Origin of the sequence: Providencia sp. PROV141 (assembly GCF_028481645.1) — a bacterium.
GTDB lineage: Bacteria > Pseudomonadota > Gammaproteobacteria > Enterobacterales > Enterobacteriaceae > Providencia > Providencia rettgeri.
This window is the reverse complement of the sequence record NZ_JAMPPR010000014.1, coordinates 115344-173014: the sequence shown is the minus strand read 5'-3', so window position 1 is coordinate 173014 and position 57671 is coordinate 115344. Positions and strand designations below refer to the sequence as shown.

The following is a 57671-nucleotide window of genomic DNA, read 5'->3' as shown; positions in this document are numbered from 1 at the left end:
ATTGAGAAATAGCTAGAAACGGAGAAGAGCGAGTGACTCCGCCGTAGTATGGAAAAAGAACATTATCGATACAGTTCCAATCGGTAGAAGTGAATGCAATGGCACTGTCACTATCCATGGAAATGGTGAGGTTAGGAGCCGTTTCTAAGTTTGCATATCGCTTTAAGTGAGTTGTTAGCTGATTAATATCTTCATGATGAGCATCAATGGTTTCACAACGATGAATAGCGTAATTTCCCGTATTCCCAATTAACCAAAGAAACCCGCTTTCGGATTGAATCACATGTTCTTCTTTATCAAACAGATTTGTTCCGGCAATGATGAGCTGTTCGTTATCGCCATAATGTTCATAATGACTGTCAATAATATTATCGAGGTCATCAATGGAATGGATGATATTCCCATCGATTGGCGTATTACTATAGAGCTCATTAAATAAATTCAAGAAAATCGCTAGCGTTGATTCGGTTCCGAGCCAGTAAATACTCTTAATATTTAAATTTGAGTTCATGTGTTTAAACTTAAATTCATTAAATAATAGTTTGGCGAGCATTTCATCTTTGTTCTTTTGATGACCGATTAAAATGGGACATCGAATAATTTGTTTTTCACCATTAATTTCTGGTGGTGGAGGGACGATTCTATTACGGATTAGCATCTGCCAATCCGTTTGATTGCTCCCCAAACAACCAATAATGATAGTATCTATAATAGGTAAGTATTTTGATTGATAATCCCACCACATACTTTCATCTTTTTCAATTGATTCAAAGTGAATATTTTTATGATAGGTGCGTATTTGGTAAATAAGGTAATAAATAGAAAATATCAGTAGATAAACAAGAGTAGGTAGAATAAAACCAGTAAACCAAAAAAGTGTGGTTTTATTGGGTGTGTCTTTAGGCCAATAAATATTAGTGATGAGTAAGAAGATAGAAATGATAATAAGGATACCTTGCCCCCACCGTTTCCAATTAATCGGGGGGACATTGGGTGTTTCAGGGTAGTAAGGGGGCATTCTCATGGCTTAATATTCATCAATGCAAGGGAACTGACCAGCGTGCAACCGCATGCACAGCGATGCCCATCTAGAGCGACTGGATTTCCATTCATGGACGAACCTGATGTCCCTTCTACGATAGTGGTGTGTCCATGACGGTTGCATACAGCGCTATCGCCAACACAGGCAACGGGTTTACCAAAGGCGAGATATTGACCTGATAGCACGCTTCCGCCATAAGGCTTTAATGTATCCCCAACTCGAATAATGTTTTTCATAATTTATTTACGTTATAGAATTTGTTTTAAATTAAATTCAGGTGAATGATTATTTAATTACTAAATAGCATTATGTGAGTAATGTTGTATTTGGAGATGAAAGTAATTTATTTTGATTATTCACATAAATCTCAAGTGATTTTTGTTCTTGTATATAAGAAAGTAATACATCAAACTCATCGGTAGGAAACGATATTTGACTATTTGGAATAATGCTTTTTTCTCCTGTTGTATTATCTATATAAGCAACTTTTTCATTATTGTCTTGAAAAATAAATCCTTGGCGCGAGACGATTTTTCGTTTAAAGTTTTCATCATCAATTAATACAACTGAACAATATTTGTTCCATTTCTGACCAAAATAAATCATTCTCATCAAAAAGTAATCACCTGCTAATTCACGAATTCCGAGCTCTGAATGCATAAACCACGCTCTGGAGTCATGGATTTGGTTGTCATAAAGGTCAATGACAAGTGCAACATCTGTTGTTTTGTTCTCATGGTTCAGAGCAGGAAGAATTTTGCCAGTATAGAGAGTTTGGGCATTTTCTTTTAAATACAAATACTCAGATTCAGGTTCTGAATGCATAAGCCCATAAAATTCCTCTTGCAATAGGCTATCAACAATAGTGATTATCCATTTACCTTGCAGCGAATGAAAGTCGTCAATGTCATTAAGGTTATCATCGTATCGACGCCTAAAACTTAAAGCTGCATCCCATAACTGTCCTCGCGCGTTTGTTGCATCATATAACGGTGTACCGATTAATGGCTCTCCTTTTTCATTGACTTTGGGTGGAACCCAATCAGGATTATTAGCGAATTTATCTTCCTCTAATTTTCGGTTTTTTTTGATAATGTCTAAATTATCATTACACGCTTTTTCTTCATTTGAGAGTGCAATATCTATTTTCTTAGCAAAAAGCGGATCCCAGGGGGGGATAGTGACATCACTGTGTTGAGCCGCATGTTGGAAAAAGGCTTGATGTGTAATGTTGTGTGGATTCTGACGAGAACAGGCGAAGCGCGCAATACGCCAAGCTGTCATCCATATCATTTGCTCTTCAATAACATTTTCTAGTGAAAATAGGTTACATTGCGAAGGAGAATATAAGCCTTGCGAAACGGGACTGGTTGAGTCTGTGATGGTTGTACGCCATGCGTTAAATCGGCTAACAAGATTTGACGAAATCTTGAACTCTTTAATACTACTTTCACTCATTTTTCTAAATGATTGTTTTTCCATTACATTAGGTGCTAATGATAGATTAGCTGGTAACATTGACAGTGGTGCTCCAGCTTCAAAAGCAGCAGCATACATATCATGTAAAATAATTTGTGAAAGTAATTCACCATCGGAATCCCGTGCTTTTCCTTGGTCGCCTTGTGGGTAACCCCCGCCAATATCAGAATGCATCCCCGGATAGACAACTTCTACGGCATTCGAGGGGTATGTGCCATCAGGGTAACGAATAGAATCCAATGAAAAACACTGGCGCTGTTCATGTGCTGCAACAAAATGGCAGCAGCGCTTGACTAATCCAGAACGCGGAATTTCTTGAGTTCCCCCCGCCCAGCCATTGTGACCACTAAATCCAGGAACGAGATTGGCAATACCAACTGCGGGGACAGTATCACAAATGCCCATAAATTCTATCGAAACAGGAAGTTCTAATAATGTGCCTTTTGAAGATAAGGCGGAGGTAGATAAAATTTCATCTAACCAAGTCGAAAAGGTTCGGGCTTCGGCAGCTCCACGAGAAAAGCCATAAACGAATAATTTAATGTTTAATAACTGGGGCTTAAAATAATAAACCTTATCCTTAAGTGGCGCTAATATTGATTCTATTTGTTGTAAGCGGTCTATACGTGCAGAAAATTTTCCTTGTTGAGCATCTTTATAATTTTTCACTGTTTGCTGACTTGGCATACCTGGTCTAATGGTGATTGCATCCATGACGGCACTGGTATGTGCTATCATTGCTTTGTCTGAATCCATGTTTTTTACTGCGGTTTTCATGACACCATTAGGAATAAAGCTTTGCGTTAATGTATGTTGTAGGGCATTACAAATTTGTATAAGCGCCCAATTAATTCTGGATTCCCCTCCCGTTGCATATTTAAGACCATCAGCATAATAGTCATAGGTTCCTATTTCGGGGAAAGGTGTGCCGACTCCAGGCATATAAAAAGAGTAAAATCCTTGTTCATTTGCTTGATTCGCTTCGATGCCTGTAGCTGTTGAGGCATGGTACAATTTTGCAATATTAGTGGGATGAGCGGGTGTGGCAATATTGGTATCATAAGGCTCATTATTATTGGTTCCATCAAAAAATAGACTGATATGAAGGCTTTTACAACATCGGTCCTGCTGTGACTGAGAGGCTTGTCGCTGATATAGGCGTTCTTCCGCAACAATTTTTTTGTAATTAGCTTCAATTTGTTTAGGTGTGAGTACAAGCCTTCCCTGCTCAGGAAATTCGGGGGGGGCCCAACATGGGGCTCCACACTCAGTCTTATTCCAACCAGTTATTGCGGGCATGATTGATTCTCCTGTTGATTTATGAGAGCTTTGAATGGGTGGTCGGGGTGTTCTATTCCCATGCAGGTTGCAGTAACTTTGACTTGATTGCAGGCAAAAAAATGCACTTGTAACCCGCAAGAGTCACCGTATTCAGGGACCTCAACGATGGCACTGTATTGACGATAATTGGCCTCGTGTTTTTTCATCCAATTATCAAAGTTTGGGTCGTTAAAGCGAGGTATATCTTTAGAGTATGGAGAGGGGTCAATTTCCCATTCCACTCGAACTTGCATACCCGGCTGCCATTTTTCAGGCAGCATAATGCAACAAGTAAAACCCCCAACACGACCGTAGTAGCCATTGACAGAAAATTTATTCACCGCGATCCCCTTTACATGAACATACCCTAGGAGATTAGCTCCCACATAGTTGACTTTTTCGGGCTTGGGCGGGGTCTTAATGTCGTTAGGTTTTGTGTCTGGAGAGCAGGCTGTTAATACAATAATAGAGCATACGAGTATCAATTTAGATATACTTAGCATTCATAAATACCTTTTTTAATGGAAAGCTGATGCCATTTAATTCAATATTTGTGGATGATACTTATTAATATAACTTTCGAAATCTCCGAGGTATTCACTGTTGTTTGCTTCAATAGCTAATGCATAAATGTCAGAAAAAATATCTTCAGCGTTTTTATTTTCAGTAATAGATAAATTGTCATCTATAAATAATGATGCATCACTAATACAGCCTAATCGATTTAGCTGTGTGTCATTTAGAATGATATTAGGTTGAATATCATCAATAAATTCAATTTTGTGATCACAAACCAACCAGTTGACTTCATGATTTCTATCCATCCAGCCCCAAAGCTTGGCGACTTTACTAAAATAATCTCGTTGTTCTTCATTTAATATATCTTTCATCAATTCAGGAAATATACGGGAGTCATAAAATCGAAAAAGGCATACTTGGTTACCATAGCTAGCTTCAGATAGTTTTTGTAAGTATCGTGATAATTTATTGAAATTAATATAAGATAAAAGCGCTAAAACTCGAGGGGTACAAATAAATAATTTAAAAATCTCATGAAGTAATAATTGTTGTTTGGGTTTATCCCATTCAATACGAATAAGAATAGGGGATTGGTCAATGTAATTTTCTTCTGGAAAACCCGTAAATAATGAAAACCATTGTAATTGATGGTCAATATTTTTTAATGCTGGAATTATCGAGGTTTCATAGCCAGCTAAATCTATGATGATATCAATATAATTTAATTGATAACTGAGGCTATGTTCTTTTAACTGTTTTATCCAGTAGGTAATTAAATTTTCTTTAGAATTGGCAGTCATATTATTCACGATATATTATTCCTAATGCAGATTCTTGTGCTTTTTTTAAACACTCTTCACACACAGACCGTGGTAAATCCGGCAATGGGAAATCTTGACCTTGAGGTCCATCCCACACATGTTGACCTTTAAAACTGATACGACTTGGGCTATGAATTTCAATTTGACCGTCAGGAGCGATACGAATATAGCCGCCACCACAACCTAGGGTGATCCCATTTTTAGCTGTGACTTGAATATGCCCTTGGGTAGATTGAACAGTGATATCTTTCAGTGCTATCGCATCAAGCTTATCAGCGTGTGATTCGATTTCAAAAGGCCCTTTGCCTGATATTAATCTCACGCCTTCTTTTTGCGACAACATGGATATTTTTTGACTTGCATTCAGGCTGATATGTTCGCCACTGGCAATGTGCATTTCCCCCATGCTTTGGGAATAATGAGCTTGCGCACTTTGCAGCAAAATAGATTGTTCTGTGACTAACCCAATCCCCTCTTTTCCATGTATTAAAATGGCTGGTGAAGCTAAATTTTGTGCATTCTCTTGGAATGTTTTTAAACTGTCTTGTTCAGGTTGCGCGTTATTATGTTGTTTGGTGATTTCTCCCCAATTGGCGAGTTGATTGTTAGCGCCTTTTATTAACGATGTGGCAGGTGCCATCGCCAACACATCCCCACCGGCTTTATCTTGCTTATCGGTGGTAATAAACAACCCTTTACCTGCCCGAATAGCGCCCCAGCTGTCGGTGCGCAGCTCAAAACCGTCACCGCGTTGTTCGCGCTCGGCGTTGACCAAATGCCCCAGATTTAACTGGGTTTTTCCACCATACTCGGTGCTGAGCTTAATATGCTCTTGCCCGCGCTTATCCTCCATGCGCAGTTTGTTATTCGCAGGCGTGCGGATCACATTGCGGGTGTTATTTTTATCGGTCACGTGGTCGGGGTGGCGGGAGTCATGGAGTGCATGAGCGATGTAAGGGCGGTCTGGGTCACCCTCATGGAAGGCGATAGCGACTTCAGTCCCTTGAATTAGCGGGAAATGCATCCCATACGTATCCCCCGCATAAGGTTTCGCCAACCGCACGGGCATACTTTCATAGCCCTTGGTTTTATCATCTCTGTCCGCATCGAATTTGACCCAGTAAAACCCGTGTTCATTTTGGTGGGCATAAATATCGTGGTCTTTTGCGCTGGTGACGCGTGCCATTAATGTTCCGGCAATGACAGGGCGTGGTTTTAGAGCAGGACGCCAACACAGTGATTCCGTGTAAGGCACAGCGTCGAAACGGACGGTTAGCGCTTTATCTCGGCTGGCGGTAAAGTGTAATCGCGTAATTAAAATCGGTGATTTAAAGACGGCCGGTAAGGTCGAACTGAGCGGGTTATCTTGAATGTTTAATACCAATAATGGCGTCAGGTCTGCTGCGCTGCTTTCTCCTCGTAGCAAAGTCTGACGAGCCAAAAAGCGCTCGTGATCGAGTCTTGCCCAGAAGTTAGCGGTTTCAGTTTCAGGGCGAATTTTATCACCACGGGTGAGGTGGCGGCCTTTGTAATGATACACATCGCCGTAATTGGTTTTTTCGCCATCACCGCGAGTCATGTCGGCGACAGCGGAAATCAACGTATCTTCCGCCAGTCGGTGGTTATAGTCTTTGGCAAAAACAGTGCTTTCAACTACTTGATGACGTAAAGATAATCCCCAAACACTGTCGACATGGTTATCGCTCAGCCCAGATGGGCTATTTAATGGCAGCGTTTTGTCATACACATAGCCACGTTGGCTGTCAGTAAAGTGGAGCACCTCGGTTTGGGTATCATCTTGTAAACCAAAGCGGTAAAAAATACCCACTTCACTGAGTAAGCGTTCGATAAATTGGCGGTCACTTTCGTTAATTTGGTTGATTTGTTCGCGTTTTGGGTACGCTTTTTCGAGATGAAATTCGAATTCCCAGCCTTTGAAATTATGTTCACGTAAGATTTGCTCGACCACATCCGGTATGGATTGGTTAATAAAAAAACGATGACTGCGAATTTGATGGCGCAGTAGCGCAAAAAATGGCTCGATAATTAACTGGTAACGAGCTTCATCTGCAGAGCCAGAGAGGCGACGAAAATCTGTGACCACACCAGGTACACGTTTGGTAACAGTAGGTTGAGTGGCGAGTCCCATTAAGTTATTTATCGGTGCACAAAAGGTCAGGCTAGCATTACGACGCAGTAATTGTTGAGCAGAAAGATCTTGAGCGGAACAGGTAAACGTAATCTGGTAGCGATAGGGTTCGCTAGCGGCTTCACGCCCGGTAAAATGTTCAACGTCCAGTAGGTCTGAGCAGCCTTGCACTTCAAGGCGATAGCGGTTTTGACCTTGAAGGAGGTTTTTGGCTGTATCGAGTAGGCTCATGGATTTATCTCCTCAATATCACTGAAACTCAGGGTGATCCCGTCTTCTTCGCTATACCCTAACGTCAGGCTTTGTGCTTGCTGGTGGTTGGCTTGGCGCATGAGTAATTGTTGGCTAAGTACTGGCAAAATTTGTTGGTTAAGTAGGCTGTCTATATTACGGGCGCCGGTGTCAGGTAATAAACAGGCACTCACGAGGGTGTCATACAGCGCTTCTTCGATAATCCCCTCAAGCTTGTAGTGGGTGTAGAGACGCTTAATGACGCTACCCAGTTTCATTTCAACAATTTGGCGCAGTGCCACAGGGCCTAATGGGCGATAAATTAGGGTTTGGAAGCGGGCAAGTAATGCAGGTTGGAAGTGGTCACGCAAGGTTGGGCGCAGCAGTTCTTGTAACTCGCCGTCGGTCGACTCAGGGAATTCTTCGAGTTGTTGCATGATCAAGTCACTGCCCAAGTTGGCTGTCATTAAGATCACGGTATTGCGAAAATCGATTTCGCGCCCTTCGCCGTCTCGCATAAATCCACGGTCGAAAACTTGATAAAACAGGTTAAGCACATCGCGATGGGCTTTTTCCACTTCATCAAGTAATACGACGCTATAAGGGCGCTTGCGAACAGCTTCCGTTAAAATCCCGCCTTGGCCGTAACCCACATAACCCGGAGGCGAGCCTTTTAATTGGCTGACGGTGTGGGCTTCTTGATACTCGGACATGTTGATGGTGATTAAGGATTTTTCGCCACCAAACAGGACATCAGCTAAGGCTAAGGCCGTTTCTGTTTTACCAATTCCGCTTGGACCGACTAATAAAAATACGCCTTGAGGGCCATTTTCTGAGGCGAGACCCGTACGCGCAGCACGCAGTCGCTGTCCGAGCCCTAACAATGGACTTTCTTGACCTACAACGCGTTTGCCTAGTGAGTCTTCTAACTCCAGCAGTTCGGTTTGTTCGTCTTTTAATAGGCTGGATAATGGCACACCCGTCCAGTCGGCAATCACGGTTGCCACTGTTCGCACATCCACATCCGGAGTGATCAGCGGTTCATTTTGTTGTACGAGTTCTAACTGTGATTGGATATTGCTGACATCTTGGGATTGACGGCGTTGTTCTAAGAGCTCACCGATAAGATTTTTTTCTTTCTCAAAACACTGTTCTAATTCAGTCAGCTGTATGGCGATTTGCGCATCTTGAGTGACTAATTCGCTCAGCAGGGATTGGTTGGTGGTGTTGCCAATGGCTAAGTCATCAAGGATCGCTTGCTGCTCAAGTTCTAAGGCATTACGCTTGGCTTTTAAACGCATCAGTTCTTCAGGGAGTGTATCGAGGCTCATGCGGATACGAGCGCTGGCGGTATCGAGTAAATCCACAGCTTTATCGGGGAGTTGGCGACCAGTTAAGTAACGGCGAGATAAGGTGACAGCGGCTTTGACCGCATCATCGGTAATGTGAACACCGTGATATTTTGCATAGCGAGGTTTTAATCCACGCAGCATTAAACAGGCTTTTTCATCATCAGGTTCATCGACTTTGACCACTTGGAAGCGGCGTTCTAAAGCGGCGTCACGCTCGAAATATTGCTTATATTCAGACCAAGTGGTTGCGGCAATCGTGCGTAATTCACCACGGGCAAGAGCGGGTTTGAGCAAGTTAGCAGCATCCGCGCCACCCGCTTGGTTGCCTGCGCCAATGATGGTATGAGCTTCATCAATAAACAGTAAAATCGGAGTCGGGGATTGTTGTACGGCTTCAATCACATTTTTTAGGCGCTGTTCAAATTCGCCTTTTACGCCAGCTCCCGCTTGCAGTAGCCCTAAATCTAATGTGCGTAATGATGTTGTTTGCAGGCTGACAGGAACGTTGCCTTCAACGATGCGTAGAGCTAAACCTTCTACTAAGGCGGTTTTACCCACCCCCGGTTCGCCCACGAGAATTGGGTTATTTTTACGACGGCGGGAGAGGATATCCACCATTTGGCGAATTTCATCATCACGTCCAAAGACAGGGTCAATCGCGCCTTCGCGTGCTTTTTCGGTCACATCCACCGTAAATTTATTCAGGACGGCCAGTAGAGCTTCACTCAGAGTGTCGCCAATTACATTTGAGTTTTTCGCCTTTTCTACCTCGTTAGCGTCAGATGGCGTTTCTTGGGATAAAGACTGATTATGTGCGGCGAGTTGTTGTACATCAGGTCGTTCATCGGATTGCGCGTCAAGCATCGGCCTTAAGCGCTGAAGTTGGGTCGTACTTAATGTCATTAACGGCCACAAATTATCATTCGGTACCAGTGACGGTTGCTGAGTCATGGCAGACAAGAGATGCACGCTGCGAATGTGTTCGATGTCTTCATCCAGAGACGCAATCACCCACGCTTGTTGAATGAGTTTAAGGAGAGGTTTCGATAAGGAAGGGCGGGTATGAATGGAGCGTGGTAAGCTGTCGATATCTGTCAGTAAACTCTGCCAAAGGGCTGACATATCCCACTCATAGCGACGAGCTAACACCGTGATATCGCTTTCCCCCATTTCCAATAATTTGAGCAACCAATGTTCAATGGTAATTTCCGCATGCGCCCGTGTCTGGCAAAGTGAAGCTGCCGCTTCTAATGCGCTGGCACAGTAAGGGTTTAGGCGACGTAATAGCATCACGGATGAATTGTCCATATTCTCTCTCTTGTATTGGGGGGAAAATGGTTAGAGACAGCAAGGAACGCTACCGCCCCTAACCGTTAACCGAGGTTCATTAGGTATCAAGATAAATTGTGTGTTGTGTATCATCGGCGTACGAATACGTACAAAAAAGCAGACGCCGAAACGCCTGCTTGTTCTTAATTAAGCGGTAGCACGCTCATTCCACGAGTCGGAATGAATGATGTTGCCGTCTTTGTATGTCCAAGTGATTTTTTCATAGCGCAGCTCAATCTCTTCGAGATGGTTGTGCTTCTCTTTATTAGGGTCTTTAATGTCGTGCATTTTTGGTGCGACTTTGACCACTTTGACGTTTTCGAGCTTGGTATTGAAATATTCGACTTCTTGTCCTGCATCATCAATGCGGTACCATTTGAATTCGGCTTCTTTCAAGGTTTGGCCAGTCGTTACCGCTTTGTACAAATAAGGGCTTGATGCATCAATTTCTTTCACGAAAATAAACGGGGTATGAATACGTGTACCTGTTAACTTACCGGTATTGTTATCGGTTGGGATGTACAGGTTATGGTCTTGCGCGACCACTTCAATACTGCCTTCACGGTCTTGTACATTAACAGAGCCCTTGATATCTGCACCGCCGTCATCTTTTAGCCATAAATAAACAGGAATAGCCATTGTTACTTCTCCTTTCGGGTCGAATGTGTGTCATCGTCCATCGGTGACACGGTTTGATTATCTGTCTCTTGGCAAGCATCTGCCTGAGGGATGAGTCGTATTTCAACGCGCCGATTCTTCGCTCGGCCTTCAGCGGTTTGATTATCGGCAACAGGGTTATTCTGGCCATCTCCTCGAACGGCAAAACAGGCTGGACTGATATCACTGGTCTTTATCATCCAATCTCTAACCGATTCAGCGCGTTTCAAGGATAGTGTTTGATTGAGTGCTGGGTTTCCGGTGTTATCGGTATAGCCAGAGACGACAATCAACCAACCGGGCTTCGCTTTAATATTGAGTAAGGCGTTGACTAAAACCTTGGTGGCACCTACTTTTAGCGACGATTGTCCCACATCGAATAGCGATAAGCTGTCAAGGCTGACCATTTCGGGGGCATTTTGAACAATGATAGGCGCAGGAGGTGGTGGGGGCGCCCAACCACTTAATAGTGCATGCAAGTAGGGTAATATTCTCGTTCCCTGATATAACGCTAAAGAATGAGAGGTTGGAACGCCTTCGCGTTCCCAGCGCGCTAATTGAGCAGCATCATCTTGTAGTTGTTGGTAAGCAGTCTGTTTTGGTGCAAGTGGTGTATCCGACAGTTGCGAAAAACGCGCAATATCTTCGCCAATATGACGAATGAGTTGCTGATTATGGTAGTAACTTCCGATTAATGTGCCTATTAAGAAAACACCAAAAATAATTCCGATAGCGCCGAGGGTTCTTTCTGTACGGCTTAAGCTAATATCATGGTGTAAGCGACGCAACATTACATCGGGCAAAGGTAGCAAATCCGAGGTTTGAATTGATGAATATAGAGGCAGCATAGTTTTTTCTTGAATAAATTGCTGCCATAAATTGTTTGGGTGGCTAGTGATATCAATCCACTGAATAGCCCATGCTGAAGGGATTTGTTTCGGTGCTCCAGCTTGAGGTAGTATGAATTGAGGAACTAAAACTTGGTTTAGCCAGCTTTGTAAGGTATCTAGCCATAGAGAAAATTGCAGGCTTTGTTCTGATTGTCCGATATGCGTGGGTAGCCACACAGAGTAAGGGACTGACATTGCACCTTCTTGCTCTACCTGAAATTCAGTTTGGTGGCTGAGTAACGTCATCCAAGGTGTATGTTTATCATCAACTTGCATAGCGGTATCAGCGTGATGAGGTTTAGAAAGGTATACCGTCACCCAAAATGGTAATTTAACCCCTGTTTTTTGACGGCTTTCCCCAATAGCTCGACGCCAATTGAGTAGCGTTTGTGTCAGGGTTTCTTGTTGGGTAAGTTGCTCAGGTAATACAACATAAAGTAAGGATAAGTGCCCAGATAGCGAAGGCGCATATTCCACCAATGCGGCAATTAGATTAACGAGCTCAGTGGGTGCGGATACGCGGATATACCAACCTTGATTTGTTTCTCTGTGTAATTGGGCATCCAGAAATAGCGCTTGAGATTGACCACAGACTAAAATGACAGGTCCTTGATAATTATCAGCCGGAAATGCACCTGTATAATCATGTTCAGTGGATAACACTTGGCGTCGTTGTTTATATTGCCAAAACAGCATTCCACCCGTCAGTACTAAGACGAAGACGGAAACAAAAATGGTGACACTTTGCCCTAGAGACCAAAACCCCCAAAGTAGCCACAAGAAAAGCCCCGTAGCAAAAAGTGTCAGACACGGTTTGATTGGATTTTGCATGCCTATCCTTGTGTCATCCACTGTTGTAGTAAATGTTCTAGCGAAGCACTGAGCCCCCACCACATGGCGGCGAGTATGAGAATGCCGCCTATCCAACCAAACCAGTAAAGTCTGCGACGGCTAAACCGTAATTTAGGTTTTACGACGAGAGGTAATTCTGAAGTGACCAGATAGTCCGGAAGTTGAACATTCAGTTGAGCGACGATCCGCTCACGTTCTGGCGCTTCTTTTTGACGAAACTTACCGACAAACCCGAGGGTAAGCACACGATGAAAACAGAGCAAAACGTCAGGATTAGGCGCGGTTTCATTTAAAATACCGCGTAGGCGATCCCAAAGTTTGTCTCCCGCTTCTAATGTATTGAAGTAGCGGGCTTGCAAAGGAGATTGGATCCAAGTGTTGTACCCATCATCTTGGTGCTGGCGATTCATCACGCTTTCATCAATTAGCGCACATTGGGCATATTGCATATGTTCAATGGCTGATTCGGGGTAGCCATGTTCGAGCAATTTTTGGCGTGTTTCATCAATGAGTTGGCAAACGTGACGATAAAAACTATCACCTTGAGTGATGGCAGTGCCTTGATGTAATTGACAAACCATCAACCAAGTTTGAGCGAAGATCATATCGATAGTATGGTGCGATGTTGTATTGTTCATGAGCGAAGTACCGCAAATAGCTCTAATTGAATGTCACCTAACGTGCTTGGAACATAGAAAGCACATTGCCCTGAAGAGAGCATGGCTTGACCTGCAGGTGTTTCAATATCTAGCGCAAAATATTGATTCTCTAAACGAAGTGGAACCGCGGTTGGTACATGGTTGAGTGGTTTTAAGGGGATACCATTGAGTGCCACATTGACCACATCGGCAACATCATCACGACTACCTGCTTTGCACAGTAAAGGAAACTGAGCAATAAGCAGATGAGCAGGTAAAGATGAGCGAACGGATAAATAGAAATCCGCCTCTTCACGTAAGCGGCCATCATGAAGCTGCCCTTTCCAGAAAGGACCTTCTTTTACTAATTCAATACTGATAACACGCGAAGGTAAGCTGGCTTCAAGTAGCGTATTTAATAAAGAAAAAAGCGGTGGAAAAACCTGCTCAGGTTGCTCATGTTTGTATAGTGGAATATCTTCCAATTTATGTTCTAAAGAGAATGTTAATAAGCTCCCTGCTAAACGAGCAAGTTCTCGATAGAGTAATTCAGGATGACGATGTAATGCAGACCCGAGTTCATTGAGTACGGGTTCAGCGCTGTTTAGTGAATTCAATAGCCAAAATAATGAGACATCAGCAACGACAAAGTCGGCCATTTTTTCATTACTTTCGCGACGTAGAGCCATTAAACGGCGGCGTTTAGCCACTAATCTATGCATAAACTCAGAGAGTAATGAACGTAATTCAAGGCTACCCTGACAAGCAAGCAAGGGGGGAATAAAACGGTTGTCGAATTCCCACATCCCTTGAGCGTTGCGGATAAGCCGTGCAACCGGACAGGTCATATAGGCTTCATTCTCATCATGTGCAAAACGTAGCGTTGCCACATGACGCAATACGGCAATATCCGTTTCCTCATGTCCGAGCAGATCTTGAACTTTAACCCACTCTTGACTAAATCGACGAGGGCGATCAGTGCCCGCTTCAGAGGCTAAGTTGCCACCATTTGCTAGCATTAAAGGTAATGCTAAAACGATGTCTAATGACTGGCGGTCTGCGTAGTCAGCAAGGGATAACACCGGAGGAAGCGCATCAGCCAGAGTAGTGTCAATAAGTGTACCATCATGGAAACGCACAACCATTTTTTGTGCGCTAACGCGAGATAAGGTTAAAGCACTGGCATCAAATTCCGCGCTAATCACCCCCCACGTTGAGGCAATACCCATTTGAGCAACGACTTCAGCGACATGGTTGTCCCAGCGGGCTTGTTGTTGAAATTGCTGAGGGGCCAAAAAGGCCCCGTCTGTCCATAGGGGACGGTAGATTTTCATCCTGAATGACCTTTATGAACCGTTAGGCTTTGGCTTTAGGCATTTGTGAAACTAACGATAAATCAACATCCATACCTTCGACTTGGAAGTGTGGGACGGCATACAGTTTCACGCGGAAGAAGCCAGGGTTATCTTCAATATCTTCGACAACCACTTTTGCATCGCGTAAAGGATGAGAGGCTTGTAAATCATCCCCCGGATCGGTCATTTCAGTCACTAAACCACGCACCCAGTTGTTGAGTTCTAATTCAAGAAGGCGTCTATCTTTGGTGGTACCAATGTTTTCACGTTGGATCAGTTTCAAGTAATGTGCGATACGAGATAATAGGAAAATATAGGGCAAGCGGGCGTTGATTCGACTGTTTGCTGTCGCATCGGCGGTGTCATACAGTGCTGGCTTCTGGGCTGAGTTGGCAGAAAAGAAACAGGAATAATCACGATTTTTGTAGTAAGACAGCGGGATAAAACCAAGATTCGCAAACTCAAACTCGCGGGTTTCTGGGATCATCACCTCAGATGGGATTTTGACCTGACTACCTGTTCCTAAATCAAATAAATGAATAGGTAAATCTTTCACTGCGCCACCTGCTTGCGGGCCACGAATTTGCACACACCAGCCATTATTGATAAAGCTTTTTACCATATTAGCAGCAAAGGCAAATGTGGCATTCGTCCACAAATATTTCTCGTGATCTGGCCCTTTTACTTCTTCGACGTAATTGAAGCTACGAACAGGTACAGTATCTGGACCATAAGGTAGGCGACCCAATACACGCGGCATGGTTAAACCAATATAACGGGCATCATCCGAGTCACGGAAGGCTTTCCATTTGATGTATTCTGCACGGTCAAAGTAGTTACCAATATCTTTGATTGCAGCCACTTCTTCCATGGTTTCTTTACCAAAGAATTTTGGTCCAACAGAGCCAATAAATGGCATATGGGCAGATGCGGAGACTTTAGAGATACTACGTAATAAGGCGATATCTTGAGGGCTGCGATCGAATTCATAGTTAGAAATCATCGCTGCAATAGGCTCACCACCTGGAGTGTCATATTCTGCAATGTAGGTATGGTGGTAAAGGCCACTTTGGATAATTTCTGGGCTATCTTCGAAATCTTGGCGTAGGTCATCTTTGGCGATATCCAGTAGCTCAATTTTGACGTTTTGACGAAAATCAGTGCGATCAACGAGGAATTTTAAACCACGCCAAGTAGATTCAACTTTTTGGAAGTCTTGATGGTGCATCACTTCGTCAAGTTGTTGACTAATTTGATTATCAAGTTCAGCAATATGATGATCAAGTAAGTTGCGGTCTAAACGTTCCACTTTTTGACCGGATGATTTTAAACGGTCTAAAAAGACTTGAACAGCAACCGTGACACGTTCATCCGCAGTTGCATCCGCTAGTGCAGTATTATCTTGGAATTCATTAATATCACTAATTGTAGCAACAGGGGTTAAATTAATTTTTTCAAATAAAGAAGCATAAACACCGTGATTAGACGTATCATCAAGTACAGTTGTTGCACCTTGGGTTGATTCAGTTTTTACAGACATCAGCATAATCCTTTAGTAATCCAAATTAATCTTTCTTCGGTGCAAGTTGGGCTAGCTCTTCGCGCAGTTCATCACTGAGTGTTGGATCCTTAAGGATATTTTCCAATTCACGGCGAAACGTGGCGTTATCGAGGAGATTAGATTTTAGGTCGCGTAGCAGATTACGCATGGCTAACATTGCGCGCAGTTGTGGGATTTGACGAGCCACTTGCTCGGGTTCAAAGTCCGCCATGTTTTTAAACGTTAATGCGACACTTTCTTCACTTCCATCCCCTGCTAAGGTGTTTTTAACCGTTAGATTGACTGACGGTGAGAATTCATTGAGGACGCTGTCAAAGTTATTTTTATTGATATTGACTTTTTCACGTTCAGATAGCGCACGATCATCTTGCCCATGACTATAATCACCAACCGCTAACAGCTTCAGGGGTAACTCGACTTTTTTCTGAGTCCCCCCCGTGTGCAGATCTAATTTAATATTAACCCGCGCTTTAGGGACTTCATTTTGAAAGCTATCTGACATGAGTGAATTTCCTTGAATTTTAACAGGTATATTTCTTGTATATTGTTAAATAGTTACAATTGAATTTGATATATTTAACTTATGTGATTATTTTATTTATATCTTCACCAAGTAAATAAATCAACTTTTCTTATCAATAAATGTGAATGCAAATTAATGTATTTTTTTGAGTTATCTTAGTTTTGTAATTTTAAAAACCAATAATATCAATATGTAATGGGTTTTTTTTCTTATAATTGTGATTGTTCTGTGTCAATCAAACCTTTTTGTAACACTTTATTTCAAGTTGTTACAGAGTAATTCATAAGAATATTTACTCGTTTGTTGTGTGGGAACCCTGATTTTGAATAGAAAATTACTTTATGAAAAGGAATTGATGAGCCTTATGAAAAATCATCACTTTTAATGGCCTTTGATAGAAATGCGTGACATCGAGCATTATTACGACCGCAGTAAAAAAGGGATATTGCAAAACAGCCACGGCCATTTGATGACAAACGCAAAAATTGGGTTGTCATCAATCTAAAACGTTATTTTGATGTGAGGATGAAAAGGTAAATACATCAAGCTTGCGTAAAGCTTTAAAAGAAGAATATGTTGCTGAAGTTTCAAGGCTGATTAATAAGGAGAATGGTGAGATCTCTGCGAAGGGCTCCAAATGATATTTTTTTCTCTTTTCCTGCAAATGGGTATTTCATTCACTAGTATTTTGAACCGTTAATAATGACTTGCAGGTATAACTCGTCTCAATCAGCCATCTTATAGGCTTTTTCTCTAGGCTTAGCTGTATCTACTTGACGTGCATTAAGTGGCATTGAGGGCCTGATTTTTTATTGAACAGGACGAGCCCCTATTTATTAAGCCTCCAATTATAAGTTGATTTAGGTTTTATTGGGTAGAAGCCGGTTGACGTTATAATCTTAAATAAAGAGATTTAATTGATTAGAAAGGATTTTTATTGAGTTAGGTAGACTTCGGGAGAGTTAGGCATGGTGTCCCCTGCAGGAATCGAACCTGCAACTAGCCCTTAGGAGGGGCTCGTTATATCCATTTAACTAAGGGGACTTTTGGCGTCATAATTACGACAGCGAAGGCATTTTACTGTTCAGACCTAATTGAATCAAGTTGTTACGGGCAAATAATCGAATTTATCTACCATAAATATTTTTTTGACTGTTTTTTATTCGAAAATAGGGGGTTATCATTTTTAAAGTTGAGTGAGGGAACATTTCTGTTTTGTACTAATTGTTCAATTTTCTTATAATAAGAATATGATTAATTGGCTTATAATTAGCCTTTATGATAATCAAATAACTCAAAAGGATTAACATAATTCTTTTTTTAGCCTTACTATAAGCAAAACAGTTATTACAGTGGAAAGTACCGTAGTAGGACGGTGCAGGGAATGGAGAAATGTTATGAAGTTTCGCATGACGGGTGTTTTTCTGGCAGGGGTGCTGATTGCAGGTTGTGCAAGTAGCATTGATCCAGAAACACATGAGCGTTCAGACCCTTTAGAAGGGTTCAACCGAGCAATGTTTAATTTCAACTATAACGTCCTTGACCCTTATGTCTTGAGGCCTGTAGCGGTTGCTTGGAATGATTATGTCCCGATGCCAGCTCGTAATGGATTAACCAATTTTTTCGTTAACCTTGAAGAACCTGCAAGTATGTTAAATAGCTTCCTACGTGGTGAAGTGACTCAAGGTTTCAAACATTTTAACCGCTTTTTCCTTAATACCGTCTTTGGTATGGGTGGCTTGATTGATGTGGCATCAATGGCCAATCCTCAGCTAGTTAAGGAAGAACCCAAACGCTTTGGTAATACCTTGGGTTATTACGACGTGGGCTATGGTCCCTATGTGGTGCTACCGGGATATGGCAGTGCAACACCAAGGGAACAAGGTGGTGATTTAGTTGATGATTTATATCCAATGCTAAGTTATCTCACATTCTGGATGTCAGCAGGTAAGTGGGCACTGGAAGGAATTGAAACCCGAGCAAGGTTATTAGATTCAGATGGATTGCTGAAAAACTCTTCAGACCCGTACTTAATGATGCGAGAAGCCTATTTCCAACGTAATGATTTCTTATCAAGTGGTGGCGCGTTAAAAGCAACAGAAAATCCAAATGCGGCAGCGATTGAAGACCAACTTGATTCGATAGATTAGTAAATTGAATTGTTTTGGAAGGTTTATCACTCTCTTGTATACGAATGATACTAGAGAGTGATAAATAAAAAGCTAATCATTGTCTCTTTTTCCTCGTTGAGAGATAGTGTCAATCAGGGCGATTACCCCTAATACACCAATAAAACCGACAGTAAATAGTGTTCCCATAAAACCTCCTAAGTTTTTGTCATTGTTGCCTCTTTTACATGCCTTCACGGCCGTAGCCAATAATAGAATATAGCGTGATTAATACAGTTTGATGAAAAGCCATACATATTAGTGGATATCATCAGTATAAATTATGCTATTGGGTTGTACTTGCAAATAAGAACATTCAGAGAATGAATTATAATTTAATGAAATATAAAGCGAATTATCTCAAAAGTGAGGTTGTATCTATTTTATAAAGAAATGAAAAAGTGAATTATATGCTTAACATTTAATTTACATATGATGTGGGTTAGGGTCAAGAAAATTTATGTTAAGTTTTGAAAATTAGTGGGATGAGATAGTTGAACATAGTATCAGGGAGGGAACTCCCTGATACTGAAAATTCAATTAATTAGAATGTATAGTTGAAGTTCACACCATATAACCAAGCAGAACCTTCAGATTTGAAATGATATGCAGGAAGAACACTTTCCGGAATATCTTCACTTAGCCGTTCCTTGATATCAACTTTCTTACCGTGCATGTAGGAGATACCGACATCAACAGAAGCATTTTCATTGAATGCATAAGTGGTACCAGCACTTAACCAGTAACGATCTTGGTCAGGTATAGAAATTGAACGGTAATCAGAGCGTACAGGTGTTTGGTCGTAGGCAATACCTGTACGGAATGTCCAGTTTTCATCATAGAAATAAGTGGTACCCAGTGCTAAACGCCATGCATCTTTAAAGTGCTCAGGTTTATGGAATAACGGCTCACCATCACTTTTTCTGTAGGCGGTTAATTCTTTAAATTCACTCCAGCCAGTATAGGCAACGCTGTAGTGTAGAGCCCACTTAGGCGCTACTTTATGGTAGCCAGAGAATTCCCAGATATCAGGTAAATTAAGGTCTAACTTACCTTTGATTTTTTCACCACCAGTACCATTTAATTGAGTTATTGTTTTTGGTATGTCATTGGAATATTTACCATCTTCAAACTTAACTTTAACTTTTGAACGGTAACTTAGGCTTAAACGATTATCATCATTGATTTCATATAAAATACCTGCATTCCAACCATAACCCCAGTCATCGCCTGTTAGCTTGGCCATGGTAGTGCTGGCAGGAAATGCAGGAAGGTTCATTTCTGGAACCATAGGTGCTAGAGCGCCAAGATCACCAGCATGACGGGTAATTTCAGCATCGGCATACACGGCATTCACGCCCAAGCCAAAACTGAAATTATTATTTACACGATATGCACCACTTAAGTTTAGATTAACTGTTTTTAGGTCTGTCTTACCGCCGATAGGGCCTGCCGCATAATTTTTATTAAAATCAGTGGCTAAACCAAAGTTGGTGGTCATTGATGTACCGACTGCCCATTTGTCATTAATTGGGAATATAAAGTGTGCATTGGGTACAACTGCACTTGGCGCAATGTCATTTGCGGTGGTATTGCTACCGAGAAGTGAACCGCCTTTGCCTTTAATATCAACACTTGGGTCAATATAAACGGCACCAATAGAAAGAGAAGGGCGATCAAACAACATCATGGCAGCAGGGTTTCGGCTTCCCTCACTTGCGTTGTCGCCCATCGCACCAGCTCCCGAAAACGCGCGTCCCAGTGCGGATGTAGAATATTCATTAAGCAAAAAACCAGCCGCGCCTGCGTTGGATGATACAATTGCCACTGCTATTGCTAAAGCTGATCTAGAGAACAGGTTTTTCTGGCTCATGACCAAAACCCTCTTATGTTTTATTTTGAATAAAGCGACTTCTATCGCAAGAAGCGCAGAATTGTAGGGTCCCTTGCCGTTATGACAAATCAGACCAGTTACTAGAGTATAGGTCTGACCACCTGATATGTTGCAAGCTTGTTTTGCTATTATTGTGATATTGTTTTCAAAAATGCGACATATTTAACAAAATTGCAACATAAGCGGATAAATTGGGAACAATAAGTATGCGAATACGGGGTAAGATCAAACTTATGTTTAATTATTAGCGATATATTTTGATACACACTAGTTTTTAGCACTTTTTCAGCGTTATGATAGCGACTTAACAGTTTGTTTATTTGGAGAGTAAAATGACTGATGCGATTAACCGTTGTAGCGCGGATGAAACCGCAGCCTGCTGCTGTGTAGATGTAGGAACAGTATTGGATAATAAAGACTGTACTGCGTCGTATCAGCATGTTTTTGCTACACAAGGTGAAGCTGAAACCATGCTGAAAACACTCACAGAAAAAGCAAAATCTGTTGAGTCTGATCCTTGTGTAATAACCCATTCTATTAAGCCTGTAGAGGGTGGTGCTGAGCTGACGGCTGAATTTAGTTTTAGCTGTGAAGCAGAAAGCTTAATTTTTCAATTAGGCCTTCGTTAATCAAACGTTTGAATTTGCTCTGATTTGCCTTTTATCGCTAAAACGGTGGTCTGATTAACACTCAGTGATAAAAGGCTTCCTTCATCCCCTCATTTTCCCTTACTGCAATTTGTTGCGTTTTTACTCTAAGTTGCGTACCTGCTCGCATTTTTAATTAATACCCATTGATAATTGTGAATTTTATGTTAACAATCATTACAGGTCAGACCTCTTTATCCGGTTAGTGAGTTAGTTAACTATAATTTTCATTTTTGCTTTAGCAGGAGCGACCATGAATCAACATCTCCACCATGGTGAAAATACAGATAAAACAAATGAAAGGATCGCCATTGTCAGTGGTCTACGCTTGCCTTTTGCAAAGCAATCTACGGCATATGCAGGAATTCCAGCAGTCGATTTAGGTAAAGCGGTAGTTGCTGAGTTATTAGCCCGTAGTGATTTAGACAAAAACCTGATTGAGCAACTGGTATTTGGCCAAGTGGTACAAATGCCCGAAGCGCCTAATATTGCGAGGGAAATTGTTCTCGGAACAGGTATGAGCGTCTCAACGGATGCTTATAGTGTATCCCGAGCGTGTGCGACGAGTTTTCAAGCAATTGTTAATGTTGCACAAAGTATGATGGTAGGTGATATTTCTATCGGTATTGCTGGCGGGGCGGATTCATCTTCTGTGCTTCCTATTGGCGTATCAAAAAAATTGGCAGAGACATTGTTAGCTTTAAGTAAAGCAAAGTCTGTTGGGCAAAAATTATCACTGTTAACGAAATTACGCTTGAAGGATTTAGCGCCTGTCGCACCGGGTGTTGCGGAATACTCTACGGGGCTACGCATGGGGGATACCGCGGAGCAAATGGCGAAAAGTTATCAGATCAGCCGAGCCCAGCAAGATGAACTCGCTCATCGTTCGCATATGTTAGCGGCAAAAGCGTGGGAAAATGGCGTTTTAAATGATGAAGTTATGACTACCTATATGCCTCCCTTTAAGCAAGCATTTTCCCAAGATAACAATGTGCGTACAAACTCAGTCTTGTCATCTTATGCGAAATTAAAACCTGCATTTGACCGCAAGCACGGTAGCGTTACTGCAGCAAATAGCACGCCGTTGACGGATGGTGCCGCTGCGGTGTTGATGATGACAGAATCTCGAGCAAAATCGTTGGGTTATACACCGCTTGGTTATATTCGAAGTTATGCGTTTTCCGCGATAGACGTATGGGAAGATATGCTATTCGGGCCTTCTTATGCCACACCACTCGCTTTAAAACGAGCAGGGTTATCGTTGCAAGACTTATCCCTGATTGACATGCATGAGGCCTTTGCTGCGCAAACTCTTGCTAATTTACACATGTTTGGTAGCCGTAAATTCGCTCAAGAGAAACTGGGAATGGACCACGCAATTGGCGAAGTGGATATGGAAAAATTTAATGTCTTAGGCGGTTCTATTGCTTATGGGCACCCATTTGCGGCGACAGGCGCACGAATGGTGACACAAACCCTAAATGAGTTACGTAGACGCGGTGGTGGGTTTGGGTTAACGACAGCTTGTGCTGCGGGTGGTTTAGGTGCAGCAATGATTTTAGAGGTGGAATAATGGCTCAAAATTCTGCTATAGAAGTTACAAGAGAAAAAACACAACAGGCCTTTAGCTTAGAAATTTATGACGAAAATGTGGGGGTGATCTTCATTGATGTCCCCAATGAAAAAGTAAATACACTAAAAGCGCAGTTTACGGAGCAATTCCTGGCGATTTTACAACAAGCGCAGTCTACCTCAGGTTTGAAAGGGCTAGTTATTACCTCAGGAAAAAAAGACAATTTTATTGCAGGCGCTGATATTAGCATGATAGCAGTCTGTGAAAATAAATCCCAAGCCAGTGAGCTGTCAAAAGCAGGTCACGTACTGTTTGATAAAATCGATAACTACCCATTGCCTATTATTGCTGCGATACATGGTGCGTGTTTAGGGGGTGGGCTAGAACTTGCTTTGGCATGTCATGCGCGGGTTTGTTCCAATGATGATAAAACGAAATTAGGCTTGCCTGAAGTACAATTGGGGTTATTACCTGGCTCCGGGGGAACTCAGCGTTTACCTCGGTTGATTGGTATTCCGCATGCATTGGATTTAATGCTGACAGGCCGCCAGCTAAAAGCTAAACAGGCGCTGAAAATAGGGTTGGTTGATGATGTGGTTCCTGAGCCTATTTTACTCGACGTTGCGGTGAAAATGGTGAAAAAAGGGGGCGTTCAGCGTCCCGCTATCCATTGGCAACAGCGTTTATTAAGCAGCAAATTACTACGTAATAAAGTGTTTGAGAGTGCCAAACAAAAAACACTAAGCAAAACTAAAGGCCATTATCCAGCCCCAGAAAAAATTATTCATGTTGTGAAAACCGGCATGAATAAAGGTTTGCAAGCAGGCTATGCGGAAGAAGCGAAAGCTTTTGGTGAGCTCGTGATGACACCAGAGTCTGCTGCATTACGTAATTTATTTTTTGCGGTTACTGCATTAAAAAATGAAACGGGGGCACAAGCAACACCATTGAAAATTGATCAAGTTGGTGTACTTGGCGGCGGGTTGATGGGGGGAGGAATTGCTTATGTCACTGCGTTTCAAGGTAAATTACCCGTCCGCATAAAAGATATTTCAGACAAAGGCGTCACTCAAGCCTTGCGTTATAGCTGGGATCTACTGACCCAGCGAGTTCTCAAGCGGCGATTATTAGCCCGAGAACGTGCAGCTGTTATGGCTAAGGTATCAGGCACATTAAATTATCAAGGGCTCGAAAACGCAGATATTGTGATTGAAGCCGTATTTGAAGATTTAGCACTGAAACAAAAAATGGTTGCTGAAGTTGAAAAGATGTCGAAACAGCAAGTCATTTTTGCTTCTAATACATCATCTTTACCTATTCACCAAATTGCACAGAAAGCGGCTCATCCAGAAAAAGTGATTGGCCTACACTATTTTAGTCCTGTCGATAAAATGCCTTTAGTGGAAGTGATCCCTCATCAACAAACAGATGAAACTACAATTGCGACAGTGGTTGCTTTAGCGAAACGCCAAGGTAAAACAGCGATTGTTGTGGGGGATGATGCAGGCTTTTATGTCAATCGCATTTTAGCACCATTTTTATGTGAAGCCGCGCAATGCCTTGTTGAAGGTGAATCAATTGAACACATTGATCGCGCTTTAGTTGAATTTGGCTTCCCTGTTGGGCCATTTAATTTGTTAGATGAAGTGGGCATTGATGTAGGAACAAAAATTTTACCGATTTTAGTTGAACGTTTTGGTGAGCGTTTTAAGGCGCCTGATATCCTCGACAAAGTGGTTAAAGATGACCGTAAAGGTAAGAAAAACGGCAAAGGTTTTTATGAATATGGTCATCACACCAATAAGTTGTGGTTTTGGAAAAAAGCCAGTAAACGTCAAGTTGATAAAACCATTTATTCACTAATTGAAGTGGTTCCCAACAATAAACTGACTAAAGCGGATATTGCACAGCGCTGTGTCATGATGATGCTTAACGAAGCTGCCCGCTGCCTTGATGAAAACATCATTAGAAATGCTCGTGATGGAGATGTGGGAGCGGTATTTGGTATCGGTTTCCCGCCCTTCTTTGGTGGTCCGTTTAGGTATATGGATAGCCTAGGGATTGCAAAAACGGTGGAAACTCTGAATAACCTCGCCGTGAAATATGGTGATAAATTCCAGCCTTGTGAATTGCTATGTGACATGGCAGAGAATAATCGAACCTTTTTTTCTGCCAATGTAGAAGGTGGGGTTGATGTAATAAAACCAAGTAATGAACAATAATGGCGTGGTGAGCTAGCCTATTAACTGTTTGTTGCTTTGTTCAATAAAACCAATCAATGCCTGATACCAAACATATTTTTGGTTATCAGGCTTTTTTACGTAAAGCTCGTATGATTAGAATAAATCATTATATTAAATTTAACTAATTGATAATAAATACTAAAATTTAACATGCGACATGGCCTGCTAAAAAAACATACACAAAAATTTACTCAAATCATTTTCTTTGTTGATCATTTCATGCAGAATCACATTTCACCCCAACTGATGGTTACTTTTACAACAATTAGCTTAACAACAAAAGAATAACCGCCTTAATCAGGTAGGTTACTCAGATGGTGGATTATGCAAGTTTATATTATGCGTCACGGTGATGCAGCGATACACGCGCCTAGCGATGCTGAGCGCCCATTGACACAAAAGGGAAAAGACGAGTCAGTATTGATGGCTCAATGGCTACAGAATCAAGGTATTAAAATTGATTCGGTATTAGTGAGCCCCTATTTAAGAGCAGAACAAACTCGGCAAGTTGTGAGCCAGCACCTTGATTTGCCAGCAAAGTCGGAAGTTTTAGGGCAATTAACGCCAGGAGGGAATGCCGCATTTGTGGCTGACCATATTCGCGATATTGCTGTGCTAGGCGCAAATGCGATATTGGTTGTATCTCATTTGCCACTGGTTGGCTATTTAGTGTCGGAGTTGTGCCCACATAAAGAACCACCGATGTTCACGACATCAACAGTGGCATGTGTTGATATTGATGTGGCTCATCAAAAAAGTCAGTTTGAATGGATGTTGAGCCCATCTCAATTGCTATTTGCTAAATAATACAGAACAACATGAGCGCTTAGCGGCGAGCGCTCTCAGCAGTTTCTATAAGCAGCAATAAGGCTGCATTACCGCCCCATTCTTTAGGTGCTTGGTGAAAAGCAATAATATCAGGATGTTGGGCAAGCCAGAGTGGTGTTTGCTGCTTTAAAACATGTTTACCATGGCCGTGCATAATGCAGGCGCAATAGACATTTTCACGCTTACAGGCCGCAATAAGCGCGCCAATTTCTTGCTTTGCTTCCATTTGTGTTAAGCCATGTAAATCTAAAAACAACTCCGGAGCGTAGTCACCGCGGCGAAGTTTTTTTAATTCATAAGGATTAGCATCAGGCCTTAAATAACGCGTTGGGCCTTCATTTTCAAGTTGAGGTTGAAATTCATCTGAAAAATAAAAAGAGGCGTCAACCTGTTCCTGTATGATTTTTTTATTGGATGGTTGTGTCACTTTGGCGCGGACAGGTGCGTGCAGGACTTGGTCCTGACGGATTTTTTTTGCTCCATTAATGGCTTCTTTGAAAAGACGAACATCTTCATCTTCTAGACCAAATTTTTTCTTCATAATTTTACTAATATATTTTTGTGATTAATTTTTCTGGTTGGTAGTGTAACTCATTTTTGATGAATGGTGATAATCGCAGATTGTTCGTGTGAAGTAACATATTTATAACCTTTTTACAGGTAAGCATTGACAAAAGGGGACTTGCTAGTCTAATTGTATATACATATCTATACGATTTATTAATGCAATGAATAAAACTGAATTCAACAACAATAGGAAAAGCGATGGTATTCAAAACACACTCTCGGGATGTCGTTTGGCGTAATGGCCGTATTGCCACTATGGATCCAGTACTATCAGCCCCTTATGGACTGATTAATCACCATGATTTAGTTGTTCGTGATAATAAAATAGTTGCAATTGTTCCTACTCAAGACATTGAATTGAATGACTGCGAAGTTATTGATGTCGAAGGTAAATTAATAACTCCTGGATTAATCGATTGCCATACACATTTAGTTTTTGGCGGCGACCGAGCTTCTGAATGGGAACAGCGAATGAATGGGGTTTCTTATGAAACTATTAGTGCGCAAGGTGGCGGAATTAATTCGACTGTGCGTGAAACCCGCAAAATGAGCGAGAACGAATTATTTGATCGGGCAAAGCCAAGGCTCGAAGCATTAATTCAAGAAGGTGTCACAAGTATTGAAATGAAATCAGGCTATGGGCTCGACTATGAAAATGAAGAAAAACAATTATTAGTCGCAAAGCAGTTATCTGCACAATATCCTATTTCAGTCAGTTCAACTTTACTTTCTGCTCACACTGTCCCCGCTGAATATAAAGATAAACCTGATGAATATATTGATTTGATTTGCCAAAAAATCATGCCTGAATTATGGGAAAAAGGCCTGTTTGAGGCAGTAGATGTTTTTTGTGAAAGTGTGGGATTTTCCCTTGCTCAAAGTGAAAAGTTATTTTCAGCGGCTCAGAAGTTAGGGATCCCAGTAAAAGGGCATGTGGAGCAGTTATCAAACTTAGGTGGCAGCGAGTTGGTTGCCCGCTACAAAGGTTTGTCGGTTGACCATATTGAATATTTGGACCTAGAAGGGATTAAAGCACTTAAAGCGAGCGGAACCGTAGCCGTCTTATTGCCGGGGGCATTTTATTTTTTACGGGAAACCAAACTACCACCAATTGAGCTGTTACGGGAACATGACGTTCCTATGGCGGTCTCAACAGATTTTAACCCAGGTACCAGCCCTTTTGCCTCATTGCGTATTATTATGAATATGGCGGCCGTATTATTTAAGCTGACACCTGAAGAGATATGGGCAGGGGTGACACGTAACGCTGCGAAGGCGTTAGGCCGCGAAAATAGCCATGGGCAATTAAAAGTGGGTTTTGTTGCGGATTTTGTTGTGTGGAATGCGCAAGAGCCTGTAGAAATGATTTATGAACAAGGGAGTAACCCACTGTTCATCAGAGTACATGAAGGCAAAATTACCCATCGTAACGGCTGAAATGGGTGGGCTGCAGTTCTAACCATAACAATAATGAATAGCGGTGAATGAGGTTGTTTGCCGCTTTTTACCCTAAAAATTTGCTGTTTTTTGTTTGTTTTTATTAAAATTACATCATTTAATTATGTTAATGCTTAATAATTAAGCATGATGTTTTTATTCGCGACTGTCAGGATAAAAAATGTCCGATAGCACTAAGGTCGTGTTGTATGCTATTCAACGAATAGCATATTAATACTTAAGATTTTAATCATTAAATTGGAAATGACTGTGACAGCCGATAAAAAGGATAAACAAGGGACACCACTCCCGCTATATTTGCAAGTGAAACAATCGATAATTGAAAAGATCCACACCGCAGAATGGCAAGCAAATGACCGTATTCCATCCGAGTCTGAGCTCGTGACACAGTTTCAATGTAGTCGAATGACTGCTAACCGGGCACTACGTGAATTAACCGCTGAAGGGTTATTGGTTCGCTTGCAAGGTGTGGGAACCTTTGTGGCTGAGCCAAAAGGGCAATCTGCACTATTTGAAATACACAGTATTGAAGCGGAAATACTAGCAAGAAACCACAAATACAGCTGCAGGATAATTAAGCTCGAAGAAATTCAAGCGTCGCCCGCGCTGGCAAATGAGTTAAATATCAGCCCAGATACCATGGTGTTCCATTCGATTATTGTCCATTTAGAGAATGATGTCCCTGTTCAAATTGAAGACCGATATGTCAATGCGTTAGCAGCTCCGGATTACTTACAGCAAAATTTTTTATCGATTACACCACATGATTATTTGTCTCAAGTGGCTCCTTTAACACAAGGGGAGCATATTGTGGAGGCCGTGGAGGCAGATGAACGTTCCGCGAGGTTATTGCAAATTAATACAGGTGCATCTTGCTTGTTAATTACAAGACGTACTTGGTCTCAGTCCTTTACGGTGACAAGTACAAAATTATTGTTCCCGGGTCACCGTTATAAGCTGAAAGGCAGTTTCACGTCATAAGTTTTTTTCACCACGTCAAAGCATGGGCGGAATGATATAAAACATATTTTCCGCTTATCATATCGAGTGCATGCCTTCTCTACCTATTTTGTGTGAATTTATTGTAAATCAAATGTGATCTGGCAAGCAGATTTAGAATAAAGAAAATACAGCAAAATATCAGATGATTTATTTATTTCATTGTTTTATTTGACTAAAAATATTTTTATATCATATTTTTTTAATCTTTATGTTAAAAGATTAATTGATCGTACATGTATATACAACTATATCTATAGGAACAAGAAAAGGTAGCTAATGGACAGATAAAAGAGGGTATACAAGTGACAGCACTGAATAATAAATATCGAAATATCGAAATTAGGGCACCGAGAGGGAATACATTAAATGCCAAAAGTTGGCTGACAGAAGCTCCATTACGCATGTTAATGAATAACCTTGACCCTGATGTTGCAGAAAACCCTCATGAATTAGTGGTATATGGCGGTATTGGGCGAGCAGCACGTAATTGGCAATGCTATGACCAAATTGTCGAGTCCCTGAAGCAGCTTGAGAGCGATGAAACGCTGCTGGTTCAGTCAGGTAAGCCTGTCGGTGTTTTCAAAACCCATGAAAATGCACCACGTGTTTTAATCGCCAATTCAAATCTCGTACCACATTGGGCAAATTGGGAGCATTTCAATGAATTAGATGCGAAAGGTCTTGCCATGTATGGGCAAATGACCGCAGGTAGCTGGATCTATATCGGTAGCCAAGGCATTGTTCAAGGAACGTATGAAACCTTTGTGGAAGCCGCTCGCCAGCACTTTAACGGTGATTTAACTGGGCGTTGGGTATTAACAGCAGGGCTTGGTGGAATGGGGGGAGCCCAACCTCTTGCTGCCACACTGGCGGGTGCCTGTTCATTGAACATTGAGTGCCAACAAAGCCGTATTGATTTCCGTTTAAGAACTCACTATGTGGATGAACAAGCGGCTGACCTTGATGATGCGTTAGCGCGTCTGAAAAAATACACATCGGAAGGAAAAGCCATTTCTATTGCACTATGCGCCAATGCCGCTGAAATTCTTCCTGAGCTTGTCAAACGTGGGGTAAAACCAGATATGGTGACCGATCAGACAAGTGCTCATGACCCTTTGAATGGTTACTTACCCATTGGTATGAGCTGGGAAGAGTACCGTGAACGCAGTGTTCAAGACCCGCAAGCCACTGTATTGGCTGCAAAAAAATCTATGGCTGAACATGTTAAAGCGATGCTGGCATTTAAACAGCAAGGCATTCCCACCTTTGATTATGGAAATAATATCCGTCAAATGGCTCTGGAAATGGGCGTAGAAAATGCGTTTGATTTCCCCGGTTTTGTACCTGCTTATATCCGCCCGCTATTTTGTCGCGGTGTTGGTCCATTCCGCTGGGTTGCGTTATCAGGAGATCCTGAAGATATCTATAAAACAGATGCGAAAGTGAAAGAGTTACTGCCGGATGATAAACACTTGCATCGCTGGTTGGATATGGCTCGTGAACGTATTAGTTTCCAAGGTTTGCCAGCGCGTATTTGCTGGGTTGGTCTTGGGGATCGCGCTAAATTAGGTTTAGCATTCAATGAGATGGTAAGAAGCGGTGAGGTTTCAGCGCCGATTGTTATCGGTCGTGATCACTTAGATTCAGGTTCAGTAGCCAGCCCAAATCGTGAAACAGAATCAATGAAAGATGGTTCTGATGCAGTTTCAGACTGGCCATTACTTAATGCGTTATTAAATACAGCCAGCGGGGCAACGTGGGTGTCTTTACATCACGGTGGTGGCGTAGGTATGGGCTTCTCTCAGCACTCTGGCGTGGTAATTGTGTGTGATGGAACGGATGAAGCAGCAGAGCGCATTGCCCGAGTACTGCACAATGACCCTGCAACTGGTGTCATGCGCCATGCCGATGCAGGCTATGACATTGCTATCGCATGTGCGCAGGAAAAAAATCTTAATTTACCGATGATTAAAACACGTTAAGGAGTGCCATTAATGACTAAGTTAACTATTCACCCAGGAAAAATGACACTCGAAGACCTGCGTATTGTTTTCCAACAATCGGTAACAGTGGCATTAGATAAACGCGCTCACGGTGCTATCGAGAAAAGCGTTGCGACGGTCAATAAAATTATTGAAGAAGATAGAACCGCTTATGGTATCAATACCGGCTTTGGTTTACTTGCTAATACGCGTATTGCGACTAAAGATTTACAATCATTACAACGCTCTATTGTGATGTCTCACGCTGCTGGTGTGGGTGAACCGTTAGATGATGACCTCGTGCGCTTAATCATGGTTCTCAAAATTAATAGCTTAGCGCGTGGTTTTTCAGGGATCCGCCTTGAAGTCATTAATGCTTTGATTACATTAGTAAATGCGCAAGTTTATCCATTTATTCCTGCGAAGGGGTCAGTGGGGGCTTCTGGAGACTTAGCGCCATTGGCTCATATGAGTTTAATTCTGTTAGGAGAAGGAAAGGCGCGTTACGAAGGCAAATGGATTTCAGCGAAAAAAGCGTTAGAAAAAGCAGGGTTAGCGCCACTAAAATTGGAAGCCAAAGAAGGTTTAGCGTTATTGAACGGCACGCAAACATCGACGGCTTTCGCGTTAAAAGGGTTATTTGAGGCAGAAAAATTGCTGCTATCTGGCATTGTTTGTGGTGCGCTTAGCGTTGAAGCCACATTGGGCTCTCGCAAACCCTTCGATGCTCGAGTGCAAGAAGTTCGAGGGCAAAAAGGGCAAATTGATGTTGCGGCGATGTTCCGTGATGTTTTATCACCGACCAGTGAATTGGCGAAGTCTCATGAAAACTGTGTGAAAGTGCAAGACCCCTATTCATTACGTTGTCAGCCGCAAGTGATGGGCGCTTGTTTAACCCAAATTCGCCAAGCAGCTGAAGTGATATTAATTGAATCGAATGCTGTGTCGGATAACCCGTTAGTCTTTACTGATAATGGCGATATTATTTCAGGCGGTAACTTCCATGCAGAGCCTGTCGCTATGGCAGCCGATAATATTGCGTTGGCATTAGCAGAAATCGGTGCGCTATCCGAACGCCGCATTGCATTACTAATGGATACCCACATGTCACAGTTGCCACCTTTCTTAGTGAATAACGGGGGGGTTAACTCAGGATTTATGATAGCTCAAGTCACCGCGGCTGCATTAGCCAGTGAAAACAAAGCATTAGCCCACCCTTCGAGTGTTGATAGCCTGCCGACATCAGCCAACCAAGAAGACCACGTATCGATGGCGCCTGCGGCGGGTCGTCGTTTATGGGAAATGGCAAAAAATGTCACGGGTATTTTAGCCATTGAATGGCTTTCAGCGTGTCAGGGAATGGATTTCCGTGAAGGTTTGAGGTCGAGCGAAACCTTGGAGAAGGCACGTAAAACATTGCGTGACCAAGTGGCTTACTATGATAAAGACCGTTATTTTGCCCCTGATATCGAAGCGGCAATTAATTTAATTAACCAATATAAACTGTCTGCGCTGTTCAAGGCTGGCGCTGTTTTCCCTAACTAGTTTATCAAGCAAATAAAAGGTGGCCGGCAATGTACTGGCCGCCTGAAGTATTTATCTGCACGACAATAAAATAATACGAAGGATAAATCATGCAAAGCACATCACAACTTGCGCGAGGGCTTTCTGCGCGTCACATTCGATTTATGGCTTTAGGTTCTGCGATTGGTACAGGTTTATTTTATGGTTCAGCTAAAGCAATAGAAACCGCTGGGCCTGCGGTATTACTCGCTTATATTATCGGCGGTGCCGCTGTATTTATGGTCATGAGAGCACTGGGTGAAATGGCGGTTCATCGACCACTTGCGGGGTCGTTCTCACAGTACGCCAGCCATTATTTAGGGGCGAGAGCCGGTTTTTTTGCGGGTTGGACTTATGTTTTTGAAATGCTCATTGTTTGCTTGGCAGACGTGACGGCATTTGGTGTATATATGAAGCTGTGGTTTCCTGAGGTTGCACAGTGGATCTGGGTGTTGAGCATTATTTTCTTTATTGGTGCAATAAACCTATGCCATGTGAAAACCTTCGGCGAAATGGAGTTTTGGCTGTCAATCATTAAAGTTATCGCGATTATTGCGATGATTGTTGGTGGTGCCGCCATAATGATGTTTGGTTTTGGCCAAGCGGCTGACCATGCGGTTGGGGTATCGAACTTATTTATTCACGATGGATTTATGCCAAATGGTATTGGTGGGGTGATTGCGTCCTTTGCCGTGGTGATGTTTGCGTTCGGGGGTATTGAAGTTATTGGTATTACAGCGAGTGAAGCGAAAAACCCTGAAACCACGATTCCAAGAGCGATTAATGCAGTACCAATTCGTATCTTACTCTTTTATGTTCTGACTTTATTTGTCTTGATGTGTATTTACCCATGGAACCAAATTGGGCAGCAAGGTAGCCCGTTTGTGCAAATTTTCGATAGCTTAGGTATTCAATCTGCGGCGAATATCTTAAATATTGTGGTAATCACTGCGGCAATTTCGGCAATTAACAGCGATATCTTTGGTGCTGGGCGTATGATGTATGGCATGGCACATGAAGGACAAGCACCAAAAGCCTTTACCAAGCTGACAAAAAATGGTGTACCTTGGATGACGGTATTAGTGATGGTCGCGGTATTGCTGGTGGGTGTGGTATTGAACTATATCATCCCTGACGATGTGTTTGTGGTGATTGCGTCAATTGCGACGTTCGCAACGATTTGGGTATGGTTGATGATTTTACTGTCGCAGTTTGCAATGCGTAAAAAAATGTCGCCAGAAGAAATTAGCCAATTAAAATTCCCTGTGCCTATGTGGCCTGTCGCTCCTATTTTAGCTATCGCATTTATGGTATTTGTCTTTGGTGTCTTGGGGTATTTTGAATCGACACGAATTGCATTATATGTCGGCATTGTTTGGTTAGTATTACTGACTATCGCCTATGCACTTTGGGTGAAAAAACCAGCGAAAGAGGCGGAAGTGGTACTGCAAAACGAAAGCTAGTATTGTGACTTCCTTGCTGAACTTATTATTTTTCTTCACGCCCTTTAGCTAAAATAAAGGGCGTTTTTACGTCTAAACCTGTTTTAATAAGTGTGATAACCAGATTCCCTCGGCAAATTTTATTACATTAATCTGCTGATTTGTCTTTCACTTCGTGGCAAACTTTAGCTATTCATATATTCCCTTTCAAAATACAGGCTGGAGAACCCCTTCTTGGAAAAGATTTTCGTTGATGAAGCCGTTGCAGAACTTCATACCATTCAAGATATTTTACGTTGGACGATGAGCCGCTTTAATGCTGCCAATGTGTACTATGGTCATGGTACAGATAACCCATGGGATGAGGCGCTACAATTGGTGTTACCAACACTTTACTTGCCTCTAGACCTGCCCGATGAGCTATTAACATCTCGCTTAACGCCAACAGAACGCCACCGCATTATTGAGCGAGTCTTGCGACGTATTAATGATCGTATTCCGGTTGCATATCTGACTAATCGCTCATGGTTCTGTGGCCATGAATTTTTTGTTGATGAACGAGTGCTTATTCCTCGCTCGCCAATTGGAGAATTAATTAATAACCACTTTGTTGGCTTAGTGGCGGATGAACCACAAACTATTCTTGATTTATGCACCGGAAGTGGTTGTATTGCGATTGCTTGTGCTTATGAATTCCCTGATGCAGAAGTCGATGCGGTTGATATTTCAAGTGATGTGCTAAGCGTTGCTGAGCAAAATATTGCTAATCATGGTTTAGAACACCGGGTGATACCGATTCGCTCTGATTTATTCCGTGATATGCCAGAGGTCAAATATGACCTGATCGTGACAAATCCACCGTATGTTGATGCGGAAGATATGGACGATTTACCGGAAGAGTTTCGCGTCGAACCTGAATTAGCACTAGCTGCTGGAAGTGATGGTTTGAAACTGGTGCGTCGTATTTTAGCGAATGCACCGCGTTTTCTGACGGAAGAAGGGGTTTTAGTGTGTGAAGTGGGTAACAGCATGGTTCATCTGATTGAACAATATCCTGAAATTCCATTTATTTGGCTCGACTTTGAATACGGCGGTGATGGTGTGTTTATGTTAACTCGTGAACAACTTGTTGAGCATCACGCACATTTTGAGCTTTATATCGATTAATCAACAGTTGCGTGATGTTCTAAGATCATGTAATCAATAATAACGACACAACGATATAATAATTAACAACCAAAATTCTTGATAAAACAAGAATGGCTTAGAAGAGGAAACTCCGATGGCAGGAAATTCAATTGGGCAACTGTTTCGTGTGACCACATTTGGCGAGTCACATGGCGTTGCATTAGGTTGCATTGTCGATGGGGTTCCCCCAGGCTTAGCACTGACAGAAGCAGATTTACAAAAAGATTTAGACCGTCGTCGCCCGGGAACATCACGTTATACGACTGCGCGCCGTGAGCCTGACCAAGTGAAAATTTTATCAGGTGTCTTTAATGGTGTGACAACCGGAACTAGCATTGGCTTACTGATTGAAAACACTGACCAACGCTCGCAAGATTATGGTGCAATCAAAGACGTGTTTAGGCCCGGCCATGCAGATTACACTTATGAACAAAAATATGGCCAGCGTGATTACCGTGGTGGTGGTCGCTCATCAGCACGTGAAACGGCAATGCGTGTTGCCGCAGGCGCGATTGCGAAAAAATATTTACAAGAAAAGCTCGGCGTGCAAATTCATGGGTGTTTAACGCAAATGGGGTCAGTCGCATGTGAAATTAAAGACTGGTCAATCGTCGAAGAAAATCCATTTTTTTGTCCAGATCCCAGCAAATTAGAGGCTCTTGACGAGTTATTGCGTGGTTTAAAGAAAGAAGGTGATTCGATTGGCGCTAAAATTACCGTTATTGCAGAGCATGTGCCTGCGGGCTTAGGTGAGCCGGTATTTGACCGTTTAGATGCCGATCTCGCTCACGCGTTGATGAGTATTAACGCGGTGAAAGGTGTGGAAATTGGTGATGGCTTCGGTGTTATTGCGCTCAAAGGCAGTGAAAACCGTGATGAAATTACCCGTAATGGCTTCACATCAAACCATGCAGGCGGTATCTTAGGCGGTATTAGCAGTAGCCAGCCTATTATTGCGCATATTGCGTTAAAACCGACATCCAGTATTACCGTTTCAGGTAAAACACTCAACCGTGATGGCGAAGAAGTTGAAATGATCACCAAAGGGCGTCATGACCCTTGTGTGGGGATCCGTGCAGTACCGATAGCAGAAGCGATGATGGCGATTGTTCTAATGGATCACTATTTACGTCATCGTGGTCAGTGCGCGGATGTAACGCCAGCAATGGAACCGTTTGAGTAATCGTTTTACTGTATGTTATGTAGTGCTACGGAGCGGCCTAATTAGGTCGCTCCATTAATGATGAAGGTTCGGATGAAGCCTCCTAAAAATACCTCATCTAGGTTGTGATATTACCAAACCTGTTTGGCGATATATTCACATCAACATCATGATATTTCTTCTCTTTGGATAGTAAAATGGATTGGCTAACCGCCGTTGCTCCTGAAGTTTACGCTTTACTCTTCTTTGTTGCGCTATTTGCAGGGTTTATTGACTCCATCGCGGGTGGTGGTGGGCTATTAACGATCCCAGCTCTGTTATCCGTGGGAATCACACCAGTTGAAGCGTTAGCAACCAATAAATTGCAAGCTGTTGGCGGTTCGTTTTCTTCAACACTCTATTTTGTCAGGCGCAAAGCCATAGATTTACGAGAACAATTGTTTCCGTTCATTATGACCATGATTGGTGCCATGCTGGGTGCGATTGTCATTCAAATGATTGATACCGCGTTCTTAAAACAACTGTTGCCTATCTTGGTGATTTGTGTCGGTTTATACTTTTTATTAACGCCATCAATCGGTGTGCAAGACCGCCAACAACGAATCAGCATGCCATTTTTCGGGGTGGCAATTGGGATGACACTGGGCTTTTATGATGGTGCATTTGGCCCCGGAACTGGTTCCTTTTTGGCGTTAGGCTATGTTCTGCTGCTCGGCTATAATCTTGCTAAAGCCACCGCCCACGCGAAGTTACTTAATTTTGCCTCTAATTTTGGCTCTTTAGTGTTCTTTATTATCGGGGGTCATGTTCTTTGGGCATTAGGTTTTGTTATGCTAATCGGCCAAATGGTTGGCGCTCGTTTAGGTGCGCGTTTGGTCTTAACCAAAGGACAAAAACTGATCAGGCCAATGATCGTGGTGATTTCGTTACTGATGAGTATTAAATTACTCCATGATAGCCATGGTGACGTGATTAAAGCTTGGTTTCTCTCATTATTTTAAGATGATTTAAATTATTCATGAGTACACATAATTATCAGGATCTAATCAATATCTTTGATGAATGTTTTGGTGTGACATATAACACCAGGCTGGTAAAAGGGGATGATGAACCCATTTATTTACCTGCTGATGAGGCTGTGCCTTATCATCGTATCGTATTTGCACACGGTTTTTTCACCAGTGCGCTGCATGAAATCTCACATTGGTGTATCGCAGGGGAAGCAAGGCGCCAGCAAGTCGATTACGGCTATTGGTATTGCCCAGACGGTCGAGATGAAAAAACACAGTGTGAGTTTGAAGTGGTAGAGATTAAACCTCAAGCGCTAGACTGGCTGTTTTGTGTTGCTGTTGGCATTCCATTTAATGTCAGTTGTGACAACTTAGAAGGGGATTTTGAGCCTGACCGCATTGCGTTTATGCGCAAAGTTCATGCGCAAGTGATGCTTTATTTAGAAAATGGTATCCCTGAACGCCCATTACGCTTTATTAATGCGTTACAATTGTTTTACAATACGCCACCTCTTTGTGCAGAAGCTTTTCCTTATCCGGAAGATATTTTTGCCTAATGAACACACATTTAAGTAAGGATTAAGCATGCTTGCGGATTTAGAAACACGCATACTAACGAAGATTGATGATATGGTTGAGCACGCGAGTGATGATGAACTCTTCGCTGGCGGCTATTTGCGTGGTCACTTAACCCTTGCTGTGGCTGAGCTGGAAGAAGAAAACGAAATCAGCTCTGAAGCATTATATCAACGTGTCGAAGTCAGTATTCAAAATGCCATCAAAGCTGGCGAATTGACACCACCAGACCAAGTACTGGTATTAGATATGTGGAAAAACTTATTAAATAACGCAATTTAATTTGTAATGTTATACATTGAAAGCGGGGAACCCCGCTTTTTTGTTAGCTAAATTTTGTTGTGAGTAAAAATGATGGCGAATATTCGTTTAGCAATCCCCCTCGATGCCAAACATCTTCCTACCGTAGAAATTTCTGCAGGGCAGGCATTCACGAGTATCGAAAAATATCAATGGCTTGCCGAAGGTGATGGGCAAACAGAGCAAGACCACCTCGATTTCATTTCCGAGCAATTAGAATGGGTTGTAGTGAATGATTGTGATGAACCAATTGGCTTTATCAATGCTGAAGATCATCATACTAGCCTACATATTTGTGAGGTTTCTGTCTGCCAGCAATGGCAGGGGCAGGGGTTGGGTAAAAAGCTGATTAAGCAGGTCCTTGATGCCGCTTTGGCACGGAATATCACGGTAGTGACATTGACCACTTGCCGTGATGTACCTTGGAATGCACCTTATTACCAACGCTTAGGTTTTAAAATTCTTGAAATTAATGAGTTAACCACCGAGTTACAGGCTATTTTACAGTCTGAAGTCGAGGCGGGGTTTGCCGCTGAAGACCGTTGTGCAATGGCTATCTCATTAACATAAGGTATTAATAAGGGAGTTTAATCGGGCGACCTAATAATAATTTCCTTACCCAAAAACGGTTTGGGTTCAATTCTGCAAGGGTTTCATCGTCAAGCGGAAGTATTTGCCCAAAAATTTGAGCAGCGAGCAATTCCGCACAAAGGGGGGCAGTGGATAACCCTCTTGACCCTAATGCCCCAAAAATAAATAAATTCGGGTGCACAGGCGCTAATGCAATAGATTGTTCTTTGGCTATTTTACTGGGTAAATCATGGTAATGTGCCAGATGTTGTTCAAAATCAGGCACATTGCCTAATAAAGGGAAGTGGTCGCGGATAACACAACGAATACCTTGGCGTGAATGTTGCTGCGAGATGTCGATGTCCCTAGGCCAAGCCACATCAGGTAGGTTATCAATTAGTTTTTGGCGGTTTCCTTGTTGCTCTTCTTCACTATAATCTAAATCAAGTCGCTCACGTTGGTAGCTAGCACCTAAGCAATGTTGTGTACCAGAGGCATCGGCAGGGGTTAAATACCCTTCAAAGCACAGAACATTTTTCAGTTGTTGTAAGGTGTGATTGGTGGGAATGTGGCTCACTTGCCCACGCACAGGTGAAATGGGTAAATTGCTGGTTTGAGAAAATTGACGCAGTTTGTGCCCATTGGCAATAACGACAGTTGAGTGAACACGTGTTAGCTCGTTTTGCGATCCTGTTACCTCAACCAATAGCTGCCAATCTTGTTCAGTTTGTTTTAATTCCACCACATTATGTTCAAAACAGAAGGTAACGCCTTTTTGCTGCAAATATTGCTGCAAACTCTCACAAAATTGGGCGGGGCAAAGCCATCCTCCAGATGCATAATGAATGCCATCATGGTTGACATCAATGCCACAGATATCACTCAGTTGTAGACGGTTTTTACCCATAGCAAAATCGTCAGGCCACTCGGTTTCTAACATTCCCGCTATTTTACGAGCCACTTTATCGTTATACGCTAATTGGCTGACACCACACCATTGCCCTTCAAATGCGAGCCCTTGTTTTTCCAATTGATGGTAAAAGCGAGAAGCAAAAGGGAAAGCACTGACAAAAAAGCGCTCAAGTGGGTCGTTATTGCCGGTGAGTAAGGGGTAAATAGCGCCTTGGCGATTGCCAGAAGCATTCTGTGCAACTTGGGCATCTTGGCAGTATAAGGTGACTTTAGCACCGCGGTTATGAAGAGCGTAAGCCGCCGTTAAACTGGCGAGCCCACCGCCAATGATAGCAACATCCGTTGGGTTGTCTGCTTTTCGTCTTGTGAACCAAGGAGTTGGGATATCAATTTCTTTTTCAGCTAATACTCCAGTTAACATTTCTCGCTTGTTACCAAAGCCTTTAACTTTTTTAAGTGTGAAACCAGCTTGTTGCAGGCCTCTCTTGACCGCACCTGCCACGGTAAATGTCGCAAAAGTCCCATTGAGACGGGCTAACGTTGCCATGTTAGTGAACAGTTGTCCATTCCACATTTCGGGGTTTTTTGAGGGTGCGAAACCATCTAAAAACCAAGCATCTATCTTATTGTTTAAGTTGTTTTTTAGTAAAGATATTTGCTCATTAACATCGCCAAACCATAAATCTAATATGATATGGCCATTTTCTAAAATGATCCGTTGGTTACCCGGTAAGGCTTGTGGCCAGCTTTCACAAAGGGTTTGCGATACGTCAGCAAGCTCAGGCCAGCAGCGATGTGCAGCGATTAAATCTGTTTTTGTTAAGGGGTATTTTTCGAAACTGATGAAATGTAGTTGCTGCAATGCTGCATTTGGATTTTCGGCTTTAAATTGGTTAAAAGATTGCCATAATGCTAAAAAATTCAAGCCTGTACCAAACCCTGTTTCGGCAACTACGCAGGTTGCAAAAGGGTGCGTCGCAAAGCGGTCAGGAAAATGATTTCCTTGCAAAAATACATGGCGAGCTTCTTCTAGGCCATCTTGGTTAGAAAAATAGATATCTGCAAACTGTTCAGACATAGGAGTACCTTCGTCATTCCAGCTTAGGCGTGCGGTTTGTACAGCGTTCTTTTTCACGGTAAGCCTACATTGTTTATATAATTTCTAAATTTTACCGCTGATATCGGTGTAAGGCTACCGCCATAAAAATGTCTTATTAGCGTCACAAAGAAAAAAATACAAATATTTACCCTGATCGGACTTGTTCAGCGTACAAGTGTAAGCTAAAGTGACAACCTGTAATCCCGCAATCATATAATTATAGTCATGAGGTAACGAATGAAGCGTGCAGTCATCACTGGTCTAGGTATTGTTTCCAGCCTTGGTAATAACCAGGAAGAAGTACTGGCTTCTCTGAAGGAAGGTCGTTCCGGGATCACTTTCTCAGAAGAATTCAAAGAGGCAGGGCTACGTAGCCATGTCTGGGGTAATGTCAAAAACTTAGACCCGAAAGACTTAATCGACCGTAAAATTTTCCGTTTTATGAGTGATTGCTCCGCCTATGCTTATTTATCAATGGAACAAGCGATTGCGGATTCAGGTTTAGCAGAAGAACAAGTTTCAAATTTACGTACAGGTATTGTTGTTGGCTCTGGTGGTGGTTCTCCACGCAACCAAGTTGCGGGTTCTGACGGTATGCGTGCCAAAGGTTTACGCGGTGTGGGCCCATACATGGTAACTCGTGCGATGGCATCGGGTATTTCTGCTTGTTTAGCAACACCGTTTAAAATCAAAGGTGTAAACTACTCAATCAGTTCTGCTTGTTCAACATCAGCGCACTGTATTGGCCATGCGGTTGAATTGATCCAATTAGGCAAACAGGATGTCGTTTTTGCTGGTGGTGGTGAAGAACTGAGCTGGGAAATGACCTGTGAGTTTGACGCGATGGGCGCATTGTCGACTAAATACAATGAAACGCCAGACAAAGCATCAAGAACTTACGATAAAGACCGTGATGGTTTCGTTATCGCAGGTGGTGGCGGTATCGTCGTCGTTGAAGAGTTAGAGCACGCTTTAGCTCGTGGTGCGCATATCTATGCTGAAATTGTTGGCTATGGTGCAACGTCTGACGGTGCAGATATGGTTGCGCCATCAGGTGAAGGTGCTGTACGCTGTATGCAAATGGCAATGCAAGGTGTTGAAAAAATTGATTACATCAATACACACGGTACATCAACGCCAGTGGGTGACACCAAAGAGTTAGAAGCTATCCAAGAAGTGTTCGGTACTAACTCTCCTGCAATTTCTGCAACGAAAGCGATGAGCGGTCACTCATTAGGTGCTGCGGGTGTCCACGAAGCAATTTACAGCTTGCTGATGTTAGAACACGGCTTTATTGCACCAAGCATTAACGTCGAAAATCTAGATGAGAAAGCCGCGGGCCTGAATATCGTGACTAAACCAACGGAACAAGCGCTGGAAACAGTCATGTCTAACAGTTTTGGTTTCGGTGGAACTAACGCCACATTAGTGATGAGCAAATACAAAGCATAATTTGTATAATGCTAACTAATTGAATAAACGAGAACCCTGGTTCTCGTTTTTTTTGTTTAATCACTACCTCCGCCATCTCCTCCCCCTGAATCGGACGATGAACAATCTGAACTTGAATTATCATTAGAACAATAATGGTTGTTTGAGCGGTGGTTATTATCACTGGATGCGCTGTCATAATAAGGGGGCGTGTAGTTTGAACTCGAATTATTTGAATTCGCTCTATATGCAGTTTCTTTCACATTTTTACGCACTTCAAATATTTGACTTTTGCCTTTTGACCAGCCAATAGTCACCAAAGTGGTATTTTTCTTTACGCTGATATGCAGCATTTTGCCACAAAAAATATGCATTTTACCCAGCGCTTTTATTTGAATATAACCGCTGTCTTTTTCCGTGATAGTTACGGGTTTTTGGCTATGAATGGTGTAACGGTCGCCATAGACATCAATGGTACGCGTATACGCTAACGGTTTCGGCTGGATATTAAAAAGGATGAAAAGTAATCTATCGAACATTATATTTAATATTTTAATGAATGAGCCTAACAAAATAATTCATCAAAAATCTTTCTTCACTCGTCTTTATCTGATTAAACAGTTGTAGTTCATTGTTCGAATAATAAATCATCACTTTATGCAATTTTTGGTAGGGTATTTATGCCATGATGACGACGAGATCAAAGACATTAGGGGGATTATATGAATTTCACAAGATGTAGATATTGGAAAAATGACTTTAATATTTTAACGCATCGTGTACTTAAAATTATTACCACGAAATTTAGTAACATGATTTATAGAGTGAGAAATTGTTCTATTTCCTGCCCATTATTTACTAAAAAGCACACAAGTAGGCAACAGATAAACGGCCATGTACTGCCTAATTTTATCTATCGAAACGAAGTGATAGCCAGTGCTAGCCAAGTCATTCGTTCTCATGAGTCGCTGTACTCAACATATTAAAAATAAAGTCGAAATACAAAATTTAAGTAAAAAAATGCCCCAAAATCACACTGGGGCAAAGTTTTACAGAGATTGTATGAACAGTAGTTATCGTATGAACAACCGTGAATTATGAAACAGAGGAATGTTTACGTTTACGAATACGCTTTACAATAGGCGGAAGAATTAGCACTAATACCGCTAGTGTTAATAAACTTTGAGAAATCGTACTGCTCCACAGAATATCGAAATTTCCATTACTGATGGATAACGAACGGCGTAAGTTTTGTTCTAGCATTTCACCCAATACAAACCCTAAGATTAATGGCGAAAGTGGGAAGTTCATTTTACGTAGAATAAACCCAAATACGCCAAGCCCCATCATGAGTAACAAATCAAACGTCGTACTATGAACGGCATATACCCCGACAGCAGAAATGCAAGCAATCGCAGGGACTAAAAACCATAATGGAACCGTTAACATACGCGTGAATAAGCCAATTAATGGAATATTCATGATGAGCAGAACTACGTTAGCAATTAACAAAGCCGCAATTAGCCCCCAAACAATATCAGGTTGCTCAGTAAACATACCTGGGCCTGGGGTGATATTATAGAGCGTTAGCGCCCCCATCATTACCGCAGTTGTCCCTGAGCCCGGAACGCCAAGAGTTAACATCGGGATAAATGAACCACACGCAGAGGCATTATTGGCCGCTTCTGGTGCAGCGACACCGCGAACATCACCATTACCAAAATCGCCTTTTTCGCCACTGATTTTCTTTTCAGTCATATAGGTGATAGCACTGGCAATGGTGGCACCGGCACCCGGTAAAACGCCAACAAAGAACCCAATGAAAGAGGAGCGTAAAGCAGGGCCAGCACAAGCTTTGGCTTCTTTGCGATTAAATAGCATTCTGCCTGTTTTACGGATCAGCCCTTGGCCTGTTGCCGTGCCTTCTAGCATCAATAAAATTTCACTAACAGAGAACAAACCAATAACCACGACGATAAACTGCACGCCATCCGATAAATGTACGCTATCAAAGGTAAAACGATATTCCCCAGAGTTGGCATCTACACCCACAGTAGCAAGTGATAAACCAATTAATGCCGCTAATAGTGATTTAATTGGGTTTTGGCTCATCATACTGCCCAAACAGGCGATAGCAAAAACCATCAAAGCGAAATACTCAGCAGGCCCGAAAGCCAAAGACCATTGCGCTAATAAAGGAGCAAATAAAATAATTCCCACAATTGCAATCGTTGAGCCAATGAATGAACTCACCGCAGAAATTGACAGTGCAACGCCACCTTTACCTTGTTTTGCCATCGGGTAACCATCTAGCGTGGTCATGATTGCCGCGGCATCGCCAGGGACGTTGAGCAATATTGATGAGATGCGCCCACCATATTCACAACCTAAATAAACCGTGGCGAGTAAGATTAATGCAGACTCGGCTGGTAATTTAAGTGCAAAGGCCAGTGGTAGCAAAATAGCGACACCATTAATGGGGCCGAGGCCGGGAAGCATCCCAACAATAGTACCAATAAAACAGCCAATTAAGGCGATCAAGATATTTTGAGGAACAAGAGCAACCTCAAAACCTTGTGATAGGTACATCCAAGTTTCCATGATTTCGTTCCTTAATTAAGCAAGCTACCAATAGGTAAGGTTACATCTAGCCATTTATCAAAGGCATAGAATAGAAAGATACCTAAGACGGGGCCGGAAATAATCGCGGCGATAGGCGTTGCACCAAATAGCAGAGCAATACTGATGGTGAGTAAACTGGTGGCAATCGGGAATCCTAACCATTCAAAAGCCCATGCATAGATAACAAGTGCAACGACTAACAAAACTAAACGACGTAATACATAGGGTTTTGGCCATTCAACGGCTTCTTGCTTGCCAAATAGTAAGGCAAGGGCACAAAGCGCCATTAAAGAGAGTATGACAACCGGAAAAGGGCGGGGGCCCAGTGGTTCATAACTAAACTCACTTTGGATCCCCCAACCAATATAAATTCCGATAGCACACAGTATTAGCCAAACTATGGCAAATATGCGTTGGCTCATCGTTCACTCCGTTATTTAGCTAAACCGAAGGCTCGGGCTTGTTCACGATATTGCTCGATTTCTTTTTTGACATAGCTATCGAGTTCTTGCCCGGTTAAGTTGTATTCAAATAAGCCGCGGAGTTCGCGCTGTTTTTTGAATTCGTCGGTTTGTTGCAGTTTTTGGAAGGCTTCAACCCATTGGTTATAGTCGGCATCAGACACTTTGGGCCCCATATAGAAACCGCGAATGATTGGCCAAACGATGTCATAGCCTTGTTCTTTAGCTGTTGGGATGTCGGATAAACCATCTCCAAGGCGTTTGTCTGAGTAGACTGCAAGGATACGAATTTTGCCTTCATTGATATACGGCGTCATTTCGCTGATATCCCCTGAAAGGACTTGAATATGGTTACCCAGTAGTGCCGTTAAGGTTTCACCGCCCCCTTCAAAAGCCACGTAACGCATTTTGCGAGGGTCAATATCAATGGCTTTGGCTAATAAGGCGGTTTTCATCCAATCTTGGCTACCAATCGACCCTCCTGCACCAAAGACAATGCTATTAGGATCTTTTTTGAAGGTGTCCATTAAATCTTTCAGAGTCTTATATGGTGAGTCCGCGCGCACGGCAATCATACCGTAGTCGCTTCCGACACTAGCCAGCCAGCGCACATCATTTTCGTTATAGCGACCAAACTTACCTTGAGCAAGATTGAGTAAAGAACCGCCGGAGAAAGCAACAATGGTGCCAGGTTCTGCAGGGCGTTGAGCGACAATGGCGTTATAAGCGACCGCGCCAATACCGCCGGGCATGTAGGTCACTCGCATTGGTTTTTCGATTTCTTTGGTTTCAAGAAGAGATACTTGTACTAATTTACAGGTTAAATCAAAACCACCTCCGGGTTTGGCGGGGGCAATACATTCTGTACGTTCAGGTAGGGCATTTGCTTGGTTGATGCCAACTAAAAATATTGCTGTTGCTAAGGCCTTCTGTGTGAATTTTTTCATTCTTTTTTCCTTACTAAGACAATAATTAGAGGTATATATTGTTTACTTCTTGTTGTGTTGGTATGGCATCATTGTCTGATGAAGCTTTCATTTACCTTTCATTAACAAATATTATTATTTTTATGTGATATATATCAGATTGTTTTGTATTTTTGCTTTTTTGTTATGTTAACTTAATGTTAAATTAATCGCGTTAATGGTGTTTATTAACAATAGTTGTGATGGACACAGTAAATATGCGCACATTTGCTTTCCATTCATTCCATGGAATGCCAACGTATACTGATAAATAATTATAATGAGTATGCGGAATGAGAATTTTATTGGTTGAAGATCATGACGAATTGTCATTATGGTTACAGAAGGCTTTATCGTCATCTGGGTTTGCAGTTGATGTTGCTAGTGATGGCGCGATAGCAGACCAGTTATTACAAACTGAGCACTATGAATTAGTCGTGTTAGATGTATCACTCCCGAGAATGAGCGGGCTTGAGGTATTAGCGCAAATGCGCAAACGTCATCAAGAAACGCCAGTCTTGTTATTAACGGCGAATTCAGACGTAGCCGACCGAGTACAAGGGCTAAATGCAGGGGCTGATGACTACCTGACAAAACCTTTTGATATTGCGGAATTAGAAGCGCGTCTTCGCGCTTTATTACGACGTAGTCAAGGGCAGGTGAATGAATCACAACAGTTTGGTTTGCTTAGTTACCATGAGGACGGTTATTTCTTATTAGGACAAGAACCACTTGGCTTGACGCCAAGAGAATATGCGGTGTTAAACACCTTATTTCATCGACGAGGGCGCCCTGTTTCTAAAATGCAATTATTTGAGCAGGTGTTTTCGCTGTCAGATGAAGCCAATTTACAAAGTATTGAGTTATATGTTCACCGTGTTAGAAAAAAACTTGCCGGTTCGGATGTTAACATCAATACCTTACGCGGATTGGGATACCGATTAGAGCAGTGTAGTGTATGAAATTAGTCTCTCATCCACGCTCTCTCTTTCATCAGTTGCTGCTCTTCTTCGGTATCCCCCTCATTTTATTGGGAAGTTTTTCGGTTTATACGCACTACTACAGTGCAAAAAATGCCGCAAACTTAGCCTATGACCGCACATTATTAGCTTCAGCTCGAACCGTCGCGGAGCGCTTGCAAGTCGTCGATGGGCACCTCTCAGTCAGTGTGCCTTATGTCGTGCTTGATAGCTTTGAGCTGAATAATAATGACCGAATTTTTTATCAAGTTATTTCCCCGGACGGTGAAACTATCTCTGGTTATGATGACTTACCGCCTATTCCCCCGTATTGGATGCGCTCACAGCATTATACTGCGCTAGTTTATTTTTATGATGCGCAGTACAAAGGCTTACCTATCCGCATTGCTGCATTTTATCAACCCATTAATGAAGGCGGTATCACCGGGATGGTTGAAATCCGTGTGGCGGAAACAGTTTATTCGCGACAAGATCTTGCTAATCAATTATTAATTTCTGCACTGATGAGCCAAGGCACTGTGGTGTTTTTAACTTTGGTACTTGCCTATATTTTGCTTAGCAAGTTATTGGCACCGCTAAAAAAATTATCCCATTTAATGTTAAGCCGTTCCGCTAATGATTTAACCCCATTGCCTGATTTACTGCCGTGGTCTGATTTATCACCATTAATTGATGCATTAAACCGCTATATTTCCCGCCTAAAGCGGATGGTTCGACGGCAAGAACGGTTTAGTGCGGATGCCTCTCACCAACTTAAAACGCCGCTAACTGTTCTCAAAACACAGGTTTCTGTCGCGATTAATAGTCAGGATGAAACCCAAAGGCAACAGAGTTTACAAGCCATTGATAAAACTCTTGATAACACGATCAATTTGACGGATAGGCTTTTGCAGCTATCACGCTTAAAAGCCCATGAGAAAGAAGCCATTACACAGTATCGCGCCATAAATTTGGTGGATATTGTTCACCAAGCCTGTTTCACTCGGTTACCCCAAGCAGAAAGCCAACACATTGATTTAGGTTATGAAGGTGCGGAAACGGCATGGATTAAAGGCGAGCCTATTTTATTAGCAGAGATGTGTGCAAATTTAATTGATAATGCTATCAAATATACCCCTGCAAATGGAGTGGTCACCGTTCGTGTGGTCAGCAGTGATGACCATCTTCATTGGATTTTGGAGGTAGAGGATTCAGGTCCTGGGATCCCAGACGCTAAAATTAACCGTTCTATGGAAGCTTTTACTCGATTAAATAACGCGTTAGGAAAGGAAGGTGCAGGACTAGGGCTTGCTTTAGTGAAAGATATTGCCAGTTATCATGGTTCTGAACCACAGTTATTAAAAAGTGAGTTACTTAATGGATTGTTGGTTAGAATTGCATTTAAAGCAAGCCAAGCGCCACACTGAAAAGAACGCCCTAATTAGGGCGTTCCATTAGTGACAAAGTTTAAGAATAATAAAACTTGATGCACTTAGTTTCGTATTGGTACTAACACCTGTGGTAGTGTGTTATTTGAAAGCTCTGAGTTAAAATTACTGCTTGTCATTTGTTGTGAGAAGCCGGCTATGAATCGGATTAATGTGTCTGCGAGATTATAATAATCGTTAGTATTTGTAGGTACGTTATGTATGCCCAGCAGGTGTATTTTTCCTTTTTGTTCCATAAGTAATTTTTTTTCTCTTATTTTTGAGTCAGTTTGGTATATTTCCTTAACCAAAGAAAGTGTGTCTTTATGGGACCATTTTCTATCGCGATAGTCCAAATGCTGATAAATAAATTCTGTTAGATTTATTTCTTCATCTTTTTTTTGATTCATTAGTGTATTTCGTTTGTCAATATCTATTGACATATCTGGTTTTTTTTTCAAGTTAATCTTTTCATTAAGTGATTCAATTAAAGAAGTAGTATTTCGTAATGCATTTATTTTATCGCCAATCGTTTGGTAATAATTTCCCTCACTGGTTTCAGAGGAAATCGATTTTAATGGAACAAAATTATGAATCTGAGAAATATAAGTATCTGCTTTCATATTTAGATTTTCATATTCTATTGTTATATTAACGTCTTCTTCATTAATATTAATAATGAAAGGCATCGGACTAGAATATTGAGAAGATAAATATAAGTTATTATTTAGTTCTAAATTAATGAGTCTCAGGGAAACTTTTGTTTTTATTAGATAATCATAATGCTGGGATATTAAATTTTCAATGTCGTTACGGATTTTTTTGGGGTTTTTCAGTATCGTATTTTCAGCGAGATAATTAGATAAATTATCCTTTATGATAGACATGTCGTTTTCTAATTTATCTATTTCGTGTAAGAATGTCTGTTTGTTTTTATATAGATTCGCTTCATTTTTTAATTCAATTTGAATTCGTTGGTAAATTAGGCTAAATAATTTGTCTAATTTATTTTCGATGTTTTTATGATATCTTTCTTTATCAACATAAATAAATGGAGGCATTAACTCAGAAGTTAATATTTGATTTTTTATGGTTAATTCAATGTTAATTTTAAATCTATCAAATGATTTTAATGACTCAGTAAGCAAACTAAACTTATTATTATTTGATTGGCTTTCGATAAAAGCATTTCTGTCGAATTCTTTATAATTGTTAAAGTGTTTAATGGTGTGATTTAAATTTTTATGGTTTTTTATTTCTTGTATGTTTGAAGTTAAATGTTGAATTTCTGCGTTATCAGCATTTAGTTCTAAAATATATTTACTTATTTTATTAATAGTGTTTTTATCTTTATGATAATTAGAGTTTTCATTGTTTAGGCTTTCTAGTGATTCTTTGATTTTATTTGTTGTATCTTTGTGGGTTATAGCTAATTGCTCTGCTTTTAATTCAAGTTTGTACGTTTTATCTATAATAGATAACCTTTTTTCTTGAATATCGACTGTTTTTTCTAAGTATAGTTTGAATAAAACATCGGTATCATCTAACACTTTATTAAAATTATTGACTTCTATATTTATAGAGTCTAAAAGATCAACGATTTCTTTAGGTGTATTTTTTTCTTTTGAATTAAATATGTTGTGTACCTGATCGTTTAGCTCCAATAGCCTTTTAATATCTAAATCTGATACCTCTATGGATTTATATTGAGATAATTTTGTTTTTAATTGGCTGGTTAATTCTAAAATGTGTTCTTTATCACCTAGTGAAGAATTTTTAGTGGTATTGTTTTGGAGGATTTTATTATATTCATTATTTGCTTTATCTAGTGTGTTTAATTTATCCATTTGTTTGATTAATAGGTTTCTAACTTCAGTTTCTATGTGCTGTAATTTGAACCATTCTACGCTTGTATATTTTACATGAGTTTGTAGCTTGCCAATTTTATTTAGTATTTTAATATAAATATTATTGCTTTCTTTTAAGTTTTCATGGGAATCTTTGACTATCTTTTTTAAACGAGAAGCGTCATTGAATGGTTTTTCAAAAATTGATAGGGTTGCAGAATGATTAGTTTCCTGAGATATATTGTGGTTGTTTATATTACCTTGTGGTTTTTCTTTTTTGTTTAAATTTGATATTTGGTTTGTATTCATAGTAAACACTCCATGTTAATGATTATTAGACCTGCATGTAAACAGGTTTAATATAATCGAACAAAAGGAGAGAGACTAATTTTTATTTTATATAAAAATACGATTAATATAATTTGAATTATTAGCCAATAATTTTTTAAATTATATTATAGATGGAAGTTATGAAATGTTTTTATCTGGTTATAAAAATGATAGTTGTAGATAAAGGCGCCAAAGGAAATTAGCGCCTTCATAGTTCAATTAGTTATGAATTAGGCTGAAATCCCACTCTTTGAGAGCTTTAATGGAATCCTTATCTTGGTACTTAGCACCCAGTTCAAGGTAATCATGGGCTTTTTGGATATCTTCCTTGGTTTTGTTACCTACCCAGCCGTTATAGTACATATAAGCGAGCTTATATTTTGCCATAGCGTGGTGGTTACCTTGTTCAAGGTCTGTCATATCGTAATATTTTGCTGCGCGGACATAATCTTTTGGCATGCCTTGGCCAAAATAGAGCATATCCCCAGCTAAATGTGCAGTATTACTGTCATTTTGTTGCGCGCCTAAATCAAAATAATAAAGCGCTTTCGGGAAGTCTTTTTCAATGTCACGCTCATTATCTTTACGGTAAAGATTGCCTAAAATATTATAAGCACGAGGGTAGCCATTTTTCCCTGCTAATTCATAGTAGTAGATCATCTTTTGTGTATCTTCGGGGACACGTTCTCCGCGTGCGTAAGCGATACCTAATGAAAAGGCTGACATTTTGTCTCCTGCCTCAGCTTCGACTCGCTGCTTTTCAATTTGCTCGGCAAAACGGCCATATTTCTCGTAGGCTTTTTCATCGGCAACTTGTTTCTCAACCTCTTGTTTATCTTGAGCTGAAAGTTTATCCATTAGCTCAATAGAACTTGGTTTTTTATCAAGTTGCAATGCGTAGTAATAGGCTTGTTTGGCATCACCTTTTTCTACATATGCTTCATAAATTGCGTCAAGTGCATATGTTGGATGGTAATATAACGAAATTTTATACCATTCGATGGCTTTGTCGATATTGTTATCAACATTGCAATCGCCTTTTAAATAGGTGGTTCCCATCTCTTCAGAAAGACTTTCTGGATAATGAATATAGTGTTTGTCGGTATTTTTCTGGAAATTGCTTTTTTCAATCCACTCCTTCAAATATCGGCTTGCTTTATCCATATCTACATTATCGCTGTTGCTACAATATTTACCGGGGTAATAGATCTGATAGAGCTTTTTGGTTGCGGCTAAATCGCCCTTATCATAAGCCTGTTGTAAATAAGTTAAGGCTCGAGTGTTATCACTATTGGCATAATAGTGATACAAGTTCACTAGTGCTCCGGTACGATGGTTTTCTTCACTGAGTAGCAACGCTAAATATTTTTGTTCATCTTTGGGGCGGTTGAGCTTCCTTTTTTCATCTTTAATCCCATCTCGATACAAATCCACCAGCGCATTGAAGGCGTTATTAGAAAGTTTCTCATCGGTTGATTTCATACCTTCTTGTAGATATTGAATGGCTAAATCATATTCAGGAGAGCCAGAAAGAATTTCGCTATCATATAAATGAGTTTGGGCTAATTGAATTTTAGAGAAAAGGTCTCCTTGAGCCGTACCTTCAATGTAATTCTGACGTTTTGCTTGGCTATCTTCAGTCACTGAATCAAGGGGTTGATAAGCGGCTAAATTGCCAGCCTTGATACTTTTCTTATACCAATCTTGCGCCGCGAGATCTCTACCGCGCGAACTATACCAATCCCCGAGTTTAATATAAGCGGCTGTATCGCCTTTTTGGGCAGGAACAACGAGGGTTTCATAGACTTCAATATAATCATCAACCCGTTTTGGATTAGAATGTTTGCGTAAATAAATGATGGCTTCATCCCAATCAGGTGCCATTAACCAAGCGTTTTTTTCGTCATTTAGCACGCCCATATAGCGCATCTCACTATAGAGTGCGATGGCGTAGTCATTCCCTTCATCACTCGCTTGTTTTAGGTATTTAGCCGCTTCAAAACGATCTTCCTTGACACCTTGGCCATAGAAATAAGCTCGGCCCACTTTGTATTTTGCAGAAGGGCTGTCATTGAGCGTTTTCATGCCAATATCATAATCATCCATGTACTTGATGAATTCATTACCCCAACTGCCTGATTTAAGGTAATACTCACGTGCTTTTTGTCGATTAGGCTGAACAAGCTGGCTACCTTTTAAATATTGATGTGCCAGTTTACGGGTATAGTCTTTGCTACCAAGGGCGGCTAATTGGTCGTAATAACCTAATATTTTCGCTTTATTGGCATCAAGGTATTGATCTTGTTGGTAATAATCAATGAGCTCTTCAAGTGCGTTTTCTTGATTGAATTTTGCACTTTTCTCTAAATATTCAAGCCATTTTTTCTGATCGACTTTTTGTCCATAATTACCATATTTATATGCATTGGCCAGTGTGCGTAACGCGTCAGGGTCGTTTTGCTTCACTTTTACTTGAATATTGGCAAACGAGGCTTTAGATTTTTCAATTTCTCGTTTACGCGATTTTAAAAAGCTATAATCAGGATCAGAAATCTGGTTGTAATAGAAAAGGGCGGTATCATAATTGGCATCTTCCCCGTAGTTACCTTCTTGGTAAATTTCCCCTAACTCATATAAGCAGCGGTTGTTTTTAAGTGCTGCACATTTTTTATATTGAGGAATTAAATCTTTTTGAGTCAGTCCAGTAATTTGTTGGAAGCGAGATTTATAATACGCCTTATCATTGTGATAAGTGACGCCATCAAGGTTTTGTGCGATATATAAATAAGCGGATGCACTGCCTAATTCTGCCGCCTTTAAAATATAATCGTATATTGGTTTTATTTCAGCATCACTTAACGTATCAACTTGAGTTAATTGAGTCAGTTTATTGATCCCGTATAAATAGGTGATATCAGCATCATGATTAATGAGTGGCTCAATTAATTTTTGTGCCTCAGCATGGTTATCATATAACGCCATTTTTACCAAAATTGCTTTTGTGTCAGCGCGATTTAAACCAGTTTTTAACAAAACATCTTGAGCGATTTGTAGCTCATGTGGGCGTAATTCAGCTTGTGCTTGAGGTGAATGGAGTACATTGACAACTAGGTTAGCGATTTTATCGGTTTCTGTTGGTCGGTATTTTAATAATGCAGCGGCATAATAAACTTGGCTATTATAATTGCGATTAATTGATTTTTCATATAAATCAAAAGCTTGATCGCTATTTTTTTCTGCATCCTCTTTGAGTAAGTAATCAGCATATAAATAAGCTAAGGAATAATTTTCGCGCTTAATGACATCCTCTTTGAGGATATCGATAATCGTTTTTTCATCGATAAGTGCTTTAATATCATAGCGATAATATAATTGTACTAATAGGCGCTCAGCGGTTGATGGATAACCGTTTGCATTAAGGTTGTCGATGAGTAACTTAGCCGCTTTTTGCACATCCTGCTTAGTACCAAATGCAATAATATAATAACGTGCTAATTGCACTTGAGCATCATAAGTGGGATCTATACGATTTGCTTTTTCTAGAGCAGCGAAGGCCTTCTCTGGTGAAAACAACGGACTGCCTTTAACACTATAAACATCACTGGCTACCATTAAAGCTTCTGCGGAGTTCGGATATTTTTCTATTAAAATAGGGGTGTATTTAGCGACAGTATTACTGAGTTTTCGGGTTGGAAACTCGTAACTGGAAATCGCTCGTTGGTTGATGGTAACGAGCGCGTCTAAATCACCAAGATCTGCTGCACCGGTGAGATATTTTTCAGCTAAAGCGTCATCACGCTTAACGTCGCTAAATGTACTGCCTGAATAGACTTTATAAGCCTGATACATTGCGGGAGGATATTGGCCTTCAGCGGCATCAGTTAAATCCTGAATACGATCTTTGTCGGCTTGGTAATTTAAATATAAGGCTTTAGGTTGTTTGGCCTCAACAAGCGGCCGGATATAAGCCATCGCACGGTTTTTATTTCTCCGCACGCCATCGCCAGTCATATATTTTTGGTACAGAGCATAGATAGCGTTCTCGTCACCACGGCTAGCACGCTCTTCTAAATTAGTGATGACTTTTTGTTTTTCTTCTTCTGTTTGTGAGCCATACAATGATAAAGCTCCTGGTTCTAATTCACTTGCGCCAGAAATGTATTCTAGCGCAGAGGAAAAAGAGAGGCGTTCGTACTTTTTGGCTAGTAACGGGTTCGGTGGTACGCCGTTACCGCCATCTTCATAAATTGATGCGAGTAACATCGCGGGTAAGGGAAAGTCGTTGCTAACAAGCGGTGTTAATATTTCAACGGCTTTTTTACTGTCATTCTCTATGTCATGAGCGATATAACCCAAGGCAAATTTGGCCAATCTTGAGCCTTGGTCAGAGGCCAACGTAAAATATTGGCGAGAGAGTTCGATATTTTGCGGTACTTCTTCGTATTTATCAGCTAAATAAATACCTCCAACCATTTCTTGTGCTTCTTTTACACCGAGGTCAGCGGCTTTAGTTAAAGAGGTTAACCCATTTTCATCTGTTGAAGTGTCTTCTATTAGGTGTTTATAACGGAAAAAGCCAAGGTTATATAACGCATTTTTATTGTTAGCTTCCGCCGCTTTAATTAGCCAGTTTTGAGCTGCCACATCATCGGCTTTCGTGCCAATACCGTCTTTATACATCATCGCTAAGGCGAAAGCGGATTGTGAGTCTTTCTCTGCGGTTTTTTGGAATTGTTCAAACGCAGCTTGAGATTCACCTTGTTGATATAAATCATAGCCTAATTGTGAGGGAGAGGATGAGTTGGTGGTATTGACGAAATAAATGCCAATGGCTACAGCAATTATTATCAATACGAACAACCCAACTTTAAACGGCTTAGTCATTGTCATTCCTTATCATAGTGGTTACTTGCCACGATCCATTTAGATTTATCGCGCTATAACGGCTTATTGAGTGGAGTTATACTCCTAAAGGGGTATTTGATTTTGCTTAAGTCTAATTGGAATTCCAGATGATTCAATCGGATTATCCTTCATCTGAAAAACGGTAATCCGATAAATGATACCAATGATGGGCGAACTAAAGGTGAATTGAGTGATTTTAAAATGTCACAAAGTATTAATAATGAGGAATATTAAAGGAAAATAAACGAAGGAATGAAGAGGATTTCAAACATAGCCCCACAAAGTGGGGCATATGAGTGACGACATTGCATTTATTGCTTTTGTAATTCTATTCTACTGGCAAGAATCTTCTTGAACCACCTTTTTTTCACGGCGGAATAATTCTGTCAGTGGTGTACGTAATTGTTGCGCTAACATTACCCCGAGTAAGACCACACCACCACCGATTAAATGGTAACTTTTGAGTTCTTCACCTAAGGCAAAAATGGCGATAATGGCGGTGAAAACGGGTGCTAGGTTCATAAAAATGGAGGTTGTATTCGCCCCAAGGCGCATAACTCCTTGGATCCATAATGCAGGCGCAATAATGGAAGCCGCAATACCTGCAAATACCACTAAACCGATATTTTGACTGTTCAGAGAGACATCTTCAGCTAATAAGAAATTAGGGAACAGCATGATAACGCCAAAGAAAACTTGAACGTACAGTGAGTCCCAACTGGATAACTGGATTGACCAACGTTTAGTAAGCACACCGTACAGGGCATATGCCGCAGACGCAACCAACATCATGGCTTCCCCTTGGCCTAAGCCTTGTGAGAATAACGCGCTTGGGCTTCCTTGGCTCACTAACCACACTAATCCACATAATGAAAGAATTGAACCTAGCACAATCCCCACGGTAGGAATAACGCGTAGTACAAAAATACTAATAATTACTGTTAGTAATGGGATCATGGAGTTCATAATTCCCATAAAAGTAGCGCTCACGCTGTGCGCGGCATAATAAGCTAAACTTTGGTATAGCATCATCCCTAAAGCGCCTAAAATGGCAAGCTGCCACCAATGCTTCCTGACCATTTTAAAATTTCGAAGCACAGAACGTAATACAAAAGGCGTCATTACAAGCAAGGCCAGCGCCCAACGGTAAAAAGAGATTGCCGCAGGGTCAATAGCGGTTGATGCTGCTTTGTTAACAATGGCATTAATTGACCATAATAAAACCGCAATCAGCGGAAAAAGAAGATTTTTCATTAAAACACTCTCCCATATTGAATGGGCGCTAGTATACATCTGTCCGATTTTTTATATATACTGATAACCAGACAATCGATAACGCTTTTCAGACAGGTACCATGGAAAACTTAAAATCAGACATTTGGCAAATCAGCGAATGTAATATCGCAGAGCCTGAATTGGTTGCTTTTCGGCATGAGCAAACTGCCGCCCTCACTGAGTATAAATCCCATTCGCATCCTTTTGGACAAATGCTGTATGTGGTGTGTGGCATCATGGAAATGGAGGTGGCTGGCCAACATTATTTAGCGCCGCCAGAGTTTTGCATTTGGATCCCTGCGAATATCCCCCATGCTAGCTTTAATAAAGAAAGTGTCAAATTTCGGATTATAGATTTTGCTCATGAATACAATCAAGTGCTGGCTCAACGGCCGTGTGTGATTAAGCTTAGTCCGATATTTCAATCAATTATGACGGATATGTATCAACGCGGTATTGTTCAGCCTGAAACAGAGCAAGACTTGCGTTTGGCTCATGTGCTGATTGATCAATTTCCATTGTCTCCCTGCCAAGACACTTATTTGCC

General features: G+C 41.3%; 43 protein-coding genes, 1 tRNA gene and 1 pseudogene (2 of these 45 cut by a window edge). 20 read left to right on the top strand and 25 right to left on the bottom strand.

Annotated features, from left to right (window positions below; all coding sequences use genetic code 11):
- From PSF09_RS09435 to PSF09_RS09370, 15 genes and pseudogenes are all read right to left on the bottom strand, one after another.
- Positions 1-1024, bottom strand: the 5' portion of a protein-coding gene (locus tag PSF09_RS09435) for a hypothetical protein (protein ID WP_272683813.1). The gene continues 107 nt to the left of window position 1, outside the view; 1024 of the gene's 1131 nt are visible here — the first part of the coding sequence; its start codon is at positions 1022-1024; its stop codon lies beyond the left edge, outside the window.
- Entirely contained in the window at positions 1021-1278 is a 258-nt protein-coding gene (locus PSF09_RS09430) for a PAAR domain-containing protein (protein ID WP_272683812.1), read from the bottom strand. Before PSF09_RS09430 ends, PSF09_RS09435 begins: the two co-directional genes overlap by 4 nt.
- A 70-nt stretch (positions 1279-1348) precedes the next feature.
- Entirely contained in the window at positions 1349-3820 is a 2472-nt protein-coding gene (locus tag PSF09_RS09425) for a T6SS phospholipase effector Tle1-like catalytic domain-containing protein (RefSeq protein WP_272683811.1), read from the bottom strand.
- Positions 3808-4182 carry a DUF3304 domain-containing protein gene (locus PSF09_RS09420; protein ID WP_272683810.1) on the bottom strand — a complete coding sequence of 125 codons (375 nt, stop codon included), beginning with the start codon at positions 4180-4182 and terminating at the stop codon, positions 3808-3810. The genes PSF09_RS09425 and PSF09_RS09420 overlap by 13 nt, the downstream gene beginning before the upstream one ends.
- A 198-nt stretch (positions 4183-4380) precedes the next feature.
- Positions 4381-5160, bottom strand: coding sequence for a DUF4123 domain-containing protein (locus PSF09_RS09415; protein WP_235048209.1), 780 nt, complete (start codon positions 5158-5160; stop codon positions 4381-4383).
- 1 nt (position 5161) lies between these two features.
- Positions 5162-7561, bottom strand: a complete 2400-nt coding sequence (locus PSF09_RS09410) for a type VI secretion system Vgr family protein (RefSeq protein WP_272683809.1) — start codon at positions 7559-7561, stop codon at positions 5162-5164.
- On the bottom strand, positions 7558-10221 hold the full coding sequence (tssH, locus tag PSF09_RS09405; RefSeq protein WP_272683808.1) for a type VI secretion system ATPase TssH: 2664 nt from the start codon (positions 10219-10221) through the stop codon (positions 7558-7560). The genes PSF09_RS09410 and tssH overlap by 4 nt, the downstream gene beginning before the upstream one ends.
- A gap of 168 nt (positions 10222-10389) precedes the next feature.
- Entirely contained in the window at positions 10390-10881 is a 492-nt protein-coding gene (locus PSF09_RS09400; protein WP_004912469.1) for an Hcp family type VI secretion system effector, read from the bottom strand.
- Positions 10882-10883: 2 nt separating this feature from the next.
- On the bottom strand, positions 10884-12620 hold the full coding sequence (locus PSF09_RS09395; RefSeq protein ID WP_272664599.1) for an OmpA family protein: 1737 nt from the start codon (positions 12618-12620) through the stop codon (positions 10884-10886).
- Between the two features lie 2 nt (positions 12621-12622).
- Positions 12623-13279, bottom strand: coding sequence for a type VI secretion system protein TssL, short form (gene tssL, locus PSF09_RS09390; RefSeq protein WP_272664600.1), 657 nt, complete (start codon positions 13277-13279; stop codon positions 12623-12625).
- Positions 13276-14613: a type VI secretion system baseplate subunit TssK gene (tssK, locus tag PSF09_RS09385; RefSeq protein WP_210836358.1), complete on the bottom strand. Its 1338-nt coding sequence runs from the start codon at positions 14611-14613 to the stop codon at positions 13276-13278. Before tssK ends, tssL begins: the two co-directional genes overlap by 4 nt.
- A gap of 22 nt (positions 14614-14635) precedes the next feature.
- On the bottom strand, positions 14636-16180 hold the full coding sequence (tssC, locus tag PSF09_RS09380; RefSeq protein ID WP_210836360.1) for a type VI secretion system contractile sheath large subunit: 1545 nt from the start codon (positions 16178-16180) through the stop codon (positions 14636-14638).
- A gap of 19 nt (positions 16181-16199) precedes the next feature.
- Positions 16200-16697, bottom strand: a complete 498-nt coding sequence (gene tssB, locus PSF09_RS09375; RefSeq protein WP_210836361.1) for a type VI secretion system contractile sheath small subunit — start codon at positions 16695-16697, stop codon at positions 16200-16202.
- A 749-nt stretch (positions 16698-17446) separates the two neighbouring features.
- A pseudogene (locus tag PSF09_RS20445) lies at positions 17447-17512 on the bottom strand (Arm DNA-binding domain-containing protein); the annotation flags it as partial.
- Between the two features lie 175 nt (positions 17513-17687).
- A tRNA-Arg gene (locus PSF09_RS09370) sits at positions 17688-17762 on the bottom strand.
- Between the two features lie 353 nt (positions 17763-18115).
- On the opposite strand from PSF09_RS09370, the gene mlaA reads away from it, so the two are divergent.
- Entirely contained in the window at positions 18116-18868 is a 753-nt protein-coding gene (mlaA, locus tag PSF09_RS09365; protein WP_004912414.1) for a phospholipid-binding lipoprotein MlaA, read from the top strand.
- Between the two features lie 562 nt (positions 18869-19430).
- Here the strand turns inward: mlaA and fadL are convergent.
- Positions 19431-20759, bottom strand: a complete 1329-nt coding sequence (gene fadL / locus PSF09_RS09360; protein WP_272683807.1) for a long-chain fatty acid transporter FadL — start codon at positions 20757-20759, stop codon at positions 19431-19433.
- Between the two features lie 353 nt (positions 20760-21112).
- On the opposite strand from fadL, the gene PSF09_RS09355 reads away from it, so the two are divergent.
- The 4 genes from PSF09_RS09355 (at position 21113) to sixA (ending at position 26050) form a co-directional block, all read left to right on the top strand.
- Positions 21113-21409 carry a YfcZ/YiiS family protein gene (locus tag PSF09_RS09355; protein WP_210836365.1) on the top strand — a complete coding sequence of 99 codons (297 nt, stop codon included), beginning with the start codon at positions 21113-21115 and terminating at the stop codon, positions 21407-21409.
- 271 nt (positions 21410-21680) lie between these two features.
- Positions 21681-23000 (top strand): acetyl-CoA C-acyltransferase FadI, encoded by a 1320-nt coding sequence (gene fadI / locus PSF09_RS09350; RefSeq protein ID WP_272683806.1) that lies wholly within the window; start codon positions 21681-21683, stop codon positions 22998-23000.
- Positions 23000-25222, top strand: a complete 2223-nt coding sequence (gene fadJ, locus PSF09_RS09345; RefSeq protein WP_272683805.1) for a fatty acid oxidation complex subunit alpha FadJ — start codon at positions 23000-23002, stop codon at positions 25220-25222. Before fadI ends, fadJ begins: the two co-directional genes overlap by 1 nt.
- 345 nt (positions 25223-25567) lie before the next feature.
- Entirely contained in the window at positions 25568-26050 is a 483-nt protein-coding gene (gene sixA / locus PSF09_RS09340; RefSeq protein WP_272664611.1) for a phosphohistidine phosphatase SixA, read from the top strand.
- A 19-nt stretch (positions 26051-26069) separates the two neighbouring features.
- Here the strand turns inward: sixA and smrB are convergent, their stop codons facing one another.
- Positions 26070-26612 carry an endonuclease SmrB gene (gene smrB / locus PSF09_RS09335; RefSeq protein ID WP_210836373.1) on the bottom strand — a complete coding sequence of 181 codons (543 nt, stop codon included), beginning with the start codon at positions 26610-26612 and terminating at the stop codon, positions 26070-26072.
- A gap of 224 nt (positions 26613-26836) precedes the next feature.
- Between smrB and hutI the strand changes: the two genes are divergently transcribed.
- From hutI to PSF09_RS09280, 11 genes are all read left to right on the top strand, one after another.
- Positions 26837-28075 (top strand): imidazolonepropionase, encoded by a 1239-nt coding sequence (gene hutI, locus PSF09_RS09330; protein WP_272683804.1) that lies wholly within the window; start codon positions 26837-26839, stop codon positions 28073-28075.
- Positions 28076-28339: 264 nt separating this feature from the next.
- Positions 28340-29077 carry a histidine utilization repressor gene (gene hutC, locus PSF09_RS09325; protein ID WP_210836383.1) on the top strand — a complete coding sequence of 246 codons (738 nt, stop codon included), beginning with the start codon at positions 28340-28342 and terminating at the stop codon, positions 29075-29077.
- Positions 29078-29400: 323 nt separating this feature from the next.
- Positions 29401-31080 carry a urocanate hydratase gene (gene hutU, locus PSF09_RS09320; protein ID WP_272683803.1) on the top strand — a complete coding sequence of 560 codons (1680 nt, stop codon included), beginning with the start codon at positions 29401-29403 and terminating at the stop codon, positions 31078-31080.
- A gap of 12 nt (positions 31081-31092) precedes the next feature.
- On the top strand, positions 31093-32625 hold the full coding sequence (gene hutH / locus PSF09_RS09315) for a histidine ammonia-lyase (RefSeq protein WP_272683802.1): 1533 nt from the start codon (positions 31093-31095) through the stop codon (positions 32623-32625).
- A gap of 89 nt (positions 32626-32714) precedes the next feature.
- Complete coding sequence (locus tag PSF09_RS09310) at positions 32715-34106, top strand: amino acid permease (protein ID WP_272683801.1); 1392 nt, start codon at positions 32715-32717, stop codon at positions 34104-34106.
- Between the two features lie 213 nt (positions 34107-34319).
- Positions 34320-35252: a 50S ribosomal protein L3 N(5)-glutamine methyltransferase gene (gene prmB, locus PSF09_RS09305; RefSeq protein WP_210836390.1), complete on the top strand. Its 933-nt coding sequence runs from the start codon at positions 34320-34322 to the stop codon at positions 35250-35252.
- A gap of 115 nt (positions 35253-35367) precedes the next feature.
- Positions 35368-36456, top strand: a complete 1089-nt coding sequence (aroC, locus tag PSF09_RS09300; protein ID WP_004257206.1) for a chorismate synthase — start codon at positions 35368-35370, stop codon at positions 36454-36456.
- 176 nt (positions 36457-36632) lie between these two features.
- On the top strand, positions 36633-37436 hold the full coding sequence (locus PSF09_RS09295; RefSeq protein WP_004912371.1) for a TSUP family transporter: 804 nt from the start codon (positions 36633-36635) through the stop codon (positions 37434-37436).
- Positions 37437-37453: 17 nt separating this feature from the next.
- Positions 37454-38002 carry an elongation factor P hydroxylase gene (locus PSF09_RS09290; RefSeq protein WP_109911530.1) on the top strand — a complete coding sequence of 183 codons (549 nt, stop codon included), beginning with the start codon at positions 37454-37456 and terminating at the stop codon, positions 38000-38002.
- A gap of 28 nt (positions 38003-38030) precedes the next feature.
- Entirely contained in the window at positions 38031-38303 is a 273-nt protein-coding gene (locus PSF09_RS09285; protein ID WP_210836397.1) for a YfcL family protein, read from the top strand.
- A gap of 69 nt (positions 38304-38372) precedes the next feature.
- Positions 38373-38891 carry a GNAT family N-acetyltransferase gene (locus PSF09_RS09280; RefSeq protein WP_272664617.1) on the top strand — a complete coding sequence of 173 codons (519 nt, stop codon included), beginning with the start codon at positions 38373-38375 and terminating at the stop codon, positions 38889-38891.
- Positions 38892-38895: 4 nt separating this feature from the next.
- On the opposite strand, the gene mnmC is transcribed toward PSF09_RS09280, so the two are convergent.
- On the bottom strand, positions 38896-40938 hold the full coding sequence (gene mnmC, locus PSF09_RS09275; RefSeq protein ID WP_272683800.1) for a bifunctional tRNA (5-methylaminomethyl-2-thiouridine)(34)-methyltransferase MnmD/FAD-dependent 5-carboxymethylaminomethyl-2-thiouridine(34) oxidoreductase MnmC: 2043 nt from the start codon (positions 40936-40938) through the stop codon (positions 38896-38898).
- Positions 40939-41139: 201 nt separating this feature from the next.
- Between mnmC and fabB the strand changes: the two genes are divergently transcribed.
- Positions 41140-42354 carry a beta-ketoacyl-ACP synthase I gene (gene fabB, locus PSF09_RS09270; RefSeq protein ID WP_272683799.1) on the top strand — a complete coding sequence of 405 codons (1215 nt, stop codon included), beginning with the start codon at positions 41140-41142 and terminating at the stop codon, positions 42352-42354.
- A 56-nt stretch (positions 42355-42410) separates the two neighbouring features.
- On the opposite strand, the gene PSF09_RS09265 is transcribed toward fabB, so the two are convergent.
- The 4 genes from PSF09_RS09265 to PSF09_RS09250 form a co-directional block, all read right to left on the bottom strand.
- Positions 42411-42872: a hypothetical protein gene (locus PSF09_RS09265; RefSeq protein WP_272683798.1), complete on the bottom strand. Its 462-nt coding sequence runs from the start codon at positions 42870-42872 to the stop codon at positions 42411-42413.
- Positions 42873-43428: 556 nt separating this feature from the next.
- The gene (locus PSF09_RS09260; RefSeq protein WP_272664620.1) at positions 43429-44934 is read right to left on the bottom strand and encodes a tripartite tricarboxylate transporter permease; all 1506 of its coding nucleotides are present in this window, start codon (positions 44932-44934) and stop codon (positions 43429-43431) included.
- An 11-nt stretch (positions 44935-44945) separates the two neighbouring features.
- Positions 44946-45377 carry a tripartite tricarboxylate transporter TctB family protein gene (locus PSF09_RS09255; protein WP_210836402.1) on the bottom strand — a complete coding sequence of 144 codons (432 nt, stop codon included), beginning with the start codon at positions 45375-45377 and terminating at the stop codon, positions 44946-44948.
- An 11-nt stretch (positions 45378-45388) separates the two neighbouring features.
- Positions 45389-46363: a Bug family tripartite tricarboxylate transporter substrate binding protein gene (locus PSF09_RS09250; RefSeq protein ID WP_210836404.1), complete on the bottom strand. Its 975-nt coding sequence runs from the start codon at positions 46361-46363 to the stop codon at positions 45389-45391.
- A 311-nt stretch (positions 46364-46674) separates the two neighbouring features.
- On the opposite strand from PSF09_RS09250, the gene tctD reads away from it, so the two are divergent.
- Entirely contained in the window at positions 46675-47343 is a 669-nt protein-coding gene (gene tctD, locus PSF09_RS09245) for a transcriptional regulator TctD (protein ID WP_109911538.1), read from the top strand.
- Positions 47340-48767: a sensor histidine kinase gene (locus PSF09_RS09240; protein WP_210836407.1), complete on the top strand. Its 1428-nt coding sequence runs from the start codon at positions 47340-47342 to the stop codon at positions 48765-48767. The genes tctD and PSF09_RS09240 overlap by 4 nt, the downstream gene beginning before the upstream one ends.
- A gap of 65 nt (positions 48768-48832) precedes the next feature.
- On the opposite strand, the gene PSF09_RS09235 is transcribed toward PSF09_RS09240, so the two are convergent.
- The 3 genes from PSF09_RS09235 to PSF09_RS09225 form a co-directional block, all read right to left on the bottom strand.
- Complete coding sequence (locus PSF09_RS09235; protein ID WP_272683797.1) at positions 48833-50923, bottom strand: hypothetical protein; 2091 nt, start codon at positions 50921-50923, stop codon at positions 48833-48835.
- A 240-nt stretch (positions 50924-51163) separates the two neighbouring features.
- Complete coding sequence (locus PSF09_RS09230) at positions 51164-55828, bottom strand: tetratricopeptide repeat protein (RefSeq protein WP_272683796.1); 4665 nt, start codon at positions 55826-55828, stop codon at positions 51164-51166.
- Between the two features lie 354 nt (positions 55829-56182).
- Complete coding sequence (locus PSF09_RS09225) at positions 56183-57103, bottom strand: DMT family transporter (RefSeq protein ID WP_004912327.1); 921 nt, start codon at positions 57101-57103, stop codon at positions 56183-56185.
- Between the two features lie 101 nt (positions 57104-57204).
- Between PSF09_RS09225 and PSF09_RS09220 the strand changes: the two genes are divergently transcribed.
- Positions 57205-57671: the 5' portion of a helix-turn-helix transcriptional regulator gene (locus PSF09_RS09220; RefSeq protein WP_004912323.1), read on the top strand. The gene runs 346 nt beyond the window's last position; 467 of the gene's 813 nt are visible here — the first part of the coding sequence; its start codon is at positions 57205-57207; its stop codon lies beyond the right edge, outside the window.

What these genes read in the sequence shown, in the direction of transcription:
- PSF09_RS09395 (WP_272664599.1), bottom strand. Translation starts at nt 12,620, where the DNA reads ATGCAAAATCCAATCAAACCGTGTCTGACACTTTTTGCTACGGGGCTT.
- PSF09_RS09230 (WP_272683796.1), bottom strand. Translation starts at nt 55,828, where the DNA reads ATGACTAAGCCGTTTAAAGTTGGGTTGTTCGTATTGATAATAATTGCT.
- tssL (WP_272664600.1), bottom strand. Translation starts at nt 13,279, where the DNA reads ATGAACAATACAACATCGCACCATACTATCGATATGATCTTCGCTCAA.
- PSF09_RS09400 (WP_004912469.1), bottom strand. Translation starts at nt 10,881, where the DNA reads ATGGCTATTCCTGTTTATTTATGGCTAAAAGATGACGGCGGTGCAGAT.
- PSF09_RS09410 (WP_272683809.1), bottom strand. Translation starts at nt 7,561, where the DNA reads ATGAGCCTACTCGATACAGCCAAAAACCTCCTTCAAGGTCAAAACCGC.
- smrB (WP_210836373.1), bottom strand. Translation starts at nt 26,612, where the DNA reads ATGAAGAAAAAATTTGGTCTAGAAGATGAAGATGTTCGTCTTTTCAAA.
- fadL (WP_272683807.1), bottom strand. Translation starts at nt 20,759, where the DNA reads ATGAGCCAGAAAAACCTGTTCTCTAGATCAGCTTTAGCAATAGCAGTG.
- fadJ (WP_272683805.1), top strand. Translation starts at nt 23,000, where the DNA reads ATGGCTCAAAATTCTGCTATAGAAGTTACAAGAGAAAAAACACAACAG.
- PSF09_RS09265 (WP_272683798.1), bottom strand. Translation starts at nt 42,872, where the DNA reads ATGTTCGATAGATTACTTTTCATCCTTTTTAATATCCAGCCGAAACCG.
- PSF09_RS09285 (WP_210836397.1), top strand. Translation starts at nt 38,031, where the DNA reads ATGCTTGCGGATTTAGAAACACGCATACTAACGAAGATTGATGATATG.
- hutH (WP_272683802.1), top strand. Translation starts at nt 31,093, where the DNA reads ATGACTAAGTTAACTATTCACCCAGGAAAAATGACACTCGAAGACCTG.
- PSF09_RS09235 (WP_272683797.1), bottom strand. Translation starts at nt 50,923, where the DNA reads ATGAATACAAACCAAATATCAAATTTAAACAAAAAAGAAAAACCACAA.
- mlaA (WP_004912414.1), top strand. Translation starts at nt 18,116, where the DNA reads ATGAAGTTTCGCATGACGGGTGTTTTTCTGGCAGGGGTGCTGATTGCA.
- tssK (WP_210836358.1), bottom strand. Translation starts at nt 14,613, where the DNA reads ATGAAAATCTACCGTCCCCTATGGACAGACGGGGCCTTTTTGGCCCCT.
- aroC (WP_004257206.1), top strand. Translation starts at nt 35,368, where the DNA reads ATGGCAGGAAATTCAATTGGGCAACTGTTTCGTGTGACCACATTTGGC.
- tctD (WP_109911538.1), top strand. Translation starts at nt 46,675, where the DNA reads ATGAGAATTTTATTGGTTGAAGATCATGACGAATTGTCATTATGGTTA.
- PSF09_RS09355 (WP_210836365.1), top strand. Translation starts at nt 21,113, where the DNA reads ATGACTGATGCGATTAACCGTTGTAGCGCGGATGAAACCGCAGCCTGC.
- PSF09_RS09310 (WP_272683801.1), top strand. Translation starts at nt 32,715, where the DNA reads ATGCAAAGCACATCACAACTTGCGCGAGGGCTTTCTGCGCGTCACATT.
- hutC (WP_210836383.1), top strand. Translation starts at nt 28,340, where the DNA reads ATGACTGTGACAGCCGATAAAAAGGATAAACAAGGGACACCACTCCCG.
- PSF09_RS09425 (WP_272683811.1), bottom strand. Translation starts at nt 3,820, where the DNA reads ATGCCCGCAATAACTGGTTGGAATAAGACTGAGTGTGGAGCCCCATGT.
- PSF09_RS09225 (WP_004912327.1), bottom strand. Translation starts at nt 57,103, where the DNA reads ATGAAAAATCTTCTTTTTCCGCTGATTGCGGTTTTATTATGGTCAATT.
- PSF09_RS09280 (WP_272664617.1), top strand. Translation starts at nt 38,373, where the DNA reads ATGATGGCGAATATTCGTTTAGCAATCCCCCTCGATGCCAAACATCTT.
- sixA (WP_272664611.1), top strand. Translation starts at nt 25,568, where the DNA reads ATGCAAGTTTATATTATGCGTCACGGTGATGCAGCGATACACGCGCCT.
- tssB (WP_210836361.1), bottom strand. Translation starts at nt 16,697, where the DNA reads ATGTCAGATAGCTTTCAAAATGAAGTCCCTAAAGCGCGGGTTAATATT.
- fadI (WP_272683806.1), top strand. Translation starts at nt 21,681, where the DNA reads ATGAATCAACATCTCCACCATGGTGAAAATACAGATAAAACAAATGAA.
- PSF09_RS09260 (WP_272664620.1), bottom strand. Translation starts at nt 44,934, where the DNA reads ATGGAAACTTGGATGTACCTATCACAAGGTTTTGAGGTTGCTCTTGTT.
- hutI (WP_272683804.1), top strand. Translation starts at nt 26,837, where the DNA reads ATGGTATTCAAAACACACTCTCGGGATGTCGTTTGGCGTAATGGCCGT.
- PSF09_RS09240 (WP_210836407.1), top strand. Translation starts at nt 47,340, where the DNA reads ATGAAATTAGTCTCTCATCCACGCTCTCTCTTTCATCAGTTGCTGCTC.
- PSF09_RS09250 (WP_210836404.1), bottom strand. Translation starts at nt 46,363, where the DNA reads ATGAAAAAATTCACACAGAAGGCCTTAGCAACAGCAATATTTTTAGTT.
- PSF09_RS09290 (WP_109911530.1), top strand. Translation starts at nt 37,454, where the DNA reads ATGAGTACACATAATTATCAGGATCTAATCAATATCTTTGATGAATGT.
- tssC (WP_210836360.1), bottom strand. Translation starts at nt 16,180, where the DNA reads ATGCTGATGTCTGTAAAAACTGAATCAACCCAAGGTGCAACAACTGTA.
- tssH (WP_272683808.1), bottom strand. Translation starts at nt 10,221, where the DNA reads ATGGACAATTCATCCGTGATGCTATTACGTCGCCTAAACCCTTACTGT.
- PSF09_RS09255 (WP_210836402.1), bottom strand. Translation starts at nt 45,377, where the DNA reads ATGAGCCAACGCATATTTGCCATAGTTTGGCTAATACTGTGTGCTATC.
- PSF09_RS09430 (WP_272683812.1), bottom strand. Translation starts at nt 1,278, where the DNA reads ATGAAAAACATTATTCGAGTTGGGGATACATTAAAGCCTTATGGCGGA.
- PSF09_RS09295 (WP_004912371.1), top strand. Translation starts at nt 36,633, where the DNA reads ATGGATTGGCTAACCGCCGTTGCTCCTGAAGTTTACGCTTTACTCTTC.
- PSF09_RS09415 (WP_235048209.1), bottom strand. Translation starts at nt 5,160, where the DNA reads ATGACTGCCAATTCTAAAGAAAATTTAATTACCTACTGGATAAAACAG.
- fabB (WP_272683799.1), top strand. Translation starts at nt 41,140, where the DNA reads ATGAAGCGTGCAGTCATCACTGGTCTAGGTATTGTTTCCAGCCTTGGT.